The sequence below is a fragment of the Halomonas sp. A29 genome (assembly GCF_046723295.1).
Lineage (GTDB): Bacteria > Pseudomonadota > Gammaproteobacteria > Pseudomonadales > Halomonadaceae > Halomonas.
Window position 1 is genome coordinate 620016 of sequence record NZ_JAXQPR010000001.1, and the last position, 55820, is coordinate 675835.

57 protein-coding genes (2 of these 57 cut by a window edge) are annotated in these 55820 nt (G+C 64.9%); 18 read left to right on the forward strand and 39 right to left on the reverse strand.

The window, feature by feature from the left end:
• A protein-coding gene (gene tsf / locus SPH52_RS03005; RefSeq protein ID WP_411793511.1) for a translation elongation factor Ts crosses the window boundary here: on the reverse strand, positions 1-171 show its 5' portion. The gene continues 699 nt to the left of window position 1, outside the view; 171 of the gene's 870 nt are visible here — the first part of the coding sequence; it begins with the start codon at positions 169-171; its stop codon lies beyond the left edge, outside the window.
• Between the two features lie 168 nt (positions 172-339).
• On the reverse strand, positions 340-1086 hold the full coding sequence (rpsB, locus tag SPH52_RS03010; RefSeq protein ID WP_411793512.1) for a 30S ribosomal protein S2: 747 nt from the start codon (positions 1084-1086) through the stop codon (positions 340-342).
• Between the two features lie 315 nt (positions 1087-1401).
• Between rpsB and map the strand changes: the two genes are divergently transcribed.
• The 7 genes from map to SPH52_RS03045 all read left to right on the forward strand — a co-directional run bounded on the left by map (position 1402) and on the right by SPH52_RS03045 (position 9203).
• Positions 1402-2193, forward strand: a complete 792-nt coding sequence (gene map, locus SPH52_RS03015) for a type I methionyl aminopeptidase (RefSeq protein ID WP_411793513.1) — start codon at positions 1402-1404, stop codon at positions 2191-2193.
• Between the two features lie 11 nt (positions 2194-2204).
• Positions 2205-4886 (forward strand): [protein-PII] uridylyltransferase, encoded by a 2682-nt coding sequence (locus SPH52_RS03020; protein ID WP_411793514.1) that lies wholly within the window; start codon positions 2205-2207, stop codon positions 4884-4886.
• Positions 4887-4987: 101 nt separating this feature from the next.
• The gene (gene dapC, locus SPH52_RS03025) at positions 4988-6214 is read left to right on the forward strand and encodes a succinyldiaminopimelate transaminase (RefSeq protein ID WP_411793515.1); all 1227 of its coding nucleotides are present in this window, start codon (positions 4988-4990) and stop codon (positions 6212-6214) included.
• Positions 6214-6558: a Spx/MgsR family RNA polymerase-binding regulatory protein gene (locus tag SPH52_RS03030; protein WP_411793516.1), complete on the forward strand. Its 345-nt coding sequence runs from the start codon at positions 6214-6216 to the stop codon at positions 6556-6558. The genes dapC and SPH52_RS03030 overlap by 1 nt, the downstream gene beginning before the upstream one ends.
• Positions 6559-6588: 30 nt before the next feature.
• A complete protein-coding gene (dapD, locus tag SPH52_RS03035; protein WP_411793517.1) occupies positions 6589-7617 on the forward strand; it encodes a 2,3,4,5-tetrahydropyridine-2,6-dicarboxylate N-succinyltransferase in 1029 nt (342 codons plus the stop codon).
• Positions 7604-8776 carry a succinyl-diaminopimelate desuccinylase gene (dapE, locus tag SPH52_RS03040; protein ID WP_411793518.1) on the forward strand — a complete coding sequence of 391 codons (1173 nt, stop codon included), beginning with the start codon at positions 7604-7606 and terminating at the stop codon, positions 8774-8776. Before dapD ends, dapE begins: the two co-directional genes overlap by 14 nt.
• 19 nt (positions 8777-8795) lie before the next feature.
• Positions 8796-9203, forward strand: a complete 408-nt coding sequence (locus SPH52_RS03045; RefSeq protein ID WP_411793519.1) for a hypothetical protein — start codon at positions 8796-8798, stop codon at positions 9201-9203.
• Positions 9204-9394: 191 nt separating this feature from the next.
• On the opposite strand, the gene SPH52_RS03050 is transcribed toward SPH52_RS03045, so the two are convergent.
• Positions 9395-9859, reverse strand: a complete 465-nt coding sequence (locus SPH52_RS03050; protein WP_411793520.1) for a cold-shock protein — start codon at positions 9857-9859, stop codon at positions 9395-9397.
• A 94-nt stretch (positions 9860-9953) separates the two neighbouring features.
• Here SPH52_RS03050 and SPH52_RS03055 point away from each other — a divergent pair, with 94 nt between their 5' ends.
• Positions 9954-10223 (forward strand): SlyX family protein, encoded by a 270-nt coding sequence (locus SPH52_RS03055; protein ID WP_411793521.1) that lies wholly within the window; start codon positions 9954-9956, stop codon positions 10221-10223.
• A 109-nt stretch (positions 10224-10332) separates the two neighbouring features.
• On the opposite strand, the gene trxB is transcribed toward SPH52_RS03055, so the two are convergent.
• A complete protein-coding gene (gene trxB, locus SPH52_RS03060) occupies positions 10333-11286 on the reverse strand; it encodes a thioredoxin-disulfide reductase (RefSeq protein WP_411793522.1) in 954 nt (317 codons plus the stop codon).
• 112 nt (positions 11287-11398) lie between these two features.
• A complete protein-coding gene (locus tag SPH52_RS03065) occupies positions 11399-11608 on the reverse strand; it encodes a CPXCG motif-containing cysteine-rich protein (protein ID WP_411793523.1) in 210 nt (69 codons plus the stop codon).
• Positions 11609-11782: 174 nt separating this feature from the next.
• On the opposite strand from SPH52_RS03065, the gene acnA reads away from it, so the two are divergent.
• Positions 11783-14533 carry an aconitate hydratase AcnA gene (gene acnA, locus SPH52_RS03070; protein ID WP_411793524.1) on the forward strand — a complete coding sequence of 917 codons (2751 nt, stop codon included), beginning with the start codon at positions 11783-11785 and terminating at the stop codon, positions 14531-14533.
• Between the two features lie 86 nt (positions 14534-14619).
• Here the strand turns inward: acnA and SPH52_RS03075 are convergent, their stop codons facing one another.
• The 11 genes from SPH52_RS03075 to radC form a co-directional block, all read right to left on the reverse strand.
• The gene (locus tag SPH52_RS03075) at positions 14620-16296 is read right to left on the reverse strand and encodes an NAD-dependent malic enzyme (RefSeq protein ID WP_411793525.1); all 1677 of its coding nucleotides are present in this window, start codon (positions 16294-16296) and stop codon (positions 14620-14622) included.
• A 97-nt stretch (positions 16297-16393) separates the two neighbouring features.
• Positions 16394-17599, reverse strand: coding sequence for a YeeE/YedE family protein (locus tag SPH52_RS03080; RefSeq protein WP_411793526.1), 1206 nt, complete (start codon positions 17597-17599; stop codon positions 16394-16396).
• A 113-nt stretch (positions 17600-17712) separates the two neighbouring features.
• Positions 17713-18738, reverse strand: coding sequence for a tryptophan--tRNA ligase (locus SPH52_RS03085; protein ID WP_411793527.1), 1026 nt, complete (start codon positions 18736-18738; stop codon positions 17713-17715).
• A gap of 79 nt (positions 18739-18817) precedes the next feature.
• Complete coding sequence (ald, locus tag SPH52_RS03090; protein WP_411793528.1) at positions 18818-19933, reverse strand: alanine dehydrogenase; 1116 nt, start codon at positions 19931-19933, stop codon at positions 18818-18820.
• A 173-nt stretch (positions 19934-20106) separates the two neighbouring features.
• The gene (locus SPH52_RS03095) at positions 20107-20541 is read right to left on the reverse strand and encodes an acyl-CoA thioesterase (protein ID WP_411793602.1); all 435 of its coding nucleotides are present in this window, start codon (positions 20539-20541) and stop codon (positions 20107-20109) included.
• A gap of 39 nt (positions 20542-20580) precedes the next feature.
• Positions 20581-20895, reverse strand: coding sequence for a DUF2007 domain-containing protein (locus SPH52_RS03100; RefSeq protein WP_411793529.1), 315 nt, complete (start codon positions 20893-20895; stop codon positions 20581-20583).
• 1 nt (position 20896) lies between these two features.
• The gene (locus SPH52_RS03105; protein ID WP_411793530.1) at positions 20897-22087 is read right to left on the reverse strand and encodes a class I SAM-dependent rRNA methyltransferase; all 1191 of its coding nucleotides are present in this window, start codon (positions 22085-22087) and stop codon (positions 20897-20899) included.
• 22 nt (positions 22088-22109) lie between these two features.
• Positions 22110-22934, reverse strand: a complete 825-nt coding sequence (gene mutM / locus SPH52_RS03110) for a bifunctional DNA-formamidopyrimidine glycosylase/DNA-(apurinic or apyrimidinic site) lyase (RefSeq protein ID WP_411793531.1) — start codon at positions 22932-22934, stop codon at positions 22110-22112.
• A gap of 135 nt (positions 22935-23069) precedes the next feature.
• On the reverse strand, positions 23070-23225 hold the full coding sequence (rpmG, locus tag SPH52_RS03115; RefSeq protein ID WP_086509014.1) for a 50S ribosomal protein L33: 156 nt from the start codon (positions 23223-23225) through the stop codon (positions 23070-23072).
• Between the two features lie 26 nt (positions 23226-23251).
• Positions 23252-23488 carry a 50S ribosomal protein L28 gene (rpmB, locus tag SPH52_RS03120; protein WP_010630182.1) on the reverse strand — a complete coding sequence of 79 codons (237 nt, stop codon included), beginning with the start codon at positions 23486-23488 and terminating at the stop codon, positions 23252-23254.
• A 258-nt stretch (positions 23489-23746) separates the two neighbouring features.
• Positions 23747-24421: a RadC family protein gene (radC, locus tag SPH52_RS03125; RefSeq protein ID WP_411793532.1), complete on the reverse strand. Its 675-nt coding sequence runs from the start codon at positions 24419-24421 to the stop codon at positions 23747-23749.
• Between the two features lie 135 nt (positions 24422-24556).
• On the opposite strand from radC, the gene coaBC reads away from it, so the two are divergent.
• The 5 genes from coaBC to slmA all read left to right on the forward strand — a co-directional run bounded on the left by coaBC (position 24557) and on the right by slmA (position 29521).
• The gene (coaBC, locus tag SPH52_RS03130) at positions 24557-25825 is read left to right on the forward strand and encodes a bifunctional phosphopantothenoylcysteine decarboxylase/phosphopantothenate--cysteine ligase CoaBC (protein ID WP_411793533.1); all 1269 of its coding nucleotides are present in this window, start codon (positions 24557-24559) and stop codon (positions 25823-25825) included.
• A gap of 67 nt (positions 25826-25892) precedes the next feature.
• Positions 25893-26375 (forward strand): dUTP diphosphatase, encoded by a 483-nt coding sequence (gene dut / locus SPH52_RS03135; protein WP_411793534.1) that lies wholly within the window; start codon positions 25893-25895, stop codon positions 26373-26375.
• Between the two features lie 101 nt (positions 26376-26476).
• Positions 26477-27874: a phosphomannomutase/phosphoglucomutase gene (locus SPH52_RS03140; RefSeq protein WP_411793535.1), complete on the forward strand. Its 1398-nt coding sequence runs from the start codon at positions 26477-26479 to the stop codon at positions 27872-27874.
• A 38-nt stretch (positions 27875-27912) separates the two neighbouring features.
• Positions 27913-28833, forward strand: a complete 921-nt coding sequence (gene argB / locus SPH52_RS03145; protein ID WP_411793536.1) for an acetylglutamate kinase — start codon at positions 27913-27915, stop codon at positions 28831-28833.
• 73 nt (positions 28834-28906) lie between these two features.
• The gene (gene slmA, locus SPH52_RS03150; RefSeq protein WP_411793537.1) at positions 28907-29521 is read left to right on the forward strand and encodes a nucleoid occlusion factor SlmA; all 615 of its coding nucleotides are present in this window, start codon (positions 28907-28909) and stop codon (positions 29519-29521) included.
• Positions 29522-29591: 70 nt separating this feature from the next.
• Here the strand turns inward: slmA and rpoH are convergent, their stop codons facing one another.
• The 4 genes from rpoH to ftsY form a co-directional block, all read right to left on the reverse strand.
• On the reverse strand, positions 29592-30458 hold the full coding sequence (gene rpoH / locus SPH52_RS03155) for an RNA polymerase sigma factor RpoH (protein ID WP_411793538.1): 867 nt from the start codon (positions 30456-30458) through the stop codon (positions 29592-29594).
• A 209-nt stretch (positions 30459-30667) separates the two neighbouring features.
• Entirely contained in the window at positions 30668-31672 is a 1005-nt protein-coding gene (gene ftsX, locus SPH52_RS03160; protein ID WP_411793539.1) for a permease-like cell division protein FtsX, read from the reverse strand.
• Positions 31669-32337, reverse strand: a complete 669-nt coding sequence (gene ftsE, locus SPH52_RS03165) for a cell division ATP-binding protein FtsE (protein ID WP_411793540.1) — start codon at positions 32335-32337, stop codon at positions 31669-31671. Before ftsE ends, ftsX begins: the two co-directional genes overlap by 4 nt.
• The gene (ftsY, locus tag SPH52_RS03170) at positions 32334-33677 is read right to left on the reverse strand and encodes a signal recognition particle-docking protein FtsY (protein ID WP_411793603.1); all 1344 of its coding nucleotides are present in this window, start codon (positions 33675-33677) and stop codon (positions 32334-32336) included. The genes ftsE and ftsY overlap by 4 nt, the downstream gene beginning before the upstream one ends.
• A gap of 90 nt (positions 33678-33767) precedes the next feature.
• Between ftsY and rsmD the strand changes: the two genes are divergently transcribed.
• Both rsmD and SPH52_RS03180 read left to right on the forward strand, forming a co-directional pair.
• Positions 33768-34409, forward strand: a complete 642-nt coding sequence (rsmD, locus tag SPH52_RS03175; RefSeq protein WP_411793541.1) for a 16S rRNA (guanine(966)-N(2))-methyltransferase RsmD — start codon at positions 33768-33770, stop codon at positions 34407-34409.
• A 116-nt stretch (positions 34410-34525) separates the two neighbouring features.
• A complete protein-coding gene (locus tag SPH52_RS03180) occupies positions 34526-34717 on the forward strand; it encodes a cell division protein ZapB (protein WP_411793542.1) in 192 nt (63 codons plus the stop codon).
• Between the two features lie 16 nt (positions 34718-34733).
• Here the strand turns inward: SPH52_RS03180 and rimI are convergent, their stop codons facing one another.
• The 8 genes from rimI to SPH52_RS03220 all read right to left on the reverse strand — a co-directional run bounded on the left by rimI (position 34734) and on the right by SPH52_RS03220 (position 42821).
• Positions 34734-35195, reverse strand: coding sequence for a ribosomal protein S18-alanine N-acetyltransferase (gene rimI / locus SPH52_RS03185; protein ID WP_411793543.1), 462 nt, complete (start codon positions 35193-35195; stop codon positions 34734-34736).
• On the reverse strand, positions 35188-36006 hold the full coding sequence (locus tag SPH52_RS03190) for a hypothetical protein (RefSeq protein ID WP_411793544.1): 819 nt from the start codon (positions 36004-36006) through the stop codon (positions 35188-35190). Before SPH52_RS03190 ends, rimI begins: the two co-directional genes overlap by 8 nt.
• The gene (locus SPH52_RS03195) at positions 36003-36311 is read right to left on the reverse strand and encodes a BolA family protein (protein ID WP_411793545.1); all 309 of its coding nucleotides are present in this window, start codon (positions 36309-36311) and stop codon (positions 36003-36005) included. Before SPH52_RS03195 ends, SPH52_RS03190 begins: the two co-directional genes overlap by 4 nt.
• A gap of 27 nt (positions 36312-36338) precedes the next feature.
• Positions 36339-37769 (reverse strand): MFS transporter, encoded by a 1431-nt coding sequence (locus SPH52_RS03200; protein ID WP_411793546.1) that lies wholly within the window; start codon positions 37767-37769, stop codon positions 36339-36341.
• A gap of 77 nt (positions 37770-37846) precedes the next feature.
• Positions 37847-38233 (reverse strand): hypothetical protein, encoded by a 387-nt coding sequence (locus SPH52_RS03205; protein WP_263582323.1) that lies wholly within the window; start codon positions 38231-38233, stop codon positions 37847-37849.
• A gap of 248 nt (positions 38234-38481) precedes the next feature.
• Positions 38482-40032 (reverse strand): lysine--tRNA ligase, encoded by a 1551-nt coding sequence (lysS, locus tag SPH52_RS03210; RefSeq protein WP_411793547.1) that lies wholly within the window; start codon positions 40030-40032, stop codon positions 38482-38484.
• 94 nt (positions 40033-40126) lie between these two features.
• Positions 40127-41225 (reverse strand): peptide chain release factor 2 gene (gene prfB / locus SPH52_RS03215; protein ID WP_411793548.1). Its coding sequence is split into 2 segments (ribosomal slippage): positions 40127-41149 and positions 41151-41225, totalling 1098 coding nucleotides; the frame shifts between segments, so codons are not numbered across the junction.
• 258 nt (positions 41226-41483) lie between these two features.
• Positions 41484-42821 carry an OmpP1/FadL family transporter gene (locus SPH52_RS03220; protein ID WP_411793549.1) on the reverse strand — a complete coding sequence of 446 codons (1338 nt, stop codon included), beginning with the start codon at positions 42819-42821 and terminating at the stop codon, positions 41484-41486.
• Positions 42822-43121: 300 nt separating this feature from the next.
• On the opposite strand from SPH52_RS03220, the gene SPH52_RS03225 reads away from it, so the two are divergent.
• Positions 43122-43541 (forward strand): VOC family protein, encoded by a 420-nt coding sequence (locus tag SPH52_RS03225; RefSeq protein ID WP_411793550.1) that lies wholly within the window; start codon positions 43122-43124, stop codon positions 43539-43541.
• Here the strand turns inward: SPH52_RS03225 and SPH52_RS03230 are convergent.
• From SPH52_RS03230 to ffh, 11 genes are all read right to left on the reverse strand, one after another.
• Positions 43538-44155 (reverse strand): YitT family protein, encoded by a 618-nt coding sequence (locus SPH52_RS03230; RefSeq protein WP_411793551.1) that lies wholly within the window; start codon positions 44153-44155, stop codon positions 43538-43540. The genes SPH52_RS03225 and SPH52_RS03230 overlap by 4 nt on opposite strands.
• Positions 44156-44239: 84 nt before the next feature.
• Complete coding sequence (locus tag SPH52_RS03235; protein WP_411793604.1) at positions 44240-46051, reverse strand: single-stranded-DNA-specific exonuclease RecJ; 1812 nt, start codon at positions 46049-46051, stop codon at positions 44240-44242.
• A 273-nt stretch (positions 46052-46324) separates the two neighbouring features.
• Positions 46325-47713 carry a threonine synthase gene (thrC, locus tag SPH52_RS03240; protein ID WP_411793552.1) on the reverse strand — a complete coding sequence of 463 codons (1389 nt, stop codon included), beginning with the start codon at positions 47711-47713 and terminating at the stop codon, positions 46325-46327.
• Between the two features lie 4 nt (positions 47714-47717).
• Positions 47718-49034 carry a homoserine dehydrogenase gene (locus SPH52_RS03245; RefSeq protein ID WP_411793553.1) on the reverse strand — a complete coding sequence of 439 codons (1317 nt, stop codon included), beginning with the start codon at positions 49032-49034 and terminating at the stop codon, positions 47718-47720.
• Between the two features lie 64 nt (positions 49035-49098).
• Positions 49099-49854, reverse strand: coding sequence for a DsbC family protein (locus SPH52_RS03250; RefSeq protein ID WP_411793554.1), 756 nt, complete (start codon positions 49852-49854; stop codon positions 49099-49101).
• Positions 49855-49857: 3 nt separating this feature from the next.
• Positions 49858-50760 carry a site-specific tyrosine recombinase XerD gene (xerD, locus tag SPH52_RS03255; RefSeq protein ID WP_411793555.1) on the reverse strand — a complete coding sequence of 301 codons (903 nt, stop codon included), beginning with the start codon at positions 50758-50760 and terminating at the stop codon, positions 49858-49860.
• Between the two features lie 160 nt (positions 50761-50920).
• Entirely contained in the window at positions 50921-51277 is a 357-nt protein-coding gene (rplS, locus tag SPH52_RS03260) for a 50S ribosomal protein L19 (protein WP_411793556.1), read from the reverse strand.
• A gap of 168 nt (positions 51278-51445) precedes the next feature.
• A complete protein-coding gene (trmD, locus tag SPH52_RS03265; protein WP_411793605.1) occupies positions 51446-52207 on the reverse strand; it encodes a tRNA (guanosine(37)-N1)-methyltransferase TrmD in 762 nt (253 codons plus the stop codon).
• 38 nt (positions 52208-52245) lie between these two features.
• Entirely contained in the window at positions 52246-52815 is a 570-nt protein-coding gene (rimM, locus tag SPH52_RS03270; protein ID WP_411793557.1) for a ribosome maturation factor RimM, read from the reverse strand.
• A 23-nt stretch (positions 52816-52838) separates the two neighbouring features.
• On the reverse strand, positions 52839-53087 hold the full coding sequence (gene rpsP, locus SPH52_RS03275) for a 30S ribosomal protein S16 (protein WP_411793558.1): 249 nt from the start codon (positions 53085-53087) through the stop codon (positions 52839-52841).
• A gap of 244 nt (positions 53088-53331) precedes the next feature.
• Positions 53332-54741, reverse strand: a complete 1410-nt coding sequence (ffh, locus tag SPH52_RS03280) for a signal recognition particle protein (RefSeq protein WP_411793559.1) — start codon at positions 54739-54741, stop codon at positions 53332-53334.
• Between the two features lie 297 nt (positions 54742-55038).
• On the opposite strand from ffh, the gene SPH52_RS03285 reads away from it, so the two are divergent.
• Positions 55039-55820, forward strand: the 5' portion of a protein-coding gene (locus SPH52_RS03285; RefSeq protein WP_411793560.1) for an inner membrane protein YpjD. Its footprint extends 19 nt past the window's final position; 782 of the gene's 801 nt are visible here — the first part of the coding sequence; the start codon lies at positions 55039-55041; its stop codon lies beyond the right edge, outside the window.

Genomic DNA, 55820 nt, shown 5'->3' on the forward strand with positions numbered 1-55820 from the left:
GGCGGTACGGCCGGCCTTCTTGGCGGCCTTGAGGCCCGAGTTCTTGCGCAGGTTCTCGATGGCGACTTCGATGTCACCATCGGCTTCGGTGAGCGCCTTCTTGCACTCCATCATGCCGAGCCCGGTACGCTCGCGCAGTTCCTTGACCTGGGAAGCGCTGATCGCTGCCATGGTATTCACCTCTTGATAAGTGGAACCCGGGTAGGTTCGACCTGGTAATAAGGGCGCCGGACCCTTGGGCCCGGTGCAATCCCGCCCCGCCGCAGCGGAACGGTCGCGGGCAGCCGCCTTGGTTGGCCGCCCACCCGGGCCGGCAGTGCCGACCCGGGCGACTCGCCGTTACTCGGCAGCGGCAGCCGCGTCGCCGCCTTCACCTTCGGTGACCTCGACGAACTCGTCGGGACGGCCTTCTTTCGCACGCGCGCAGGCGTCGGCGATCGCCTTGACGTAGATTTGGATGGCGCGAATGGAGTCATCGTTGCCGGGAATCACATAGTCGACGCCGTCCGGATCGGAGTTGGTATCCACCACGCCGATGACCGGGATGCCGAGCTTGTTCGCCTCGTTGATGGCGATGCGCTCGTGATCCACGTCGATGACGAACAGGGCATCGGGCAGGCCGCCCATGTCCTTGATGCCGCCAATGGAACGCTCGAGCTTGTCCTGCTCGCGGGTCGCCATCAGGACTTCTTTCTTGGTCAGCTTGTCGAAGGTGCCGTCCTCGCGCATGGTCTCGAGGTCGCGCAGGCGCTTGATCGACTGACGAATGGTCTTGTAGTTGGTCAGCATGCCGCCGAGCCAGCGGTGGTTGACGAACGGCTGACCGACCCGGTTGGCCTCTTCCTTGATGATCTTGCTCGCGCTGCGCTTGGTGCCGACGAACAGGATCTTGTTGTTGGAAGCGGCCATCTTCTCGACCACGTCGATCACCTCATTGAGGGCCGGCAGGGTGTGCTCGAGGTTGATGATGTGGATCTTGTTACGAGCGCCGAAGATGAACTTGCCCATCTTCGGGTTCCAGTAACGGGTCTGGTGACCGAAATGTGCGCCCGCCTTGAGCAGGTCGCGCATATTGACGTGTGCCATGGGTGACTCCTGAAAAATCGGGTTAGGCCTCCACGTACCCCATGGATCCGACCGCCGGGATTTACCGCGGCAGCACCCGGGACCATGTGCCGGTACGTGTGTGTTTTCAAGGCTGTTGAGTTAACGGCTCGAGCCGCGATGTGCCGCTGCTCGCCGCCGACGCTTCGCCACCTCGCCGGCCGACCAGGCCAAGGCCGTGGCGGCGACGATTGCAGGAAAGCGCGCGGCTTTATACCATAGTTCGCCAACGAGATGAAGTCGCCCGCCGTCCTTGGCTACGCTGTCGGCGCTGCAACCCCTCTGAACCGAGATTCCATGAACATACCCATCAAGACGCCCGACGAAATCGAGAAGATGCGTGAGGCCGGCCGCCAGGCCGCCAGCGTGCTGGAAATGATAGCACCGCATGTCACGGTCGGCGCGAACACTGGCGAACTGGACCGGCTTTGCCACGACTACATCGTGAGCGAGCTGGGCTCCACTCCCGCACCGCTCAATTACCACGGCTTCCCGAAGTCGATCTGCACCTCGATCAACCATGTGGTATGCCACGGGATCCCCGACCCCGAGAAGAAGCTGAAGAAAGGCGACATCATGAACATCGATGTCACCGTGAAGACAGCCGACGGCTACCATGGCGACTCCAGCGTCATGTTCATCGTCGGCGAGAGCATCCAGGGCGAGCGGCTGTGCCGGGTGACACAGGAGTGTCTGTACAAGAGCATTGCCCTGGTGCGTCCGGGCGTGCGCCTGTCGCAACTGGCCCGGGCGATACAGCAGCACGCCGAGGCCAACGGCTACTCGGTGGTGCGTGACTTTTGCGGTCACGGCATCGGCGCCACCTTCCACGAGGACCCGCAGGTGCTTCATTATGACGGCTACGCTCCCGAGGCCGATGCCACCCTGGCCGCCGGCATGTGCTTCACCATCGAGCCGATGATCAACGTCGGCGGGCACCAGACCAAGGTGCTGCGTGACGGCTGGACCGCCGTGACTCGGGACAAGAGCCTTTCCGCGCAGTGGGAGCACACGCTGCTGGTTACCGAGACCGGTGTCGAAGTACTCACGGCACGCCACGAGGAAGACTTCTCCTTCCTCGACCACTGAGTCGAGCCATCATGCTCCTGCATCACTATCGCTTCGTGCCCGACGAGTCGCTGTTCGACGCCGAGACCTTCCGGCGTGAGCTTGCCGGCACCCGCTCGCCCATCGCCCCCTTCAAGGCGGCGCTGCGCGACATCCAGAGTCGGCTCGATGAGCGCTTTCATGCCGGCGCCGACATTCGCGCCCTCGTGCACGGCCGCGCCTGGAGCCTCGACCAGCTACTGGGCGTGGCCTGGTCACTGCACGACTGGCCCGACGACGGCGTGGCACTGCTCGCGGTGGGCGGCTACGGCCGCGGCGAGCTGCACCCGCACTCCGACGTCGACCTGATGCTGCTGCTTGAGCATGACGATGACACGCCCTACCGTGAGCCGTTGACCGCTTTCATTACTCTGCTGTGGGACATTGGCCTGGAGATCGGTCATAGCGTGCGTTCGCTCTCCGACTGCGAGCGCGAGGCCGAAGGCGACATCACCATCATCACCAACCTGATGGAGTCGCGGACCCTGGCCGGTCCCGAAGCCCTGCGCGAGGCGATGAAGGCGCGCATCGCCCCCGAGCGCCTGTGGCCTTCCGACCGCTTCTTCGAAGCCAAGTGGCAGGAACAGATCACCCGTCACCACCGCTTCAACAACTCCGAGTACCACCTCGAGCCCAACATCAAGAGCTCACCGGGTGGGCTGCGCGACATCCAGATGATCGGTTGGGTGGCCAAGCGCCACTTCGGCAGCCAGCGCTACGAGGACCTGGTGGCCAACGGATTCATGAACGACGCCGAGCTGCGCATCCTGAGCCAGGGCCAGGCCTTCCTGTGGCAGGTGCGCTATGCGCTACACATTCTCACCGACCGCGCCGAGGATCGCCTGCTTTTCGATCACCAGCGCACCATCGCCGAGCTGTTCGGCTTCCGCGATACTCCCGAGCGCCTGGCCGTCGAGCAGTTCATGAAGCGCTACTACCGGCATGTCACGGCGCTGGCCGGGCTCAACGACATGCTGCTGCAGCACTTCGACGAGGCGATTCTGCGTGACGGTGAACGCCTGGAAACAGTCGACCTCAACGAGCGCTTCGTGATCGAGGGCGGCTACATCAAGGCGCGCACCCGCTCGGTATTCCGCGAATACCCCTCGGCGCTGCTCGAGCTGTTTCTGCTGATGGCGGAGCATCCCGAAATCGAGGGTGTGCGGGCCGACACCATCCGCTTGATACGCGACCATCGCCACCTGATCGACGACCTCTACCGCGACGATGCCCAGCACCAGCACCTGTTCATGTCGCTGCTGTGCTCCAGTGGCAACGTGGCGCGCCAGCTCAGGCGCATGAACCGCTACGGCGTGCTCGGCAAGTACCTGCCGGAGTTCGGCCAGGCGGTGGGCCTGATGCAGCACGACCTGTTTCACATCTACACCGTGGACGCCCACACCCTGCGTTTGCTCAAGTTCATCCACCAGTTCCGCAAGCCCGAGGCACGGGAAGAATTTCCGGTAGCCGCAGCGCTGGTGCACCAGTTACCCAAGCTGGAGCTGCTGTGGATCGCCGGGCTCTATCACGATATCGGCAAGGGTCGCGGCGGCGACCACTCGATCCTCGGCGCCCGCGACGTGGAACGCTTCGCCGAACGCCACGGCCTGTCGAGCCGCGACACCCGATTGGTCAGCTGGCTGGTGGAGAACCACCTGGTGATGTCGATGGTGGCTCAGAAACGCGACATCACCGACCCCGACGTGATCCGCGAATTCGCTGTTCAGGTCGGTGACGAAACCCGTCTGGACTACCTCTACGTGCTGACCGTGGCCGACATCAATGCCACCAACCCAACGCTGTGGAACGGCTGGCGCGCCTCGCTGCTGCGTCAGTTGCACGCCGAGGCCAAGCGCGCCCTGCGCCGCGGCCTGGACAACCCGCTGGACCGCGATGAGTGGGTGCGCGAAACGCGCAGCGAGGCGCGCTCGCTGCTGATCGCGGTAGGCGCCGACCTGGAGCGGGTCGAACGCCTGTGGGAACGTCTCGGCGAAGAGTATTTCCTGCAGTACGCTCCCAGCGAGATCGTCTGGCAGACCATGGGCATCCTGGCCCATCGCGAGTCGGCACTGCCGCTGATCCTGATCAGCGCCCCCACCGACGACATGTCCGACGGCGGCACCAAGGTGTTCATCCATACCCGCTCGGTGGACGACCTGTTCGCCGCCACTGCTGCCGCCATGGAGCAGTTGGGCCTGTCGATCCACGACGCCCGCATCGCCACCTCGAGCAACGACTGGACGCTCAACACCTTCATCGTCCTCGACGACCAGGGCCGTGCGATCCGCGATCCCGTGCGCATCGAAGAGATCCGTGCCCACCTGGTGGAGGAGCTCGACGACCCCGACGACTACCCACAGATCGTCACTCGCCACACTCCGCGCCAGTTGCGCCACTTCAAGGTCCCGACCGAGGTGCTCATCGAACAGGACCCGGCCAACGAGCGCACCCTGCTGGAGCTGACCGCTCCCGACCGTCCAGGCCTCCTGGCCCGGGTCGGCCGCATCTTCATGGAACAGGACATCTCGCTCTCGGCGGCCAAGATCGCCACCCTGGGCGAGCGCGTCGAAGACGTCTTCTTCATTACCGACAAGGCCGGCGCACCGCTGACCGATCCCGAGCGCCAGCAGCGCCTGCGCGAGCGACTGATCGAAGTGCTCGACGTGGCAGGCTGAGGCCTGCCACGTCCGGGTTTGAGACGAGCCGGGGGCTTCCCTATAATCGTCGGTCTGCCTGCAGCCATGACAACGACGCCGCTCCACGGCGCTGGACACCGATGAACCCCGATCTCGACGCCTTGAAGCCCTACCCCTTCGAGAAACTCGCCGCGCTGAAAGCCGGCGTGACGCCTCCCGAAGGGCTCGCGCACATCCCGCTGACCATTGGCGAGCCACAGCACGCCCCCTTCGCCGCGGCCCTGGAAACGCTGCAGGCCCATCAGCTCGACTTCGCCCGCTACCCGGCCACGGCCGGCATCCCCGAGCTGCGCCGTGCCATTGCCGACTGGTCCACCCGCCGCTTCGGGCTGGCAGGGCTCGACCCCGAGCGTCAGGTACTGCCGGTCAACGGCACCCGCGAGGCGATCTTCGCTTTCGTCCAGGCCGCGCTGGACCGCAGCCGCCCGGCGAGGGTTGCGGTGCCCAATCCCTTCTACCAGATCTACGAGGGCGCCACCCTGCTCGCCGGGGGACAACCGCACTACCTGGACTGCAGGGCCGAGAACGGCTTTCGCCCCGACTTCGACGCAGTGCCGTCCGAGGTATGGCGCGAAGTGCAGATCCTCTTCCTCTGCTCGCCGGGCAACCCCACCGGCGCGGTGACGCCGCGCGCCGAGTTCGAAAAGCTCATCGCGCTCGCCGACGAGCACGATTTCATCATCGCTTCCGACGAGTGCTACTCCGAGCTCTACCTCGATGAGAACGCGCCGCCACCAGGGCTGCTCGAGGCCTGCGCCGCCCTGGGCCGCCACGACTACCGGCGCTGCCTGGTGTTCCATTCGCTCTCCAAGCGCTCCAACCTGCCCGGGTTACGCTCGGGGTTCGTCGCCGGCGACGCCGGGCTGATCGCGCCGTTCAAGCGCTATCGCACCTACCACGGCTGCGCCATGTCGCTGCCGCTGCAGTACGCCTCGATCACCGCCTGGAATGACGAAGCCCATGTGCATGCCAACCGCGACGCCTATCGCGAAAAATTTGCCGCAGTGGCCGAAATTCTCGCCCCGGTGCTTGAATTTCCCGCGCCCGAGGCCAGTTTCTACTTATGGCCAGCGGTGCCGGGAGGCGACGACGAGGCGTTTACCCGGGCACTGTTCGCCGCCGAGCACGTCAGCGTACTGCCCGGCTCCTATATGGGTCGCCCCGCCGCCGATAGCGGAATGAACCGCGCGGACGGGCGGGGAGTAAACCCCGGCACGGGCCGCATTCGCCTGGCACTGGTGGCCGAACTCGAACCCACTGTCGAAGCCGCCCATCGAATTCGCCGTTTCATCGAAAGGAGGGCATGATGGCGACCCTGTTCGTGATCAAGAGCTGCGATACCTGCCGCAAGGCACGCAAGGCCCTGGATGAAAGGGGCCTGCCCTATCAGGTTCACGATCTGCGCGAGGATGGCCTCTCGGCGGCGCTGCTCGAGCATATTCTCGAGCGGGTGCCGATGGTGGAAGTACTCAACCGGCGCAGCACCACCTGGCGCAACCTTCCCGAAGAAGACAAGCAGGACGTCGATGCCAACAAGGCTCGGACGCTGATCATGGCCAACCCCACCCTGCTCAAGCGACCGCTGCTCGATACCGGTGACGAAATTCGTGTCGGCTATCGCGGCGGCGACTACGACGACCTCAAAGGCTGACCCCATTCCAACTAGATACGAGGACACCCCATGTTGAGCTTTGCCTTCGGAATCGGCACCCAGAACACCCAGGGCGATTGGCTGGAGATCTATTACCCGGCGCCACTCTTCAAGCCGGATGCCAGCCTGGTGGAAGCCGTCGGCAAGGTGATTGACGTCCCTGCCGATAGCAACAGCGCCATCAGCTTCCTGCCGGAGCACTGCGCCCAGCTCGCCGAATCCCTCAAGGCGGCCGGGCATGTCGCTCAGGCGGAGCTGGTCGAGGCACTGGCCGTCAGTCAGCGCCCGCTGGTGGCGACTTTCCTGGAAAGCGACCTGCCGCCACAGAGCGCGCCTGAGGTCTACCTCAAGCTGCACCTGCTGTCGCATCGCCTGGTCAAGCCGCATGGCGTCGACCTGACCGGCATGTTCGGCCTGCTGCGCAACGTGGCCTGGACCAGCGAGGGCCCGATCGACATCGAGGAACTGCCGGCCCGTCGTCTCAAGGCGCGCCTGGAGGGCCGCGCCCTATCAGTGGACTGCGTCGACAAGTTCCCCAAGATGACCGACTACGTGGTGCCCAGCGGCGTGCGCATCGCCGACACCGCCCGGGTGCGCCTGGGCGCCTACCTGGGCGAAGGCACTACCGTGATGCACGAGGGCTTCGTCAACTTCAATGCCGGCACCGAGGGCCCGGGCATGGTCGAGGGGCGCATCTCCGCCGGGGTGCTGGTGGGCAAGGGCTCCGACCTGGGTGGCGGTTGCTCCACCATGGGCACGCTCTCCGGCGGTGGCAACATGGTCATCAAGGTGGGCGAAGGCTGCCTGATCGGGGCCAATGCCGGCATCGGCATCCCCTTGGGCGATCGCTGCACCGTGGAAGCCGGCCTCTACATCACCGCCGGGGCCAAGGTCACCCTGCTCGACGACCAGGGCCAGGAGGTCAAGACCGTGGCTGCACGCGAGCTGGCCGGCCAGAGCGACCTGCTGCTGCGCCGCAACTCGCAGAATGGCCGCATCGAGTGCCTGACCAACAAGAGCGCCATCGCGCTCAACGAGGCCCTGCATGCCCACAACTGAGCCACAGGGGCTCTCCCCGACCCTGCAGCTCGCCATGGAACTGATCCGTCGCCCTTCGGTCACTCCCGATGACCTGGGCTGCCAGGCGCTGATGATCGAGCGCCTGGAAAGGCTCGGCTTTCATGTCGAGCGCCTGCCCTTCGGCGACGTCGAAAACTTCTGGGCGACGCACGGGCACCATGGCCCGGTGCTGGCCTTCGCCGGCCATACCGACGTGGTACCGAGCGGCCCCCACCTGCATTGGGATACGCCGCCCTTCGAGCCCTGCATCGACGAGGACGGCATGCTGCGCGGCCGCGGCGCGGCCGACATGAAGGGCAGCCTGGCGGCGATGATCACCGCCGTGGAGCGTTTCGTCACTGCCCACCCCGACCATCACGGCCGCATCGCCTTTTTGATAACCTCCGACGAGGAAGGTCCTGCGGTGGACGGCACCCGGGCCGTGGTCGAGCACCTGCGCGAGCGCAACGAGCGGCTCGACTACTGCATCGTCGGCGAACCCTCCTCCACCAACGTGCTCGGCGACATGATCAAGAATGGCCGGCGCGGCTCGCTGGGCGGCGTCATGCATATCAAGGGCATCCAGGGCCACGTGGCCTACCCGCACCTGGCGCGCAATCCCATCCACCAGGCGCTGCCGGCGCTCGATGCACTGGTGCGCGAACACTGGGACGGCGGCAACGACTTCTTCCCGGCCACCAGCTTCCAGATCTCCAACATCCGCGCCGGCACCGGCGCGACCAACGTGATCCCCGGCGACGTCGAAGTGGTGTTCAACTTCCGCTTCTCCACCGAAGTGACCCATGAGAAGCTGCGTGAGCGCACCCAGGCGATACTCGACGCCCATGGGCTCGAGTACCAGCTCGACTGGACGCTCAACGGCGAACCATTTCTCACCGCCGAGGGCGAGCTGGTGGATGCCGCCCTGCACGGCGTCGAAACCGTTCTCGGCCACCGCCCGAAGCTCTCCACCAGCGGCGGCACTTCCGATGGGCGCTTCATCGCCACGTTGGGCAGCCAGGTCGTGGAGCTGGGGCCACGCAATGCCACCATCCACCAGACCAACGAACACGTTCGCGCTGCCGACCTGGACGACCTGAGCCTGATCTATGAAGCGATTCTGGCCAGGCTTTTCATCAACGGCACCGCCCAGCCCTGACCGCGCCGAGAGAGTACCCATGCCCCACCAGCTCGACAGCAGCATGCGCTATCCGGACATCGAGATCTACCTGCGCCAGGCCCCGCTGGAGGCCATCAACGCCTGGCTCGGCGAGGCGCTGGATGCGGCCCCGCTGCGCGGTGCCGGGCGCAACAAGTGGCAGACGCGCGGTCATCATCAAGGCCATGAAGTCCCGGTGCTGCTAGTGGAAAAAGCCGCAGACGGCTTTGCCAGCCTGTGGTTCGACAGCCAGCACACCCCGTGGTTGAGAGACTGCGACTGCGCCCGCGACGCCGCCACCCGGCTTGGCTGCGAGGTGCGCTGCTCACTTGGCGGCTGGCAGCCTGGCGACGAGCCGGACCGTTTCTGGCAGGTGCTACCCAACGGCAGCGAAAGCGCCATCGACTGGCCAGACTCGGGCCAGTGACCCCAAACGACATCGCCCCGCATGTTCTGACACATGCGGGGCGATGATAACCAGGCGGAATCCTCGAAAGAGAAGCTGCCGAGCGATGGCCAGGCTAGACGGAAGTGCAGCAAGAGAGCGGAGTTTACTTTAGTAGATGGGCATCTCGCGCTGCACTGCCAACAACGCCTGGTCGAGCGCAGGCGCTTCGTTCAAGTGATGACCGTGACGTCGTCGGCCTGTAGCCCTCTATCGTTCTCGATCACGTGATAGCGCACCTTCTGCCCCTCGGCGAGGGTGCGATGACCACGCCCGCGAATGGCACGAAAATGGACGAACACGTCCTCGCCGCTCTCGCGCTTGATGAAGCCATAGCCCTTGTTGACGTTGAACCACTTGACCTCACCGATCTCACGGTCATCGTTCTCGACGTCGGCCAGCACCGCCAGCCTGGGGCTGAAGGAGTGCAGCAATAGAGTAGCAACCAGCAGCAGCACGAAGACTGCAGCCACCACGGCGGGGTAGATGGAAGTTACGCCGCCAGCCTCTATCATGACGAACAGCTGGCGTGCCAGATCGTCTTCGATCAGCGTAACGAACAGGGCGATCAGCAGCGGGGACGGTAGCGCCAACAAGAGACTGATCAACGTGCAGCGAATGATAACCTTGCGATTCATGGATCCGTATTGCTCACTTGTTATGTGGAATTGATGAAACAGGAAGTCCAATGACGACACGGCCAGAGCCCCATCGCCTGATGAAGGTGTCACGATGAACAGCGACACGCAGCGCGACGATTCTAGCATGAGCCCCGAGCATGCGCTCGCCACCCGACTTGAAGCGCTGGAGAGCCGAATTGCCTACCAGGAGCACTGGTTGGACACGTTGGACGAGGCCGTAGCCAGCCAGGAACGACGGCTGGCCCAGCTCGAGCGGATCAATGCCTTGATGCAGGAGAAGCTGCGCGACCAGCAGCGAACGCTGCAGGATTCGGAGATGACGGCACCGTCACCACAGGATGAGGTGCCGCCGCACTATTGAGGGGTATCGATAGTGACAGGCCGCGCCGTGCCGCTCCCGAGGCTAGCTCGCGCCTTAACCGGCGCTCGACTCCCGCCAAGCGCCACAGACCCCCGGAACGAGGAAATAATTAGACGAGATCATCAAGGTAGCGCTCCGCATCCAATGCCGCCATGCAGCCGGTGCCGGCGGAGGTCACGGCCTGGCGGTAGACGTGATCCATTACGTCGCCGGCGGCGAACACGCCCGGAACGCTGGTGGCGGTGGCATTGCCCTCGAGGCCGGACTTCACCTTGATGTAGCCGTCGTGCATTTCCAGTTGGCCCTCGAAGATGGCGGTGTTGGGGCTATGCCCGATGGCGATGAACACGCCGGGCACCTCGAGTTCCTTCACGCTGTCGTCGGTGGTGGAACGGATACGCACCCCGGTCACACCGCTGGCATCGCCCAGCACCTCGTCGAGCACATGGTTCCATTCGAGCACCACGTTGCCGCTCTCGGCCTTCTCCCGCAGCTTGTCCTGCAGGATCTTCTCGGCGCGCAGGGTGTCGCGACGGTGCACCAGGGTCACCTTGGAGGCGATGTTGGAGAGATAGAGCGCTTCTTCCACGGCGGTATTGCCGCCGCCCACCACCACCACTTCCTTGTTGCGGTAGAAGAAACCATCGCAGGTGGCGCAGGCCGATACCCCCTGGCCCATGAACTGCTGTTCGGAAGGCAGGCCCAGGTAGCGCGCACTGGCGCCGGTGGCGATGATCAGCGCATCACAGGTGTAGCTGCCGCTGTCGCCCTTGAGGGTGAAGGGACGATTGCGCAGGTCCACCTCGTGGATATGGTCGAACAGGACTTCGGTGTCGAAGCGCTCGGCATGGCGCTTCATGCGCTCCATGAGCTCCGGCCCCTGCACGCCGGCATCGTCGCCGGGCCAGTTGTCCACGTCGGTAGTGGTGGTCAGCTGGCCACCGGCCTGGATGCCGGTGATCAGCACCGGCTTGAGGTTGGCCCGCGCCGCATAGACGGCGGCGGTGTAGCCGGCCGGGCCTGAGCCCAGGATGATCAGGCGTTCGTGACGCGCTTCGCTCATGAAGGGGTCCTCGCAACTCGAAACGGGATGAGGCTTGTCATGTCTCGCCCCGGTTCTTGCCATCGGCCGGGGCACTGTATGCCGCTATTGTACCAGCCTCGAACGCCATTCTTCACAGCACTTCATCGTCGCGCCCCAGCACCAGACTCGAAAGCTCGCCAGTGAACGGCGACACCTCGACCCTTAGCTGGATCGGCGCACAGCAGTACGGGCAGTCCTCCCAAGTTTCATGGCTGCCCTGGGAAACATCCACCAGCAGGTCGAAGGGCATGCTGCAGTACGGACAATGGACAGGGTGGTTGTCGAGTTGCTCTTCGTGCATGACGGTAACTCCCTGGCGCGCGCCTCTCCGTTCCACGACAGGGCAGCGCCACGCAACAAGCTTTCGTTCAGCATAGAAACCTTGGGCAGCGCTTGAAAGGGAGACCTATCATGACCATGTGCTAAGTATGAGACTGAAGAAAAGGACCGTTCACCACCGTGACAGGAGGCCTTCATGAGCCGTGACGAGATGCCCGATACCCTGCAGACACTGGCCGCCGATGATATCACTTACCACTACTACAGCCTGCCGCGGGCAGCCGATGCTCTGGGCAACATCGACCGGCTGCCGAAGACGCTGAAGATCCTGCTGGAGAATCAGCTGCGCTTCGCCAACGATCCCAGCGTGGCGCTCGAGGACATGCAGGCGCTGGTCGACTGGCAGCAGGGCGGGCGCTCCAGCCGTGAGATCGGTTATCGCCCGGCTCGGGTACTGATGCAGGACTTCACCGGCGTTCCCGGCGTGGTGGATCTGGCCTCGATGCGTGCCGCGGTGGAAAAGCTCGGCGAGGATCCGTCGCGTATCAATCCCCTCTCGCCGGTGGATCTCGTCATCGACCACTCGGTGATGGTCGACAAGTTCGGCAATCCCACCGCCTTCAAGGACAACGTCGCCATCGAGATGCAGCGCAACCGCGAGCGCTATGAATTCCTGCGCTGGGGCCAGGACGCCTTCGACAACTTCCGCGTTGTTCCACCAGGCACAGGCATCTGTCACCAGGTCAACCTCGAGTATCTGGGCAAGACGGTGTGGACCAAGGAGCAAGATGGCAAGACCTTCGCCTATCCCGACACCCTGGTGGGCACCGACTCCCACACCACCATGATCAACGGTCTCGGTGTACTCGGCTGGGGCGTGGGCGGCATCGAGGCCGAAGCCGCCATGCTCGGCCAGCCGGTGTCGATGCTGATTCCCGAGGTCGTGGGCTTCAAGCTCACCGGCAAGCTCAGGGAAGGCATCACCGCCACCGACCTGGTACTGACGGTGACCCAGATGCTGCGTAGCCGCGGTGTGGTGGGCAAGTTCGTCGAGTTCTACGGCGACGGCCTGGCCGACCTGCCGCTGGCCGACCGTGCCACCATCGCCAACATGGCACCGGAGTACGGCGCCACCTGCGGCTTCTTCCCGGTCGACGACGAGACCCTCGCCTACCTGCGCCTAACCGGCCGAGAGGACGCTCAGATCGCCTTGGTGGAGGCGTACAGCAAGGCCCAGGGACTATGGCGGGAGCCGGGCGACGAGCCGATCTTCAGCGACACCCTGCATCTCGACCTCGGCAACGTCGAAGCCAGCCTGGCCGGCCCCAAGCGGCCCCAGGACCGTGTCGCCCTCAAGGACATGAAGGCCACCTTCGAGAAGCTGATGGAGGGCGAGAAGAACGGCAAGACCGCGCCCAGCGAGGAGCGTGGCCGACTGAACTCCGAGGGCGGCCAGACCGCCGTCGGCGTACACGAGAGCTATGAACACCATGACAGCCAGAACGTGGAGTTGGAGGGTGAGCAGTTCATGCTCAACCCCGGCGCCGTAGTGATCGCCGCCATCACCTCGTGTACCAACACCTCCAATCCCAGCGTGATGATGGCCGCGGGACTTCTGGCACGCAACGCCCTAGCCCGGGGCCTCAAGACCAAGCCCTGGGTCAAGACCTCGCTGGCGCCGGGCTCCAAGGTCGTGACCGAGTATCTCGACGCTGGCGGCGTCAGCGACGACCTCAACGCCTTGGGCTTCAACCTGGTGGGCTACGGCTGCACTACCTGTATCGGCAACTCCGGCCCGTTGCCGACGCCAATCGAGAAGGCGATCGAGGACAGCGATCTCACCGTGGCCTCGGTACTTTCGGGCAACCGCAATTTCGAGGGCCGCATCCACCCATTGGTGAAGACCAACTGGCTGGCCTCGCCGCCGTTGGTGGTGGCCTACGCCCTGGCCGGCAACGTGCGCCTGGATCTCACCAGCGAACCGCTGGGCAAGGACAAGGACAGCAACCCGGTCTACCTGAAGGACATCTGGCCCTCTCAGGCAGATATCGCCAACGCCGTCGAGAAGGTCAAGACCTCGATGTTTCGCAGCGAGTACGCCGAGGTGTTCGAAGGTGACGAAACCTGGAAGGCGCTGCAGGTGCCCCAGAGCCAGGTCTACGAATGGTCGCCCTCATCGACCTATATCCAGCACCCGCCCTTCTTCGAGGGCATGGGCCGCGCCCCAGAGCCGATCGAGGACGTCGAGGATGCCCATATCCTCGCCCTGCTTGGCGACTCGGTGACCACCGACCACATCTCGCCGGCCGGTTCGATCAAGCCCGATAGCCCCGCCGGACGCTATCTGCAGGAGCGCGGCATCAAGCCGGTGGATTTCAACTCCTACGGCTCGCGCCGCGGCAACCACGAGGTGATGATGCGCGGCACCTTCGCCAACGTGCGCATCAGAAACGAGATGCTCGACGGCGTGGTCGGCGGCGAGACCCGTCATGTGCCCTCGGGCGAGCAGATGGCGATCTACGATGCGGCGATGAAGTATCAGGAGAAAGGCACGCCACTGGTGGTGGTGGCCGGCAAGGAGTATGGCACCGGCTCTTCGCGGGACTGGGCGGCCAAGGGCACGCGGCTGCTCGGCGTGCGCGCGGTGCTGGCCGAGTCCTACGAACGGATCCACCGTTCCAACCTCATCGGCATGGGCGTGGTGCCCCTGCAGTTCCCCGAGGGCGAGGATCGCAAGAGCCTGGGGCTGACCGGCGACGAGACCATCTCCATCAAGGGCCTGGCCGACCTCTCCCCGGGGGGCAAGGTCACGGTCACGGTAAAGAGCGACAAAGGCGAAAAGCGGATCGAGGCCCTGTGCCGTATCGACACCGCCAACGAGCTGGAGTACTACCGCCACGGCGGTATCCTCCACTACGTGCTGCGGCGGATGATCGGCGCGGCCTAGGCCCGCCCAGCATCCTGCGCTCACGCGAAAGGCCCTGCCGGATATCCGGCAGGGCCTTTGTCATTGCCTGACCTAAAGTTTCTGCTTCAGAACGAGCGCCGGCGATAGCTGCGATACTCCGGCGTCCAGCTGCTACGCTCGATGGCCTGACGCAGCTTGATGCCGTCGGTGCGCAGCGCCATCCCCTCCTGCTGGGCCTGAGCAGCGACTTCGAAGGCGATGGCCTTGGACAGCTCACGGATCTGCGACAGCGGCGGCAGCAATGCCCCCTTGCCTGCCTTCACCAGCGGCGCCTCGCGGGCCAGCGCCCGGGACGCGGTCATCAGCATGGTATCGGTGATGCGCTTGGCACCGCTGGCCACCACGCCGAGGCCGATGCCGGGGAAGATGTAGGCGTTGTTGCACTGGGCAATGGGATAGATCTTGCCCTCGTACTCCACCGGCGGGAAGGGACTGCCGGTGGCCACCAGGGCCTGGCCGTTGGTCCATTCGATCACGTCTGCCGGCACGGCCTCGACGCGGGAGGTGGGGTTGGAGAGCGGCATGATCACCGGGCGCTCGCAGCCGGCATGCATGGCGCGAATCACCTCCTCGGAAAACAGCCCCGGCTGGCCCGAGACACCGATCAGCACGGTGGGCTTGATATGGCGCGCCACCTCGAGCAGCGACTGGTCCTGCCACGCCTCGACCAGCGCCGGGTCGTGGGCTAGGCGGCGCTGGAAGTCACGCAGCCACTCCTGATCGCTGGTGACGAGCCCCTCACGGTCGACCATGAACACCCGCCGCCGTGCCTCCTTCTCGCTGAGCCCTTCGGCCTGCATGGCGATGACGACCTGCTCGGCGATGCCGCAGCCGGCGGAGCCGGCGCCGACGAATATCACGCGCTGGTCGGCAATGGTCTCGTCGCGGGCCTGGCAGGCCGCCATCAGGGTGCCCACGGCGACCGCCGCGGTGCCCTGCACGTCGTCGTTGAAGCAACACAGCTGGTCGCGGTAGCGCTCGAGCAGGGGTACGGCGTTGGCCTGGGCGAAATCCTCGAACTGCAGCAGCACGTTCGGCCAGCGACGCTTCACCGCGGAGATGAAGTCTTCGAGGAAGGCGTCGTACTCCTCCTGGGAGATGCGTGGGTGCCGCCAGCCCATGTACATGGGGTTATCGAGCAGGGTCTGATTGTTGGTGCCCACGTCCAGGGTGATCGGTAGCGTGTAGGCGGGGCTGATGCCGCCACAGGCGGTGTAGAGCGCCAGCTTGCCGATGGGAATGCCCATGCCGCCGATGCCCTGGTCGCCGAGGCCGAGGATACGCTCGCCGTCGGTCACTACGATCACCTTGACCCTATCCTTGGTGGCGCTGCGCAAAATGTCGTCGATGCGCTCACGGTCCGGATAGCTGATGAACAGGCCGCGGTGGCTACGGTAGATGTTGGAGAACTCCTCGCAGGCCTGGCCTACCGTGGGGGTGTAGATGATCGGCAGCATCTCCTCGAGATGCTCCATTACCATGTGGTAGTAGAGCGTCTCGTTGTCGTCCTGGATAGCCCGCAGGTGGATATGTCGCTCCAGGTCGCTGTGGCACTGCTGATACTGGCGGTAGGCGCGCTCGGCCTGCTCCTCGATGGATTCGACGTTCTGCGGCAGCAGGCCAATCAGATTGAACTCGAGACGCTCCTCACGGGAAAACGCACTGCCCTTGTTGAGCAGCGGCATCTCGAGCAGCGAAGGACCAGCGTAGGGGATATAGAGTGGACGTTTGCTTTCGGGCATCTCTGTTCTCGATACGATGACTGGAATCCGGGCCGTAGGCACTCTGACGGTGCCTTGGCGCTAACTGTAACACGTCGGTGCAGCCCGGCGCCCCGGCTCAGCGGGTCTTGTCCCGAGCTCTGTCACTGGGCGGGCGGTCGAAGAACAGCGGGCGCAGCCACACGCCGAGCATATTGCCGGCGAACCCTGCCACCAACCACACCCAACCGTGCAGGCTGCCCGAGGCAATGCCGCTGAAGTAGGCGCCAATGTTGCAACCGAACGCCAGGCGCGCCCCGTAGCCCAGCATCAGGCCTCCGATTATCGCCGCCATCACCGAGCCCAGTGGAATGCGCAGGGTCGGGGCGAAGCGTCCGGCCAGGGTTGCAGCCACCATGGCGCCAAGAATGATGCCTACGTTCATCACCGTGGTGATGTCGCTCCACAGGCTGGCGCGCAGCGCTGCGGCATTGTCCGGATTCTGCCAATAACCCCACTGGCTCACGTCGCCGCCGACGAGCTCATAGACCTTGGCTCCCCACAGGGCGAAGGCGGAGGTGATACCCCAGGGGCGCCCGGCCAGCGCCAGGGTAGCGAAATTGAGCAGCGCCAGCGCTACGGCACCGAGCAGCAGCGGCCATGGGCCGGTAAGCCAGCGCAGCTCGCTCAGGTTGGCGCGTGGGGCTTCCTCCAGCCGGCCGTGACGGCGTCTCTCCAGCAACACCGTCAGTGCCGCGATGCCACCGAACAGGGCCAGGCTCACGGCAATACCACCACCGGCACCGAAGGTCTGCACCAGGGATACCGGCTGGAAGGCCGGCAGCCCCATCCACCATGAAAAATGAGCACTACCTATCACCGAACCGACGATGAAGAAGATCAAGGTGATCACCATGCGCGCGTTGCCGCCGCCGGCGGTGAACAGGGTGCCCGAAGCGCAGCCACCGCCGAGCTGCATGCCGATGCCGAACAGGAAGGCGCCGAACACCACCGAGACGCCGATGGGCGAGACGAAGCCGGTCACCTCCCGTCCCCACAGGGTGCCCGCTCCAAGGGCCGGGAAGAACAGCAGTACGGCAATGGCCAGCATGACCATCTGGGCGCGCAGCCCACGCCCACGACGCTCGCTGATGAACACACGCCAGGCGGCGGTGAAGCCGAAGGCAGCATGATAGAGCGACACGCCCAGCAGCGCACCGACGACCATCAGCAGCCCCAATCGCGACCCGTAGGTCAGGCCGACCAGCATGGCGCCTGCCAGCAGCAGCGCCCCCAGCGCCAGGGATATCTGCCGGGGCCGTTTCGCTTCCAGTGCAGTGGCCATGTCTTTCCTCCTTGTGATTCGCTCATGAAGCTTGGCAAGTTCGACAGCAGACTGCCAGGTGGGTCATAACGCGACAGGGCGCCCGAAGGCGCCCTGCAGGGTCACGTCTGGTGTCAGACGAAACGGCCCAGCCCCACGGCATGGCGCAGCTTGTCCATGAATGGCGCCGCCTCGCTGCGCGCTCGCTCGGCGCCCTTGAGCAGTACGCTCTCGATATGGCCCGGGTCCTCCATCAGCGCCATATAGCGCTCGCGGGGTTCACGCAGCTGCGCGTCGAGATGCTCGAACAGGCGGTTCTTGACCTCGCCCCAGCCGATGCCGTTGGCGTATTCGCCGCGCATCGCCTCGCGCTCCTCACGGCTGGCGAAGGCGGAGTAGATCTGGAACAGGGTGCAGCCCTCGGGATCCTTGGGCTCGCCGGGCTCCAGCGAATTGGTCTTGATCTTGCGCACCAGCTTGAGCAGCTTCTTCTCGGAGACGAACAGCGGAATGGTGTTGTTGTAGCTCTTGGACATCTTGCGACCATCAAGGCCACCCAGCACCGCCACCTCGTCGTCCACTACAGCCTCGGGCAGGGTGAAGAACTCGCCCTTGTAGAGATGGTTGAAGCGTCCGCCCATGTCGCGGGCCATCTCGATATGCTGGATCTGGTCGCGGCCGACCGGCACCTTGTTGGCATTGAACATCAGGATGTCGGCAGCCATCAGCACCGGGTAGCCGAACAGGCCCATGGTGATGCCCTTGTCCGGGTCCTGATTGCCAGCGGCCTCGTTCTCGGCCACTGACGCCTTGTAGGCGTGGGCACGATTCATCAGACCCTTGGCACAGACGCAGGAGAGCAGCCAGGTCAGTTCGGGAATCTCGGGGATGTCAGACTGGCGGTAGAAGATGGCGTTGTCGGTATCGAGCCCCAGCGCCAGCCAGGTGGCGGCGATTTCCAAGCGCGACTCCTGTACCCGCTGGGGGTCCTGGCACTTGATCAACGCATGGAGGTCGGCAAGGAAATAATAGGACTGCACACTCGGGTCCTGGCTCGCGGCGATGGCGGGCTTGATGGCGCCGACGTAGTTGCCGAGGTGCGGGGTACCGGTAGTGGTGATGCCGGTGAGAACGCGTGTCTTCTGGGAAGCTGCACTCATGGAAGGCGGACTCTGCTGATCGGAAATGCCCGCTATGGTAACGCGAGGGGGCGGTCAAGGCGACCGCCCCCGGCGCCGCTCACCGTATCAAGCTGGCGGGATCGACGCTATCGAGACCAAAGGCTTCGCCCACGGCACGGTAGGTGACCTGGCCGTCGTGGACGTTGAGCCCGGGCAGGAAGTGCGCGTCGTCGGCCAGCGCCTGTTTCCACCCTTTGTCGGCCAGGGCCAGCACGAATGGCAGAGTAGCGTTGGTCAGGGCCTGGGTGGAGGTACGCGCTACCGCGCCCGGCATGTTGGCCACGCAGTAATGCACGATGCCGTCGACGATATAGGTCGGCTCGGCATGGGTGGTGGGCTTGCTGGTCTCGAAGCAGCCGCCCTGGTCGATGGCCACGTCGACCAGCACGCTGCCGGGCTTCATGTCAGCCAGCATCGCGCGAGTGATCAACTTGGGCGCAGCGGCCCCGGGGATCAGCACGGCGCCGACGATCAGGTCACTCTCGCGCACCGCCTCGTCGATGGCATCGGCGGTGGAGAAAACCGTCTTCATGCAGCCCTGGTAGCGGTCGTCGAGCACTTCCAGGCGCGGAATCGACTTGTCGAGCACGGTCACTTCGGCACCCAGACCCAGCGCCATGCGCGCGGCGTTCTCGCCCACCACGCCGCCGCCGATCACGGCGACCTTGCCCGGCGCCACCCCGGGAACGCCGGGCAGCAGAACGCCGGAGCCTCCCTGGGCCTTCTCCAGGCTATGGGCGCCGGCCTGGATCGCCATGCGGCCGGCAACGGTACTCATGGGAGCCAGCAGCGGCAGTCCGCCCAGGCGGTCGGTGACGGTCTCGTAGGCGATGCAGGTAGCACCGCTCTCCATCAGGCCACGAGTCAGCGTCTCTTCGGCGGCAAGGTGCAGGTAGGTGAACAGAGTCTGGCCACGGGAGAGACGAGCCACTTCCGCCGACTGCGGCTCCTTGACCTTGAGGATCAGCTCGGCATCGGCCCAGAGGGCATCCACGTTCGCTTCGAGCCGGGCACCCGCTGCCTCGTAGTCGGCATCGGAGAAGCCCGCACCTTCGCCGGCGCCCATCTGAACGGTCACCGAATGGCCTCGCGTCGCCAACTCCCGAGCCCCTGTGGGAGTCAGGGCGACGCGATACTCATGGTTCTTGATTTCCTTCGGCACGGCGATCTTCATGGGGCACCTCCTGAGCGTTTATTACGCGTTGTTCGATATACATCAAACGCATTACAGCACAGGAAGTCGAAACATGAAGCTCAGGAAAACAAGAACGGCAAAAACCCACAAAAAGTGGATTTCCGTCAGAAAATCATATCTTTCAGAAAGAGGTTGGCAAAAAAATCCCACCGTCACCTTTGACTGAGCGCACCACCATATACCTGTACGTATTCATCAGGTAGACGCCGCGGCCGACCCGAAGAGAGTTCGATGCAGGCGAAGCGGGTGCGTGCTCGCAGCAGAGTACGGCCGTCGGCGGGCCGTATCAGCTGGAAGCGCCGGGTCAGGGTGAGACGGCCGTCGCAGCCGACGATCCAGGTGGCAAGGGCAAGCCGCTCTCCCTGGAAGGCCGGCGCCAGGTAATCGAGTTCATGCCGATGCACGGCCATGGCCCGATCCAGCTCACGATAGCGGGCCAGATCCAGGCCCAGATGCTCCGAGTGTGCCCAGCTCACCTGCTCGACCCAGCGCAGGTACTCGGTGTTGTTGGCGTGGCCGTACTCGTCGATGGCCGAGGCGCCTACTTCCAGTTCGATGACGAACGGGTCGGGCAGATCCCACTCCAGTGACATGGTGCTCTCCGTGCGGGTTCATTCAGGACGGATTCAAGCTTTCGGCGTGCCGCAACGCCAGCAGGTATCGAAGACACCCTCCAGTGTTTCGCCACAGTTCGGACAGTGCCAGCCCGGCATTTCGCCAGGACCAGCCATGGCTGCATGAATCAGCGCCTCGGCTCGCTCGCGGTTGTGCGGTGCTACCCATACCTCGGGCTCGCACTCACCCAACGGCAGCTCACCCGCGCCTCCGCCCAACACCATGTTGCGTAGTTCCACAGGAATGTCCGCTGCGGCCAGCACGTTACGCACGTGACTGACCAGCAGCGCATTGGAGTGGGCGAAGACGCGCACGTAGCCGCTCATTTCAATCCCGGAAGACGCGGACGCCCAAGGCTTTCAGATAGGACGTCTCCGGGATCGCCGGGTGTACCGGGTGGTCAGCCGCCTGATGGCCCTGATAGACGATCTGGCCGTGGCGGTCCTGATGACGCACCGCACCTCGCACCACCTCCACCAGGCGCTCGGGGGCCAGGTGCATGGAACAGGAGGCCGAGAGCAACAGGCCGTCGCGGCCCAACAAGCGCATGGCCTCGCGATTGAGCCTGGCGTAGGCGCGCTCGCCGTTGGGGATGTCCTTGCGCTTCTTGATGAAGGCCGGCGGGTCGAGGATCACCACGTCGAACTGCTCACCGTCGGCCTTGAGTGCGGCAAGCGCCTCGAAGGCGTCGGCCTCGCCTACCGCGACCTGCTCGTGAAGGCCGTTCAGGGCCGCGTTCTCGGCTACCCGCTCCAGGGCCTGGGCACTCGAGTCAATGCACAATACCTCACTGGCACCGTGAGCCGCCGCTTGTACGCCCCAGCCGCCGACGTAGCTGAACACGTCCAGTACCCGCTTGCCGGCCACCAAGCCGTTGAGCCAGGCGCGATTGGCGCGGTGATCGAAGAACCAGCCGGTCTTCTGGCCGTCGAGTACCGGCACGTGGAAGCGTACGCCGTTCTCTTCCAACAGCACCGGTCCGTCGAGCTCACCTTTGGCCACGGTGACCTGTCGTTCGAGCTGCTCCTGGCGACGCCCGGAGGAGTCGTTCTTGAACACGATGACCCGCGGCGAGATCACCTTGTCCAGCGCCGCAACGACCTCCTCGGCCAGACGCTCCATGCCAAGGGTGTTGAGCTGGACCACCAGCACGTCGTCGAAGCGGTCCACCACCAGCCCCGGCAGCAGGTCGCCCTCGCCGTGCACCAGGCGGTAGAACGGCTTGGCGTAGAGGCGCTGACGCAGCGAAAGGGCCTGATTGAAGCGGTGCACCAGCAGCGAACGATCGAGGCGCATCTCAGGGTCGCGCGACACCACCCGGGCACAGATCAACGAGTTGGGATTGACGTAGGCCACGCCCATCGGCTTGCCGTTGGCGGCCTCGACCACCACTTGGGCACCCGGCTCGAGGCCCTTGAGCGGCGTGGCCTCGATGTCGACCTCGTTGGAGTAGAGCCACAGGTGACCGGCCTTGAGGCGGCGGTCGGCATTCTTCTTGAGGCGCAGGGTCTGGGTCATGGTTAGTCTCGTGGAATGGAAATCATCTTTGGCAAGAAGGACAGAACACACTGGCCCGCTGGCCCAGCGTCACCAGCCGCAGCTCGCCGTTGCAGCGCCGACAGCCCTGGCCGTGACGGCCATAGACATTGAGGCGCTGCTTGAAATAGCCCGGCTCGCCGGTACCACTGACGAAGTCGCGCAGGGTGGTGCCGCCTTGGGTGATGGCCGCGGCCAGCACCTCGCGAATGGCCGCGGCCAGGCGCTGATAGCGCTCGAGCGAAATCCGCCCCGCCGCCCGGCGCGGGTCGATGCCGGCCAGGAACAGCGCCTCGCTGGCGTAGATGTTGCCGACGCCCACTACCACGGCATTGTCCATCAGGAACGGCTTCACGGCCATGCGACGGCCGCGCGAGAGCCGGAAGAGGCGCTCTCCATCGAAGGCATCGGACAGCGGCTCGGGGCCCAGGTGCGCCAGTCGCGGGTCGCGCTCGACGCTACCCACCAGCCAGTCGACGAAGCCGAAGCGGCGAGGATCGTGGTAGCGAAGGATGGCGCCGTCGTCGAACACCAGGTCGATATGGTCATGCTTCTTGGGCAGATCGCCCAGCCGGGCGATGCGCAGGCTGCCCGACATGCCCAGGTGCCAGATCAGGCTACCATCAGACCCGCCTTCGACCGGCAGCAGCAGGTACTTGGCGCGCCGCGACAGGGTACCGATGCGCGACCCTACCAGGCGCTCGATGAGGTCATCGGGCACCGGTACGCGCAGGCGCGACTGGCGCACGATCGCCTCGACGATCTCGCGCCCTTCCACGTGGGGAGCGATGCCGCGCCGGGTAGTCTCGACTTCGGGAAGCTCAGGCATGGGACGATATCCGGGAAATAGATACGCCTGAACCCGACCGCAGGGCCGGGTTCAGGAGGACAGGTCTTGCTACCTGCGGCTGGAAGCCGTCAAGTCGCCATGGGCGTCCGCCGCCAGGACGGACGACCGATCGGCTTACTTGATCTTGGCTTCCTTGTACATCACGTGCTTGCGGACGACCGGATCGAATTTCTTGAATTCGAGCTTGTCGGGGGTGTTCCGCTTGTTCTTGTCGGTGGTGTAGAAGTGGCCGGTACCGGCACTGGACACCAGCTTGATCTTGTCACGCATGGCTGCTTACTCCCTGATCTGGTCGCTTAGACGGCTTCGCCGCGCTTGCGAATGTCGCTGAGCACCGCGTCGATGCCCTTCTTGTCGATGATGCGCATACCCTTGGAGGAGACCCGCAGCTTGACGAAGCGGTTCTCGGACTCCACCCAGAAACGATGGGTGTGCAGGTTCGGCAAGAAACGACGACGGGTCTTGCGCTGGGAGTGTGAAACGTTGTTACCAGTTACCGGACGCTTGCCGGTAACCTGACATACTTTGGACATGGGAGCCTCCAACCGCTTGGCCAGGTGGTCAAACCTGAGTGTTCAAAACCTGTCGGGCAAACCGGGAACGACCCCGTTGTCATTTGACCCAAGGGAATTCAAAGGCTGCACTTTATAGCAGAGTGCACCCCTACAGGCAACAAGTAGCCGCGTATTCTACACTCTTTGCCCCCTATCACCGCAAGCTTTCCTCGCTTACGGGCTTTGCCGGCGGCAAAGGCTCAACGCCGCATGGTCGGGCGCGGCCGGTTCCCTCACCTAGAGCCAGCCTCTCTCGGCGAAGGAAACGACCTCCCCGTCGCCGACGACGAAGTGATCCAGCACGCGGATCTCGAACAACCCCAGCGCCTCGCGCAGGCGATCGGTGATGCGCCGGTCGGCATCGGAGGGCTCGGCCACGCCCGAGGGATGGTTGTGAGCGAAGATGATCGCCCCGGCCCCCAGCTCCAGCGCACGGCGCGCCACCTCACGGGGGTAGACCGAGGCGCTGTCCAGGGTGCCGCGAAACAGCGACTCGAAGCGAATCACACGGTGCTGGGTATCGAGAAACAGCGCGGCGAACTCCTCGTGGCCCAGGTGGCGCAGCTGGGTGGCCAGGTAGGCGCGTACCAGGGTCGGCGAGGTCAGTGCGTTACCGCGGGCGAGCTGAGCGGCGAGGTGACGCTTGGAGAGCTCGAGGGTGGCCTGGAGCTGCACGAACTTGGCCGTGCCCAGGCCGCGCTCGGCGCAAAAGCGTGCCTGGTCGGCCTCCAGCAGCTGGCGCAGGCCACCGAAGGCACTCAGCAGGTCGCGGGCGAGATCAACCGCCGAGCGCCCGGCCACCCCCACGCGCAGGAAGATCGCCAGCAGCTCGGCGTCGGACAGTGCCTCGGCGCCCAGCGCCAGCAGTTTCTCCCGCGGGCGCTCGCCCTCGGGCCAGTCGCGAATCGACATCCCCTGTCTCCTTGCTACGCTTTCCATGGTGGGTAGAAGTCATGGATTGTAACCGACGCGCACGGAAGCCTGCGGCTGCGCAACTTCAACGGCAGTGGTAAGGTAAGAGGTCGGTTTTCAGTTCAGGAAACTCTCATGACAACGCAGTCCGCCAATCGGCTCTTCGGCCGACGCATTCTGCTCGGCATCAGCGCCGGTATCGCCGCCTACAAGAGCGCCCAGCTCGCCCGGCTGCTCAAGCAGGCGGGCTGCGAGGTGCGCGTCGTCATGACCGAGGGGGCCCAAGCCTTCATCACGCCACTGACGCTGCAGGCGCTCACCGGCGAGGCGGTGCGCACCTCGCTGCTGGACCCGGAAGCCGAAGCCGGCATGGGGCATATCGAGCTGGCCCGCTGGGCGGACATCATCCTGATCGCCCCGGCTACCGCCGACCTCATGGCACGCCTGGCTCAGGGCATGGCCGACGACCTGCTCACCACTCTGTGCCTGGCCAGCGAGGCCGAGAAGATCATGGCCCCGGCCATGAACCAAGCCATGTGGCGCCACGTCGCCACCCAGCGCAATGCCGCCCGCCTGGCGCAGGACGGCTGGCGGCTGCTCGGCCCGGCCAGCGGCGACCAGGCCTGCGGTGACGTGGGGCCGGGCCGAATGCTCGAACCCGAGGCGATCGTGGCCGAGCTCATCCAGCCGATCAGCGAAGCACCGCACGAGAACGCCCCGGCCCAGGGTCTGCATGTGGTGATCACCGCCGGCCCCACCCGCGAGCCCCTCGATCCGGTGCGCTACCTTTCCAATCACAGTTCGGGAAAGATGGGCTTCGCCCTAGCCACCGCCGCCGCCGAGCTTGGCGCTCGGGTCACCCTGATCAGCGGCCCCGTGAGCCTGTCGACGCCCGCGGGCGTCGAGCGCATCGATGTGGAGACCGCACTGCAGATGCATGAAGCGAGCCGCCGCCTGGCCGCCAGCTGCGATATCTTCATTGGCTGCGCGGCGGTGGCCGACTACCGCGCCGAGGCGGCGGCGGAGCACAAGATCAAGAAGCGCGAAGGCGAGGATGGTCTGACCCTGAGCCTGGTCAAGAACCCGGATATCATTGCCGATGTCGCCAAGCAGCGCGACGCGGCAGGCGGGCGCCCCTTCGTGGTGGGCTTCGCCGCGGAAACCCGCGACCTGGAGGCCTATGCCCGCGACAAACTCGTGCGCAAGCGGCTGGACATGATCGTCGCCAATGACGTTTCGGCCGCCGGCCTCGGCTTCGGCGCCGATGACAATGCCGCCTTGTTGCTGTGGCGCAACGGTGAGGGTGAAAGTGGCGCGAGCCTGCCCCCACAGCCCAAGACCCAGCTTGCCAGAGCGGTGATCGAGCGAGCACTGGGCTGCCTGACGCCGCGCCCCGTGCACTGAGCCCTGAATCAGAACCTGAAGCCCGAACTGCGTGAACCCAGACATCAGCAAACCTGACGGAACGATCATGCCCGAGTCCCTACCATCCAACCCCGCTACCAAACCGCGCCTGCAGGTCAAGCTGCTCGATGAGCGGCTTCACGACTACATGCCCCGCTACGCCACCCAGGGCTCCGCTGGCATGGACCTGCGCGCACTGCTCGACGAATCGTTGACCCTCGAGCCCGGTCAGTGCGAGCTGGTCCGCACTGGGCTTGCCATCCACATCGGCGACCCTGGCTTTGCCGGCCTGATCCTGCCGCGTTCGGGCCTCGGCCATAAGCACGGCATCGTACTCGGCAACCTGGTCGGGTTGATCGACTCCGACTACCAGGGAGAGCTGATGATCTCGACCTGGAACCGCGGCACCACCCCCTTCGTGCTGGAGCCGTTCGAGCGCCTGGCCCAGTATGTGCTGGTACCGGTGGTACAGGCCGAACTCGACATCGTCGACGGCTTCGAGACCAGCCTTCGCGGCGAAGGCGGCTTCGGCAGTTCGGGGCGCCACTGACGCGCGACACGGCGCTGCCGAAGATTCCAGGGAGCGGGATCGTCCGGCAGCGTTTTCGCAACCTGGCACATGAATTCACACCTGTCTGACAAGGAACCGCTATGAGCCAAGTCAAGCACAGTAGCGTACCGGCCTCCATCTTCCGCGCCTACGATATTCGCGGCATCGTCGACGACACCCTGACCGAGTCGACCGTGGAGAAGATCGGCCGGGCCATCGGTTCGGAAGCCGCCGCCCGCAACGAGTCCACCGTGGTGGTGGCCCGCGACGGTCGCCTCTCCGGTCCTCGGCTCAGCGAGGCGCTGATTCGTGGCCTCACCGCTGCCGGCCGCGACGTGGTCGACATCGGCATGGTGCCCACCCCGGTGCTCTACTTCGCCACCCACGTGCTCGAAGGCACCGCCTCGGGCGTGATGGTGACCGGCAGCCACAATCCGCCGGATTACAACGGCTTCAAGATCGTGCTGGGTGGAGAGACGCTCTCCGGCGAGGCGATCACGGCACTCTACCGGCGCATCGAGTCCGGCGACCTCCATGAGGGCCAGGGCAGTGTGCGCCAGGAGGACGTGCGTGACGCCTACCTCGAGCGCATCGTCGGCGACATCAAGCTCGAGCGCCCGCTCAAGGCAGTGGTCGACTGCGGCAATGGCGTGGCCGGTGAGCTGGGACCGAGGCTGATCGAGATGCTCGGCGTCGAGACCGTGCCGCTGTTCGCCGAGATAGACGGCAACTTCCCCAACCACCATCCCGACCCGGGCAAGCTCGAGAACCTGCAGGACGTGATCCGGGTGGTGAAGGAGACCGGTGCCGACATCGGCCTGGCCTTCGACGGCGACGGCGACCGCCTCGGCGTGGTCACGCCGAGCGGCCAGTTGATCTACCCCGACCACCTGATGATGGCCTTTGCCGAGGACATGCTGTCGCGCAACCCGGGGGCCCGGGTGATCTTCGACGTCAAGTGCACCGGCAATCTGGCAGGCGTCGTCGAGCGAGCAGGCGGCACGCCGGAGATGTGGCGCACCGGGCATTCGCTGATCAAGGCACGCATGAAGGAGACCGGCGCTCAGCTTGCCGGCGAGATGAGCGGACACATCTTCTTCCAGGAGCGCTGGTACGGCTTCGACGACGGCATCTACGGCGCCGCCCGGCTGCTCGAGATTCTGTCCAAGCAGGATGAGGACGCCGACGCCTTCTTCGCCCGCTATCCGCAGGATATCGGCACGCCGGAGATCAACATCCAGGTAACCGACGAGACCAAGTTCGATCTGGTGGCCAGGCTGGCCCGCGAGGGGGATTTCGGTGACGATGGCATCAAGACCACCCTCGACGGCATTCGCGTCGATTACCCGGACGGCTGGGGCCTGTGTCGCGCCTCCAACACCACACCGGTGCTGGTGCTGCGCTTCGAAGGCAAGAACGATGCGGCGCTCGAACGCATTCGCCAGCAGTTCGCCGTCGCCCTGAAACAGGTCGACCCAGCGTTGACGCTGCCGAGCTGACGGCAGCGTCCACTCGTTTTGTTCCTTAAGGAAGGACCATGACCGAAACGACTCGTGACCCGCGCCTGGTAGTGGAAGTGCTTTCCGAGGCACTTCCCTACATACAGCGCTTTTCCGGCAAGACCGTCGTCGTCAAGTACGGCGGTAACGCCATGACCGAGGACACCCTGATCGACTCCTTCGCCCGCAACATGGTGTTGATGAAGGAGGTGGGCATCAATCCGGTAGTGGTACACGGCGGCGGGCCGCAGATCGGTGACTTGCTGGCCAAGCTGAAGATCGAGTCGCGCTTCGTCAACGGCATGCGGGTCACCGATTCGCAGACCATGGACGTGGTGGAGATGGTGCTCGGCGGGCTGGTCAACAAGGGCATCGTCAGCCTGATCAACCAGTGTGGCGGCAAGGCCATCGGCCTCACCGGCAAGGACGGCGCCCAGATCCGCGCGCGTCAGCTCAAGGTGGAGCACAAGACGCCGGAGATGACCGCCCCCGAGATCATCGACATCGGCCATGTGGGCGAGGTCGAGCATATCTCCACCGAGCTGATCGAGATGCTCGCCGAACGTGATTTCATTCCGGTGATCGCGCCCATCGGCGTCGATGCCAAGGGCAACAGCTACAACATCAACGCCGATCTGGTGGCGGGCAAGGTGGCCGAGGCGCTGGGGGCGGAGAAGCTGATGCTGCTGACCAACGTGGCCGGCCTGATGAATGCCCAGGGCGAGGTGCTCACCGGCCTGACCACCGCCCAGGTGGACGCTCTTATCGCCGACGGCACCATTCATGGTGGTATGCTGCCGAAGATTCGCTGTGCCCTCGAGGCCGTCAAGGGCGGCGTGCGTAGCGCCCATATCATCGACGGCCGCGTGCCTCATGCTACGCTGCTGGAAATATTCACCAACGCCGGGGTCGGCACCCTGATCACCGATGCCGACCAGCAAGGGAACGACAGCGCCTGAAGGAACCTTCGCCCGGGGCTCGTCACCGGGCGGACACCCTCGGCCATCCAATAACCAGAAGACAAACTCCGACATGACGCAGGCAACACAGATATCCAGCCGGCGCGAGCAGATCCTGCAGGCGCTCGCCCTGATGCTGGAAGAAGACAGCGGCAAGCGCATCACCATCGCGGCGCTGGCACGTCAGGTAGGCGTTTCCGAAGCCGCGCTCTACCGCCACTTTCCGAGCAAGGCGCGCATGTTCGAGGGACTGATCTCGTTCATCGAGGAGACCCTGTTCGAGCGTATCACCCGGATTCTCGACGAAGTACACGAGGCCGTGCCACGCTGCGGGCAGGTCCTCACCCTGCTACTGGCCTTCGCCGAGAAGAACCCGGGGCTCTCGCGCCTGCTCGAAGGCGACGTGCTGACCGGCGAAACCGCCCGATTGCGACTGCGCATCCATCAGCTCTTCGAACGCCTCGAGACCCAGCTCAAGCAGGTGCTGCGCGAAGCCGAACTGCGCGAGCGGCGCCGCACCGTGCTGCCCGTATCGGCCACTGCCAACCTGCTCATCGCCGTGGCCGAGGGACGTATCTCGCAGTACGTACGCAGCGATTTCCAGCGCCGCCCCACCGAGCACTGGGACGAGCAATGGATGCTGCTGTCGTCACAGCTGATGCGCGAGCCGATCACACAGAGCGCGTAGACAGCCGCTCCGATACGCAAAAGCCCCAGTTCATTCGAACCGGGGCTTCGTCGTCAGGCTTGGCCGATGCTCAAGCTGCCAGGGTGTCGCCCAACTGCTGGCGAATCTTCTTCATGGCGTTCTTCTCGAGCTGACGGATGCGCTCGGCGGAGACGCCGTAGACATCGGCCAACTCGTGCAGCGTGGACTTGTCATCGGCCAGCCAGCGCTGCTGGAGAATGTCGCGAGAGCGCTCATCCAGCGCCTCCAGGGCCACTTTCAAACGACGGTTGGCGTCGTCCTCCCAGTCGCTGTCCTCGAGCTGCACGGCGGGATCGGAGCCGTCATCGTCGAGGTAGTGCACTGGCGCCTGATAGGCGGAGTCCTCGTCGTCACTCGGAGAAACGTCGAAGCCGGCATCATGGGCCGCCAGGCGGCCTTCCATCTCGCGCACCACTTCGGGCTTGACGTCGAGGTCGCGGGCGATGGCATCGACTTCGTCATTGTTGAGCCAGGCCAGGCGCTTCTTGGCGCTGCGCAGGTTGAAGAACAGCTTGCGCTGAGCCTTGGTGGTGGCGATCTTGACGATGCGCCAGTTGCGCAGCACGAACTCGTGGATCTCGGCCTTGATCCAGTGCACGGCAAAGGAGACAAGGCGCACACCCTGATTCGGGTCGAAGCGCTTGACGGCCTTCATCAGCCCCACATTGCCTTCCTGAATCAGGTCGGCCTGGGGCAGGCCGTAGCCGGAATAGCTGCGCGCGATATGAACGACGAAGCGAAGATGCGACAGCACCAAGCGGCGCGCCGCCTCCAGATCGCCTTCATCGTGAAGACGGAAGGCGAGTTCGCGCTCTTCCTCGGCGGTAAGCATGGGAATGCCATTGACCGCCTGGATGTACCCGTTGAGGTCATGCCCCGGCGAGAGCTGGCCCACCGGCAGAAGACTGGTGCTCATTGCAGGTTGTCTCCTTGAAAACCCAATGTCCTTTTTACGTTCAACCACTCGACCTATACTTTCAACCGCCTGATTAGACGGGTGATAACCGATAACGTTCACTGTCTGCTGCCGACAGCGTGGCAGAAGTCGACCGAGGCTGCCAGCGTAACGACCTAGTCGCGACTCGGTGTCGCAGCCACGCCGCCTGCGCATTCCTGCGGCCACGTCTACCGCGGCCGAACCTCCGCGAGATGGCGGCTCACGGCGATCCAGGCGCCCAACAAGCCCAATAGTGTACTGCACAACAGCAGCGTTGCCGAGCCCTCCGGCCCCAGGCGGGGCAGCGTGAAGCTGGCGCCATAGCTTGCCGCCAGTGCGCTGACCGGCAACGCCAGCCATTGGTTGCCGAGCCCCAGCAGCCCCCAGGCAAGCAGCCCCCCGCCGAAGCCATACCAGGCGCCACTATAGAGAAAGGGGCGGCGTACGAAGGCGTGGGTCGCGCCGATCAGCATCACCACCTCAATCTCCTGGCGACGGCTCTCCACTGCCAGGCGAATGGTGTTGCCCACCACCAATAGCACGCCCAATCCAAACAGCACCGCCAGCGCCAGCGCTACCCGGCTGCCGAGCTCGGCCAGATGGCGCAGCCGCTCGAGCCAGGCCAGATCGAGGCGCACCTCGTCGACGCCGCTCAAGGCCTCGAGCTCCCCGGCAAGCCGGCGCACGGCCTCGGGGGCCGGGTCGACGGGCACCACCACGATGCTGGCCGGCAGCGGGTTGTCCTCGAGCCGACCCAGGGCATCGGCCAGCCCCAGCGCCTGCTGGAACTCGGCCATGCCCTCGGCGGCAGTGACCAGCCGGGTACGCGTCACTCCCTCATGGGCCGCCACCGCCTCGTCGATGCGTCCGGCCTGAGCCTCGTCGACCTCGTGAGCCAGGTAGATGGTGAGCGTAGCGCTCTCTTCGAGCTCGGCATCGAGCAGGCGCGCGCTGTCCAGCGCCAGCCACAGCGCCGCCGGCAGCACCAGGGCAATGGCAATGGCAAGCATGGTGAGCAGGCTGCCGATGGGGGCGCGCAGCAACCGCCGGGCACTGTCGAGACACATGGCGCGATGATGGCGCAGCCAGCCGCGCAAACGGCTCGAGGAGCGGGTGCGCTGAGTGCGTGCGCCGCGGGGCGGTGCGGGCGGCTGGCGACGGCTTGTGCCGCCTGTACGGGGCTGACGGCTCATGCCGCCTCCTCGTCGGCTACCAGGCGTCCATCGCGCAGGCGCAATACGCGGTGGCGCAGGCGGGCGATCAGCGCCAAGTCGTGGCTGGCGATCATCACCGTGGTGCCGATGCGGTTGAAGTCCTCGAACAGTGCCATGATGTCGGCCGAGAGCTGCGGGTCGAGATTGCCGGTGGGCTCGTCGGCCAACAATAGCGAGGGCTTGTTGACCACTGCCCGAGCGATCCCCACGCGCTGCTGCTCACCGCCGGAAAGCTCGATGGGCAGCGCCTTCTCGCGATGCAACAGGCCAACCTTGTCCAGCGCCGCGCGCACCCGGCGGGCGGCCTCGCGGGGCTCGAAGCCACGGATCTCCAGCGGCAACGCCACGTTATGAAAGATGGAACGGTCGAGCAGCAACTGGTGATCCTGAAATACCACGCCGATCTGGCGGCGGTAGAACGGCACTTGACTGGGATGCAGGCGACCAATGTCGTGGCCGGCGACCAGCACCCTCCCGCGGGACGGCCGTTCGAGGAGCATGATCAAGCGCAGCAGCGAACTCTTGCCGGCGCCGGAGTGGCCTGTCAGAAAGACCATCTCACCGCGCTGAACACGAAAATCGATGTTGGCCAGCGCATCGAAGCGCCCACCGTAGCGTTTCCCCACATGCTCGAAGAGGATCATGGCGAGGCGGCGGCTCCTTCATCGCCCTGGTCGAATAGCGCGTCGACGAAGTCACGAGCCTCGAAGGGTCGTAGGTCGTCCAATCCCTCGCCCACCCCGATGAAGCGGATCGGGGTGCCGAGCTGCTTGGCCAGGGCAAAGATGATGCCACCCTTGGCGGTGCCGTCGAGCTTGGTCAGGGTGATACCGGTGACCGGCACCGCCTCGTTGAAGGTGCTGGCCTGGGACAGCGCGTTCTGACCGGTGCCGGCGTCGAGTACCAACATCACCTCGTGGGGGGCAGTGGCGTCTAGCTTGCCCATCACCCGGTGCACCTTCTTGAGCTCTTCCATCAGGTGGCTCTTGTTGTGCAAGCGCCCGGCGGTATCGGCGATCAGCACGTCGATCTTGCGTGCCTTCGCTGCGGCCACCGCGTCGTAGATCACCGAAGCGCTGTCGGCGCCGGTATGCTGGGCGATCACCGGCACCTTGTTGCGCGCGCCCCACACCTTGAGCTGCTCCACCGCGGCGGCGCGGAAGGTGTCACCGGCGGCCAGCATCACGCTGCGCCCTTCACGCTGGAAGCGCTGTGTCAGCTTGCCGATGGTGGTGGTCTTGCCCACCCCGTTGACCCCGACCACCAGGATAACGAAGGGCCCCTCGCCCTTGGCCGGCAGCACCAGCGGCTTGGCCACGACGTCGAGCATTACGGCAAGCTCGTCCTGCAGTGCGCGATAGAGTGCCTGGGGATCCTTGAGCTCCTTGCGCGAGACGCGTTCAGTCAGGCGGTCGATGATCTCGGTGGTGGCTTCGATGCCCACGTCGGCCATCAGCAATTGGGTTTCGAGATCCTCGATCAGCTCGTCGTCGATCTGCTTCTTGCCGAGGAACAGCCCGGCAACACCTTCGGTGAGGTTGGCGCGGGTCTTGCCCAGGCCCGAACGTATACGCGCGAACCAGCCCTGCTTCTCGGCGACCGGCTTCTCCTGCAGTGGCGTGCGGGCCGGCTCGGGTGCCGACAGCTCGGCTTCTGGCACAGGCTCGGATGCGGTTGCAGTGGCCTCGAGGTCGGGCGCCAACGCCTCCTCGCGCAGCACCGCGTTCTCCTCCTCCTGACCCACGGCATCGGTCGCCGCGGCCCGCTCAAGCGCTTCGTCCGCCGCGGGGCCGGCCATGGCACGCTCCTCGGGACGCGGGGCGTCGACTACACCCGACTCGGCAGTTGCCGCCTCGCCTGACGCACCCTCTCCGGTGCGCTCCTCCTCGCCACGTGTCGCTTCCTCGTGCTCCGCCTCCGGTTGCGTCGACTGTTGCTCTCTCTGCTCTTCCTGCTCTTTCTTGCGCTTGAAAAAACCGAACATGGGGGAATTCAGCCTCACGGGTGAATGATCGCTACATCCTAACACCGCGCATCATGACTGTGGACAAGGCGACGGGTACAATTCGACCGCATGACACGTCGCCACTCCTCACCCCGCCAGCGCCCCGGCGCCAGCCCACCCAAGGGCAACGGCCGCCTGCGCATCATCGGCGGCGAATATCGCCGCCGGCTGCTGCCGGTACTCGACCGCCCCGGCCTGCGCCCCACGCCCGACCGGGTGCGCGAAACGCTGTTCAACTGGCTGGCCACCATCACGCCCGGCGCGCGAGTGCTGGACCTGTTCGCCGGTACCGGCGCCCTGGGCCTGGAAGCGCTCTCCCGCGGCGCGGCCGAAGCGCTGTTCGTCGAACGCGACGGCCTGGTCGCCCGGGCACTGACGGACAACCTCGATACCCTCGGCGCCATGGACCGGGGGCGTGTGCATACCGGCGACGCCCTCGCCCTCCTGGCCGCCGGCCCTGCAGCGGATCCCCCCTTTTCATTGGTCTTCCTCGACCCGCCTTTTCGCCAAGGCCTGGCCGGGCCCTGCTGCGAACGGCTGGAGCAAGGCTGGCTCTCTGCGGACGCCTGGATCTACCTCGAGACCGAGACGGCGCTGGAGGTCAGCGTTCCCGTCAACTGGTCGCCCTACCGCGAAGTGCGCGCTGGCGACAGCACCGGCCGGCTCTACTGCCGTCGTCCACCGCCACCCGCTACGCCGCTCGCCGAATAAGCGGGCGTCGCCGTTCTGCTACGCTTGCCCACCCGCGGCCCTCGGCGTTACGCTGCGCAACGGATTCAGCGCGGGCAGGGGCCCGCCCCGGCAGGACGTCATTTCAGGAGAACACGATGAGCACCGAACTCTTCAATCGGCTCGAACAGAAAGTGGCCAGTGCCGTCGAGGCTCTGGAACTGCTTAAGATGGAAGCTGAAGAGCTGCGCGAGGAAAATGGTCGACTGAAGCAGGAGCGCGAGGAGTGGGAGCGTCGCCTGACCGCCCTGCTGGGCAAGTTCGACGAGTTGGAAACCGAGAGAAGCTGAACCCTTTCGCCCTGCCTCACGGCAGGCGCGACATGAGAATGGCATCCTCCCTGTTCGAGTCGGCTGCCTCATCCAGCGGCGGGTAATAGCCGCGCCGCCGTCCGTCTTCGCTGAAGCCTGCGCGGCGGTAGAGTTGGATGGCGGCCTCATTGCTCGCCCTGACCTCGAGTAGCAGCCGCTCACTTCCCCAGTCGCGGCTCTGTTCGGCCACTGCTTCGAGCAGTGCTGCGGCCAGGCCGCGCCGCCGCATGTCGGGTGCAACCAGCATGGCCTGGAGCTCGGCCTCGAAGGGTAGCCTGACCACCACCGCATGGCCGACGAACCGGTCTCCAGCCTCGGCGCCCAGCACGCAGCAATCGGGGTCCTGCAGAAGCGTCTCGAGCTGGCTGCGCGACCAATGCCGCGGCTGGCAGCGCTCCAACTCCAGCAGTGGCTCCAGGTCGGCACGCGACAGCTGTCGCAGCCTGGCTTCAATCATCGTTGTCGGCGCTCTCCTCCGACCAGGCTTGCCGCCAGCCCAGCAGGGTGGGCCACAGCTCGCGCTTGGCTGCGGCATTCTGCGCCAACTCGCTCAGTGCGGGCCCCTGCCAGCCGGGTAGGCCCAGCAACTCGAAAGTGCCTTGTTCAGTGCACAGAAGCCTGGCAAGTGTGTCGTCCTGGCCAAACACCAGAATCCTTTCGAGCGCCCAGCCGCGCCGCTGCGTTCCTTCGACAAAAGCCTGCAGACCTTCACGCGCCTCATCCAGCGGCGCCTCGACCGGCAGATTCTCCATCGGCGGCCAGCGAAACGTCTCGAAGGCCAAGGGTAGCTCGAGCCCTGCCGCCTGGAAAAGATTGCTCAACAGCTGCCCTTGGGTGGCATCCGGCGTTGCCTGCCCCGGCACGATCACCAGCCAACGCCCGGCCAGACAGGTGACTTGCAGGGTAAAGCGCAACGGCTGCTGAGCCGGCTTGGTCTCGGGCGGCACCGCCTGTTCGCGCTCGAGATTGGGTTTGTTGAGGGAGGCCTCTTCGTCCGGCGCTGCGATACCCAGCAGATGTCGCGCCCGCTTGACTGTCCGCGCGCGAGGCGGCTCCACGGCCGGAGGCGGCGTGGGCTGACGAGCGGCGGCCTCGGCCTCGTCGAGCAGCGCATGCAGGCGCTCGGCAGGCGGCGAAGCGACAGGCCGCTCGGGCAGCTCCCATTCGCAGGCCTCGGTCGGCCGCGCATGGGGCAGCTGGTAGCGAGCGACCCAGGCGGTCAAACCCATCGCCTCCAGGTACTGCAGGCGCTGTGGTTCGGTGGTCACGCGCCGGCGCCGCGACAGTTGGGGGAGTCGGGGCGGGCTTCGCCGCGGGCGGCCCACTCCTCGGGCGTGTAGAGGTGCAGCGCCAGGGCATGCACCGGTCCCGACAGCTCATCGGCGAGCAGCGCATAGAGACGCTGGTGGCGCTTCACCGGCATCAGTCCCTGGAAGTGTTTGGATACCACCGTGACCTTGAAGTGGGTTTCGGAATTGGCCGGCACGGCGTGCCGATGGCTCTCGTTCTCCACCGTCACATGGGTGGGCTCGAGGGCCTTCAGCTTCTCCTCGATAGCGGCCTGAATGCTCATGCTGGCTCCTCGATCATGGATGTCTGGTCATTGTACTCGCTTGCTCGACGACTGCACCTGCGAGTCCTCATCGCAGTTGTCCGCCTGGGCGGCACCAGCCAGCGTCACCCGTGCCAGGCTGGCCACCAGCGCCAGCAGACAGGCCAGGCAGCCGATCCACAGGGTGGCCTGCACCGGCGCACTGGCCGCCATGAAAGCGCCCACCAGCGCCACACCAAGGGACTGACCCACGGTACGTGTGGTGCTGAGCACACCCGAGGCGCTGGTGCTCAGTTCGCGCGGAGCACTGGTCATCAGCTCGCGATTGTTGGGCGGCTGGAACAGTCCGAAGCCGATACCGCACAGCGCCGTGCGCCACAGGCTATCAACGATGCTGGCGTCCTGCGGCAACAGGGCCAGCGAGGCGAGCCCCAGCATCAACAACACCAACCCCACGCTGGCCATGAGGCTGGGATTGACACGATCGGCCAGACGGCCGGCAATGGGGCCGACCAGCATGATGGCCAGCGGCCAGGGCGTGAACAGCCAGGCAGTGTGCAACGGCGAGAAGCCCATCTCCTGCTGGTAGAGGAACGACAGCGCAACGAAAGCGAGACCCTGACCGACGAAGGCAAGCCCCGAGGCGGAAACCGCCAGGCGGAAGCGCGCCACCCGAAACAGCAGCGGGGGCAGCAGCGGATGGCTGGCTCGACGCTGGCGACGCAGAAAGAGATAGCCCGTCACCACGCTCAGAGCCAGCCAGGCCAGTGCCTGCCACAGCGGTGCAGCATGAGCCAAGGTATCCATGGCCAGGAAGAAACTGCCCAGCATGACCACCGAGCCCAGCGCCCCGCGGCCATCGAAGCCGCCGCGGCGCCCCTTCTCCCGCGGCAGCGCGCGCCACGCCAGCCACAGCGAGATGATGCCCAGGGGCAGGTGCAGGGCGAACAGCCAGGGCCAGCTCACCACCGACAGCACCAAGCCCCCCAGTGCCGGGCCGGCAGCATAGCCACCCGCCACCACCAGGGCGGAAAGCCCCAGGGCGCTACCCAGCAGGCGAGTCGGGAAGATCGAGCGATACAGCGAAGGGCCGATGGAGAGGGTAGCCGCCGCACCCAGGCCCTGCAGCGCGCGAAACACCAGCAGCCATTCAAGGCTGCGCGACAACGCCGCGCCCAGCGAGGCCAGCACGAACAGTGCCAGCCCGGCCACGTAGAGCCTGCGGCGGCTGACCATCTCGCTGAACGAGGCGCACACCAGTAGAAAGGCAGCGCAGACGATCTGGTAGAGGTTGGTGACCCATACCGCACGGGCGTCCGACACCTGCAGATCGCGCGCGATGGAAGGCAGCGCGATGTTGACCATGGTGACGTCGACCACGGCCATCAGGGTGCCGAGGATCAGTGCCAGTACTGCCAGGCGTCGTTCGGGGCCCGGCAGCCCGTCGTCGCCGGGCCGGGTGGTGAAGAGTCGGCTCATCCTGTTTCCATCACTACGAGGGTCATAACGAGAAAACCGGCCGCAGCCGGTTCTCGAAGATCAACGAGGGAAGCGGATCAGTCTTGATCGGTTTCCAATAGCAGCGAATCGTCGACTTCAGAGATTTCCAGCGCCGTCTCGTCGTCCAGGTCGATGGCGAGATAGCTGTGCTCGACCTGCAGGAAACGCTGAAACAGCGCCCAGTCCACGGCCTCGGGCCACTGGCGCTCGTCCTCTTCCCAGGCGCGCAGCTCGGTCTCGAGGATCTCGAGATAGCGCTCGCGCACGAAGGCTTCCAGTGCCTCCGGGGTGTCCATTTCTGGGATCAGGTAGACGGTGCTTTCGCGTTCGACGTCGGCCAGGGTGAGGTCGTCCTCCCCCATGGTGGGTTCCAGGGCGTTGATCCAATCCACGAAGTGCCGGGTCGGCCTGACGCTCAGGGCGGAGCGGTTGAGCAGTTTCATCGCGGTCTCCTCGACGTCGAAACGGTGATCATTATGGGCGCTAGCGCCGCCGCTTACCAATACTTCCGCCGGTTGGCAGAGAAGCCCGGGCTTGATCTGTCAGAAGAGGTAACGCGGCGGGGGAATGCCGGAGAGGAGGTCCGGCGCCATGGATGGCGCCGGTAGCTCCCAGGGATGGGCTCGGTGCGCCTCCTCGAAGGCATGTCCCCCGTCGCTTCAGCGGCTTGCCTGGCCGAAGCGCAGCCCCTTTATTCCACCTCGGGACGCATGGCCGGGAACAACAATACATCCCGGATCGAGGCGCTGTCGGTGAACAGCATCACCAGCCGGTCGATGCCGATGCCCTCGCCAGCGGTGGGCGGCAGGCCGTACTCCAGCGCGCGCACGTAGTCGGCATCGTAGTACATCGCCTCCAGATCGCCGGCCTCCTTCTCCGCCGCCTGGGCGCGGAAGCGCTCGGCCTGGTCTTCGGCATCGTTGAGCTCCGAGAAGCCGTTGGCGATCTCGCGCCCGCCGACGAAGAACTCGAAGCGCTCGGTGACGAACGGATCGCGGTCGTTGCGCCGCGCCAGCGGGCTCACCTCGGTGGGATAGTCGGTAATGAAGGTCGGATTCTTCAGGCGATGCTCGACGGTCTTCTCGAAGATCTCAATCTGAACCTTGCCCAGGCCCCAGCCATCCTTGACGTCTATGTCCAGGCGTTCGGCGATCTGCCGCGCGGCGGCCTCGTCGGCCAGCGCCTCGGCGTGGATGTCCGGGTTGTACTCAAGGATCGAGTCGAACACGCTGATGCGCTTCAGCGGCTTGCCGAAATCGTACTCGAAGCTCTCGAGAATCTCGCCGTCGGCGTTGCGCACGGTATTGACCACGGTAGTGGTGCCCAGCACCTTGAGCGCGATGGTGCGCAGCATCTCCTCGGTGAGGTCCATCAGGTCATGATGGTTGGCATGGGCCTGGTAGAACTCGACCATGGTGAACTCGGGATTGTGCCGCGTCGAGAGACCTTCGTTACGGAAGTTGCGGTTGATCTCGAAGACCCTCTCGAAGCCACCCACCACCAGGCGCTTGAGGTAGAGTTCCGGCGCGATGCGCAGGTACATGTCGATGTCGAGCGCGTTGTGATGGGTGATGAAGGGCCGCGCGGTGGCGCCGCCAGGAATCGGCTGCAGCATGGGGGTTTCGACCTCCATGAAGCCGCGCTCCTCGAAGAAGCGGCGCATGGCGCTGATCACCCCGGCGCGAGTCTCGAACACCTTGCGCGAGTCGGGGTTCATGATCAGATCGACGTAGCGCTGGCGGTAGCGCGCCTCCATGTCGGTCAGGCCATGGAACTTGTCGGGCAACGGACGCAGGCTCTTGGTCAGCAGCTTGGCCTCCTCCATCATCACGTAGAGGTCGCCCTTGCCCGACTTGTGCACCGGGCCGCGTGCGGCCACGATATCGCCGATGTCCCAGCCCTTGATGTCCTCGAGCACCTCTTCCGGGAGCCCCTTCTTGTCGACATAGAGCTGTATCGTGCCACTGGGATCCTGGATCACCAGGAACGGTCCACGCTTGCGCATGATGCGCCCGGCCACCGCCGCAGGGCGGCTGAGCGACTCCAGCTCGGCCTTGTCCTTCTCGCCCAGCTCGTCGATCAGATCGGCCGCCAGGCTGTCGCGGCGAAAGTCGTTGGGGAAGGCGCTGCCGCCGGTGGCAGCGGCGCGCTCCCGCCGTGCCGCCAGCTTGGCCCGACGCTCGGCGATCAGGCGGTTCTCGTCGATCTGGGGGCTATCCGTGGAAGAGCTCTGGTTGGCCATGTCGTTACCTGTTAAGAATTCGCTACGGCGAGCCCCGAGCCACGGGCGCAAGCGGACTGGCTACCGCTCGTGACCCGCGGCTCGAAACCCGGGGCTACAAGCCCTGTTTCAAGCTGGCTTCGATGAAGGCATCCAGGTCGCCGTCCAGCACTCGGTCGCAGTTGCTGGTCTGCACGCCGGTCCGCAGATCCTTGATGCGCTGATCGTCGAGCACGTAGGAGCGGATCTGACTGCCCCAGCCGATGTCGGACTTGGCATCCTCCGCTTCCTGCTTGGCGGCATTGCGCTTCTGCATCTCGTGCTCCCACAGCTTCGCCTTGAGCTGCTTCATGGCGAAGTCGCGGTTGGCGTGCTGGCTGCGCTGGCTCTGGCAGGCCACCACGATACCGGTGGGCTCGTGGGTGATACGTACTGCCGAATCGGTGGTGTTGACGTGCTGGCCGCCCGCGCCGCTGGAGCGGTAGGTGTCGGTGCGCAGGTCCGCGGGGTTGATCTCGACCTCGAAGTTGTCATCAACCTCCGGCGACAGGAACACCGAGGCGAAGGAGGTATGGCGCCGGCCGCCTGAGTCGAACGGACTCTTGCGTACCAGGCGATGCACGCCGGTCTCCGTGCGCAGCCAGCCGAAGGCGTGGTCGCCCTGGACGTGAATGGTCGCCGACTTGATACCCGCCACCTCACCGGCAGAAACCTCGACGATCTCGGTCTTGAAGCCGTGGTGCTCGCACCAGCGCAGATACATGCGCAGCAGCATGTTGGCCCAGTCCTGGGCCTCGGTGCCGCCGGAGCCGGCCTGGATGTCGAGATAGGCGTTGTTGGCGTCCATCTCGCCGGAGAACATGCGCCGGAATTCGAGCTTGGCCAGGCTTTCCTGAAGCCCGTCGAGCTCCTTCTGCACCTCGGCGACGGTATCCTCATCCTCCTCCATCTCGGCCAGCTCGAGCAGGTCGCGGCTGTCCGCCAGGCCCTGGTCGAGCTCGTCGATGGTCTCGACGATGACCTCCAGCGAGGCACGCTCCTTACCCAGCTTCTGGGCATATTCGGGGTCGTTCCAGACGTTCGGGTCTTCCAGCTCGCGGGAGACTTCCTCTAGCCGATCCTTGCGTTCGGCATAGTCAAAGATACCCCCTCAGGACGTCTGTCCGCTCGGCCAGGTCCTTGATGAGGTTGTGAATGGGGTTGGTTTCCAGCATGGGCTCGCTCGCCTGATTCGCTAGGGAAAAATCGGCCGCAGCCTGACGGATCGAGCCTGTAGGCGGACGGCGCGGAAAAGGCGCTTATTGTAGCGAATTCGGCGCTATGGCGCACCCTCACCAGCCGGTGCCGTCGGCAAACTCCGACACGTGGGCCGTCTTTCTCGATCAGGCGGCTTAGCGCTGCCAAAAAGCACAAGGCCCGGCTATGGCCGGGCCTTGTTCTCAGGCTCGTTTCAGTTCAAGCGCTCGACTGGCTCAGAAGCGATAGGTCAGCTGAGCGCCGAAGCCGTGGGCTTCGTTCTTGTAGTCGGCGGAGTAGGCCAGCTCAGTTTCCGCTATTGTCCCGGCATGATCCGTGCGCGTTTGATCCACTTGCGTACCACGCTCGGTCAGGTAGGAGTAGGCGAAGTCCAGCGTCAGGTTATCCATGGGCGTCCAGCCGGCGCCAATGGAGAAGATACGGCGATCGTCCGAGGGAATCCGCGCGCTGCGGTACTGGTCGCTGGTGGGCGTGAAGTCGAGAGTGACACCGGCACGCAGGGCAAGCTGCGGATTGAGCTGGTACTCGCCGCCGACACCGTAAGCCCAGGCATTCGAATAATCCTGCCTTTCACGGGTAATCGTATCGCCCGCATCGTTGGTTACATGGATTTCATTGAAGCGGCTCCAGCGAACCCATGAAGCACCCGCCATCAGCTTCAAGCGGTCGCTCATCTGCTGAGTCACGGAGAAGTTGACGGTTTCCGGCGTCACCAGATTCAAGCGTGCATTGTCCTCCAACGCTGCGCCTGTCAGAGGATTGGTAGCGACAGTGCCATCCGGGTTGGTTGCCCTGTAGTGTCCCGTAAGGGTGTAATCGACCTTCGAACGGTAAGTCAGGCCCAGCGTGGTTTCAGGAACCGGCTGGAACATGATGCCCAGATTATACCCCCATGCATCGTCGTCACCTTCCACCCGAGAGTCCAGGTCCTGGTCTGGATCCGCCATGCCAAAACCGGGCTGCGGAACCTGGCGCCGGAGCTCCCCGTCCACGCGGTTATAGGTGACACCGGCACCCACCGACCATTGGTCGTTGAAGCGGTAGGAGACGGTGGGCTGGGCACTGATGACACGCAGTTCGGTGTAGTTGCCCAGATTACGACCGACGAAGCCGTCCTCATAATCGGTCTTGGAGCCGAACGGCGCATAGACGCCGAAGCCGAAGGCGAGTTGCTCATTCACCGGATGCGCATAGAAGGCAAAGGGAATCAGGGTGCCCGGCACCATGTCGCCTTCAGAGGACCCGTCCACCGGCTGAGCGAACCCACCAGTGAGGAGGTTGGAGCGAGTCGCTTCGGCATTGCGAATCCGGCTATTGACGTTCAGATAGGTGCCGCCCGCGGTCAGTTGGGCGCGATCGAGGAAGGACATGCCCGCCGGGTTGCCGAAGACGATGGTGGCATCGTTGACGTTGGAGCTCCGTCCGGAGTGGCCATAACCCTGGCCGCTGACGCTCTGCTCGTTGATCTGGTAGCCACCGGCGTTGGCCTGGCTGGCGAAGGCGGCAGCGGCAATGGCTACGGCCCAAGTAATCCTGTTGAACTTGTTCTGCATGATTCGACGTCCTCTTCCAGATGCGAGCTGGAGCTGGTTGTTTGTTCCGCCCTCCCCGGAGCGGTGCCCTACTCAGCCAGTTTTCGCCAAACATCCGTCCGGATCAAGGCCAAACGTTCGTTTTAATGCTAGAAATACTAATACTTTAGTCCAATTTAAGCCTAGGCCGCTGAACTTTTCCTCTTTCGCGGACAGCATTCCCCATCCTCGGATGCCGCAACAGACGTCTGGCCGACCAGCTCCCAGGCAAACGGGAAGCACCTGCTAAGCTGAAAGCATATGGCAGAAGGAGAGAAAGCCATGCCCAAGCTCAACGGCGTTCTTGAAACCGCGCTCTACGTTGACGACATGGATCGGGCGCGGGTCTTCTTCGAAGGCGTGATGGGACTCGAGCCCTTCAATGCCGACCACCGCTTTACCGCCTACGATGCCGGCGCCGGTTCAGTGCTGCTGTTGTTCCTACAAGGCGAGACCCTGGAAACCGTAGTGCTGCCCAACGACATGGGCACCATCCCGCCACACGACGGCAAGGGGCGAGTCCACCTCGCCTTTGCCATTACAGCCCAGTCATTGTCAGCCTGGGAACGTCAGTTAGACGACCACGGCGTAATCATCGAGGGACGCACCCACTGGCCCCGCGGCGGTGAAAGCCTCTACTTCCGTGATCCGGACGGGCACCTGATCGAGCTGGCTACACCAGGCGTCTGGCCTAATTATTAGGAAACACCCATGTAGCGGCCGGGCTTGTGGTTAAGGGCAATGATCAAATTGAGCGCCACGGCGCCCAGCACCGAGAGCCCTACCCGATCAGCCGGCAGCACCAGTAATGCGACGAGCATGATCAGCCCGTCGATACCGAGCTGCACGTAGCCGGCACGTAGCCCGTAACGGCCCTGCAAATAGAGCGCGAGGATATTGATGCCGCCAAGGCTGGTGCGGTGGCGAAACAGCACCAGCATGCCGATGCCGATCAGGCTTCCGCCCATCAGCGAGGCATAGAGCGGATTCAGGGTCTCGAAGGAGATCCACTTGCCGGTCAGCTCGGAAAACAGCGATACCAAGGCGATGGCGACGAAGGTACGCAGGGTGAACGACCAGCCCATGCGCTTCACCGCCAGGTAGTAGAACGGCAAGTTGATCAGGAAGAACCACACCCCGAAGCGCCAGCCGGTGGCGTACTGCAGCAGGAACGCCATGCCGGCGGTACTGCCGGTGAGCAGCAGTGCCTGGGTATAGAAACTGACGCCGAGGGCCACGAACAGCGTGCCCACCAACATGGCCATCACGTCCTCGTAGAGGCGATGGGGGTCGATGGGCAGATCTTGCGAATCCATTCACTTTTCCTAGGGAGTGGGAGCGACTGTGACGGAACGAAGTCGGATTCTAGCGAGAAAGACCTGTCGCATCCTTGATCTCGCTCACCGGCTTGACCCGCTGTTCAACGGCTCGGCGTACTCCACCATCAGTTGCAGCGACTCTTGGCCTCGCCAGCGGTTGCGATTGAGTCGATAGGCGCAGCGCAGCCTGTCACCCATGTTGAAGGGTGGCAGTTCCCCCGGCGTGAGCGCGCGAAACCAGATCGCCTTGAGGCTCGTGGCGCCCGTGGACAGATGCATCGAGAGATGGGTGCCGTCGGCACCCACGGAGCGCATCGACTCGACCAGAAACTCCCCATCGAACAGCGGCGCATCGAACTCTCTGCCGTAGGGCCCCAACGCTTCCAGCTCAAGCAGCGTGGCCAGTTGGAACTGCTCGGGGGTAAGTGCGCCATCGGTCAGTACATGGGGGTAGAGTTCGGTACCTCCCAGCTGTTCGCCCACCGCCTGCAGGAAAGCCGCCTGGAATGTCTCCAACTGCTCGACCGGCACGCCGACCCCGGCCGCACCCCGGTGACCGCCGAAGCGCGGCAGCGCCTCGGGGGCGAGCTCGAAGGTGCGTTGCAGTGCGTCACGCAGGTGCAACGCCTCGATGGAACGCCCCGAGCCGGTGAGCATGCCGGGAGCCGCAGCGGGAGTCAGCACCAGCGCGGGGCGTCCATAAGACTGCACCAGACGTGAGGCAACGATGCCCTGCACGCCGGGATGGCCGCTATCGAGAAAGATCACCAGCGCCGGCTGGTCGGTTTCCAACTGTGATAGAGCCAGGGCGCGGGCTTCCTCGACCATCTCCGCCTCGATCGCCTTGCGTGACTGGTTGTCGTCGTCCAGCGTCTGCAGATGGCGTATCGCGGTGGTGTCGTCGGCCGCAAGCATGAAGTGCAACGCGGCATAGGGGTCGTCGAGGCGCGAGCGAGCGTTGATGCGCGGCCCCATCTGGAACGCCAGCGTCTCGGCCGAGAAAGGCACGCTGTCTTCGCCCAGGCGCGCTGCCATGGCACGCCAGCAGGCGGCTTCCATGCGATTGATCAGCGTCAGGCCATGGCTGACCACGGCGCGGTTGGTCGGACTCGCCCCCAGCGACACGCAGTCGGCCACGGTACCCAGCGCCACGTAGGCGAGCCAGGCAGAGAGCTTGGGCGTGGCCTCGGGAATGGCTCCCCACTCGATCAGCACGCTGCGGGTGAGCGACATGACCAGCCAGGCCACCATGCAGCCGGCAATGGTGCGATCCGGGTACTGGCAGTCGTTGCGCGTGGGATTTACCACCGCATGAGCCGAGGCCGGCGGTCCTTCCACCGGCAGGGCGTGGTGATCGCTCACCACCACATCGATGCCCGCCGCCTTGAGCCGGGCAATGCGCGGCTCGTCGGAGCTGCCGCAGTCGGCAGTGATCACCAGGCTCGGCCGCGGCTTGAGCCTCAATGTCCGCTCCACCAGCGGCAGGCTGATACCGTAGCCGTCGTGGATGCGATGGCCGATCAGGCTGTGCAGCCGCGACTCCGGCACGCCAAAAAGCTCCACCAGAGTGCGCCGGATCACTACGTGGGAGGTGATGCCATCGACATCGTAGTCGGTAAGGATGCCGATATGCTCGCCATCCACCACGGCCTGGGCGATACGCTCTGCGGCGCGACGGCCGTCGGCCAGGCGCTCCGGGTGTTCGAGATAGCGCAGGCTGGGCTGGGTGAGCGGTGCAAGCTCTCCGTCGTAGTCGGCCAGGCGGCCGGCGAGCACACGGGCCTGCAGCTCGGTCAGCCCTTCTGCGAGCGCGCGGGCGTAGAGAGCCTCGTTGCGTGGGCGCAGCAGCAGACGCGGCTTGAGGCGGGCGTGAAGATCGATGGGGTCGGTCACGGCGTCCAAGCCTGACTCCTCTGGTTCGCATCTGATGGTACACGGCGATGGAAACGGCGATGGAAACGGCGTGCCGAGCGAAGGGCGCCGGGGACAGGCCAAAGAGGGGGTCTTTTGCCATGGATGGCAAAAGTAGCGCCCAGGGAAGGGTTTACAGCGCCCCCTCGTAGGCCTGTCGCCGGATCAGCCCTGAGCAGGCATCTGGCGCCAGCGGCATCGAGCCTCCCCGAGGCCTTTCCCCGGCACCCTCGCTACAGGCTCCGGCCTTCAGCTTTAGCGACGATTTTCCGCCACGAACGCCTGCACCTTTGTCAGCTCCGCCGGCAGCACGGTGTAGCGCTCCTCACGCTCCAGCAGGCCGTCCATGTGCGGCGGCAGCGGCACGCCGGGGAAGCCCGCCTTGACCACCGCCTCGGCGAACTTGGCCGGGTGGGCCGTGGCCAGGGTGATCATCGGCGTCTCGGCGTCGGCCCGCGCCCGCTCGGCGGCGCGGTAGCCGGTGGCGGTGTGCGGGTCGAGCACTTCCTTGGTGCGGTGGTGCGCCTCGCGGATCACCTCGAGGATGGTGGCATCGTCGACGCTGTAGCTGGCGAACAACGCTCGCAGCCGCTCCAGTGGCGCCTCGGCCAGCGCCGCGGGCTCATTCTGGAAGCGTTCGAGCAACGCCGCCACGGCATGGCCGTCGCGCTCGTAGGCCTCGAACAGCAGGCGCTCGAAATTGGACGACACCACGATATCCATGGATGGCGCCAGAGTCGCCTTGAGTTCCTGCTTGGAGAAATCGTTGGCGGCAATCGTACGGTGCAGAATGTCGTTGGCGTTGGTGGCGATGATGAACTGCTTGACCGGCAGGCCCATGCGGTAGGCCATGTAGCCGGCGAAGACATTGCCGAAGTTGGCCGAAGGCACGCAGAAGCTAACCTGACGATGCGGCGCGCCCAGTGCCACGCCGGCTGCCACGTAGTAGACGATCTGGGCCATGATGCGCGCCCAGTTGATCGAGTTCACCGCCACCAGGCGCGTGCCGTTGAGGAAGCCCTGATCGGCGAAGCTCGCCTTGACCATGGCCTGGGCGTCGTCGAAGTTGCCTTCGATGGCAATGTTGAAGACATTGTCGGCCAGCACCGAGGTCATCTGGCGACGCTGTACTTCGGAGACGCGGTTGTACGGGTGCAGGATGAAGATATCGAGGTTGTCGCAGTGGCGACAGCCCTCGATGGCCGCCGAACCGGTGTCGCCGGAAGTGGCACCCATGATCACGGCGCGCTCGCCACGCTTGGCCAGGAAGTGGTCGAGGATGCGGCCGAGCAGTTGCAGGGCGACGTCCTTGAACGCCAGCGTCGGGCCGTGGAACAGCTCGAGCAGGAAGTGGTTGGCGTCGAGCTGGTTGAGCGGCACCACGGCGTCGTGGCTGAAGGTGGCGTAGGCATCGCGCACGATGCCGCGGAACGTATCGTCGTCGATCTCGCCGTTGACGAACGGCTGCATCACGCGGAAGGCGATCTCGGCGTAGGAGAGCCCGGCCATCGCAGCGAGACTCTCGCGCGAGAGTTGGGGAATCTCTTCCGGGACGTAGAGCCCACCGTCACTGGCCATGCCGGTCAGCACGACCTCTTCGAAGGAGAGCGCAGGCGCCTGCCCGCGGGTACTGATGTAGCGCATGCCCTTACTCCTGCTCATCCAGAGACTCGACGCGAATCCGCGTGACCGGCCCGGCGATGTCGGCCATCGCCTCGATCTGCCGAATCGCCTCGTTCATGTGCTTTTCGCGGCAGCTGTGGGTCAGCAGGATGATCGGCACCAGCTCGCCCTCGGTGGCTTCCTTCTGTACCAGCGCCTCGATGGAGATGCCCTGCTCGGAGAGAATGGTCGCCACGCGTGCCAGCACCCCGGGGCGGTCCACCGCCAGCAGCCTCAGGTAGTAGGCGGTGACGATGTCCTCCATGGGCAGGATCGGCATGCCGCCGTCGCCTTCGCCGATACCGCTGAAGGCCAGATAGGGTACACGGTAGTGATGATCGGTGGTGATATCGCGGGCCACGTCGAGCAGGTCGGCGACTACCGCCGAGGCAGTTGGCTCGGAGCCGGCACCGGCGCCGTAGTAAAGGGTCGGCCCCACGGCATCGCCCATGATGGCAATGGCGTTCTTGACCCCATGCACATTGGCCAGCAGGCGCTCCTTGGGGATCAGGGTCGGATGCACGCGCAGCTCCAACCCATGCTCGGTTCGCTTGGAAATGCCCAGGTGCTTGATGGTGTAACCCAGGTTGTCGGCCTGCTCGACGTCCTCGGCCGTCACCCGGGAGATACCTTCGGTGTAAGCCTTCTCGAACTGTAGCGGCACGCCATAGGCAATCGAGGCCAGGATGGTGAGCTTGTGAGCGGCATCGATGCCCTCGACATCGAAGGTGGGATCGGCCTCGGCGTAGCCCAGCGCCTGGGCCTCGGCAAGCACGTCCTCGAAGGCACGACCTTCGCTGCGCATATGGGTAAGGATGTAGTTACCCGTGCCGTTGATGATGCCCGCCACCCACTCGATGCGGTTGGCGCCAAGGCCCTCGCGCAGCGACTTGATCACCGGAATGCCGCCGGCCACCGCCGCCTCGAAGGCGACGATGACGCCCTGTTCGTGGGCCGCCCGGAAGATCTCGTTGCCGTGCACGGCGATCAGCGCCTTGTTGGCGGTAACCACGTGCTTGCCGTTGGCAATGGCAGTGAGTACCAGCTCGCGGGCCAGGTCATAGCCACCAACCAGTTCGACCAGCACGTCGACATCAGGGTTGCGGGCCACCTCGAACACGTCGTTGGTGGTCTTGATTCCGGTGAGGTCGCACTCCGCGTTGGTGCTACGCAGCGCTACCTGTTCGATGATGATCGGCCGGCCCGCCCGCCGCGCGATCTCGTCGGCGTTGCGCGTCAGCACGTTGAAGGTACCGCCGCCGACGGTCCCCAGACCACAGATTCCCACTCTCACCGGTTTCAATGTCCTGCTCCCATGATGGTGTCAATGTCCAGCGTTCATGCATTCGGCAGCTCTTGGTCTGCCATCATTTTGCCAGGCCGAGCATGTCGGCAAGGCGCTCTGCGGGCACGTAGCCCGGTACCAGCCGGCCATCGGGCAGTACGATGGCCGGTGTGCCCTGTACGCCCACGGCCATGCCCAGATGATACTGGTCCTCGACCGGATTGTCGCAGTCGGTACTACCTGAAATCGCTTCCTGGCGCTTGCCCGCGTTCATCGCTTCGCTGCGGTTGTCGGCACACCAGATCTGCTCGAGTATCCTGGCCCCCTGGGAATTCATGCCGGCACGCGGAAACGCCAGGTAGTGTACTTCAATGCCCATCTCGTTGAGCGTCGACACCTCCTCGTGGAACTGGCGGCAGTATGGGCAGGTGGTATCGGTAAAGACGACCAGTTCGGCGCGGCTGTCGCCGGTGCCGCGAAAAACGACCCGCTCGCTCTCGGGCACCTTGGCGAGTTGCTCGGCGCGCTCCACGTTGCGTGCTTGCTCGGTCAGGTTGGTCAGCCCACCCTCACCGTTTTCGTAGAGGTCGCCGACCAGGAAGAACTTTCCTTCGGCGTCGCTGTAGAAAGCCTCGCCGGTTTCCAGACGCACCTGGTAGAAGCCCGCCAGTGGTGTCTCGTGCACGCTGGCAACAGGCATTGGCTGGCCGCTGACCTGCAGGCGCTCGGCCAGGCGCTCGGCACCATCGGCCAGGGTGGCGGCAGGCAGCAGGAGCACCGCGAGGGGAACGGCCAAGGCGAACAGGGAGCCGGCAAGACGATGGAATAACACGATCATGATTCAGCCTCGAGGATGATGGTCGGCGTGCAGGGCTTCGAGTCGCGCCTGCGCAACGTGGGTATAGATCTGCGTGGTCGACAGGTCGCTGTGACCGAGCAGCAGCTGTACGACACGCAAGTTGGCCCCATGATTCAATAGATGCGTGGCGAATGCATGCCGCAGCGTATGCGGCGACAGCGGTCGCGTGATACCGGCCGTGCGCGCGTGCGTCTTGATCCGGTGCCAGAAGGTCTGCCGCGTCATGCAGTTGTCGCCACGCCCGGGAAACAGCGCCGGCCGTGTCACATCGCTCATCAGCGCACCACGCGCGCTGCGCAAGTAGCGTGTCAGCCAGTGTACGGCTTCTTCCCCCAGCGGGACCAGTCGATCCTTGTCGCCCTTGCCGCGAACCCGCACCACGCCCTGGCGTAGATTGACGGCATCCACGCTGAGCCCCACCAGCTCCGAGACGCGCAGGCCACAACCGTAGAGCACTTCGAGCATGGCTCGGTCACGAAGCCCCAGGTCGGTGGCAAGGTCAGGAGCGGCCAGCAGGCGCTCCACTTCGTCCTCTTCGAGGGTGTCTGGCAGGTTGGGCCGCACCCGCGGCAGGCGAACCTCGGCCAACGGGTCGTGCGCTATGCACCCCTCGGCCAGCGCCCAACGATAGAAGCCGCGCAAGCTGGAGAGCAGCCGGGCATTGCTGCGCAGCTGATAGCCGGCGGCACGACGCTCATCGAGCCAGCCTGGCAACAGGCCTTCAACCGGCGCGAGCAGTTCGCCACCCGCCTCCGACAGGTGGCTGGACCAGGCCTCCAGGTCGCGACGGTAGGCTGCCAGGGTATGTTCGCTTGCCCCACGCTCTAGCCACAGGGCATCGAGGAACGCCTCGATGAGGGCAAGGGATGGGTTATCTTGGGTCATGCCCCTCTCTCCAAGCACTCACTCCAGGTACTCATTCCAGGCACTCAAGACCAAGACAAGGCCCCAGTGACGACAAAGCCCCGCCCCGCGTGAGCGGTGGCGGGGCTTCCAGCCTGCGCAATGAATCGGGCAACACAGCGACTCGCCCGCGCAGAGTGTCTTACGACAGCTTTTCCTTGATACGGGCAGACTTGCCGCTGCGCTCACGCAGGTAGTACAGCTTGGCCTGGCGCACGTCACCGCGACGCTTGACTTCGATGGAGTCGACCAGCGGGCTGTAGGTCTGGAAAGTACGCTCGACGCCGACACCGTGGGAGATCTTGCGCACGGTGAAGGCGGAGTTCAGGCCGCGGTTGCGCTTGCCGATCACCACGCCTTCGAAGGCCTGCAGACGCTCGCGGTTACCTTCCTTGACCTTGACCTGAACGATGACGGTGTCGCCCGGGGCGAAATCCGGCACCTGCTTGCTCATCTGCTCGGCTTCGAGCGCCTGGATCACCTTGTTCTTGCTGCTCATGACAAAACTCCTCGATATTCGGCATCGCCACTCTTTACGAGTAAGGGCAATGCGTGATCCCGGCGCCCGAGTCTGGCTCGAGAGCGCGGGAGATGATGGGTGACGCAGGTCCACGCTCCCCAGGGAGCCGCTGTCCTGCACCGCCGCCCTGCCAGCCGGATAGACAGCCTATCGGGTAGACAGCGCGTATTCCTCGATGAACTCCTCGAGCAGCTTCTGCTGCTCGGCATTCAACGTCCTGCCTTCCAGCAGGTCGGGGCGCCTCAGCCAGGTCCGCCCCAGCGACTGCTTGAGCCGCCAGCGCCGGATCTCGCCATGATGGCCGCTGAGCAGCACATCCGGCACCCGCCGCCCGTCGATCTCCTCGGGGCGCGTATAGTGCGGGCAATCCAGCAACCCTTCGTTGAAGGAGTCCTCGATCGCGGAATCCTGATGCCCCAGCACGCCGGGAACCAGTCTTGCCGCGGCGTCGATCAGTACCATGGCCGGCAGCTCGCCGCCGCTGAGCACATAGTCGCCGATCGACCACTCTTCATCGATGTCGCTCTCGACGATACGCTCATCGATGCCTTCGTAGCGCCCGGCCACCACCACAAATGGGGGGCCGGAAGCCAGCTCGCGCACACCCTGCTGGTCGAGTCTGCGCCCCTGGGGCGACAGATAGATGACCTTGGGCCGCTGCCCCGTGACCTCACTTGCCCGCACGCGGGCATCGTGAATGGCCGCGCGCAGGGTGTCGACCTTCATCAGCATTCCGGGGCCACCGCCGTAGGGTCGGTCGTCCACGGTGCGATGCTTGTCGCTGGCGTAGTCGCGCGGATTCCAGAACTCCAGCGCCACCCGCCCCTGACTGACTGCCCGTCCCGTGACGCCGTGCCGGGTAATGGCCTCGAACATCTCGGGAAACAGTGTCACGACACCGATCCACATGCCCTGCGACCCGCTCGGATGGCTGTCCGACTCGGTGCTCAAAACTCCGGATCCCAGTCGACGGTCATGCTGCCGCCCGTCAGGTCCACCTCGACGATGACCTCGCCGGGAAGAAAGGGCAGCAGACGCTCACGATCATCGATGGCCGGCGGCGTCCCTTCCGGGTCGCCCCTGACCACCAGCACGTCGTTGGCACCGGTCTCGAACAGGTAGGCGACGCGGCCCAGCACCATGCCTTCACGGGTCGCGACCGTGAGCCCTTCCAACTGGTGCCAGTAATACTCGCTGCCGCCAAGCTCGGGCAGGTCGGTCTTGGGCAGCAGGATCTCGACCCCTGCCATCCGCTCGGCCGCCTCCCGCGAGTCGACACCCTCGAGCTGGACCACCAGACCCTTGCCTTGCCGCCGCCCCTGCAGCAGCCGATGACGCGTCAGGGCACCGCCCTGCCTCAGCACCCACTGCGGGTACTCGAGGATGCCGTCCATCGGGCTGGTATGGGAGTAGACCTTGAGCCATCCCTTGACGCCGTAGGGGCTGGTCAGCTTGCCCAGCACCACATGATCTTCGCGATGGTCGTCGCGCTCGCTGCGTTCGGCCTGCTCGCTCATGATGTCACCGGGGCATCACAGGCTCAGGCCTGCTTGCGGGCTTCCTTGACCAGCTCGGCCACGCGGTCGGACATCTGCGCACCCTGCTCCTGCCAGTGAGCGATGCGGTCCAGATCGACGCGCAGACGCTCTTCCTGACCGCGAGCGATCGGGTTGAAGAAGCCCAGACGCTCGATGAAACGGCCGTCGCGGGAGTTGCGTGAATCGGTCACGGTCAGGTGGTAGAAGGGACGCTTCTTGGCGCCACCACGTGCCAGACGAATGGTAACCATGGCGTTGACTATCCTTCGGTTGAGGTTACGTTTAATACCGATGCGCCGGACCCGGCTAACGGCCGGGGTTCTCGGCAACTGCCAGGAAAGCGGGTCCGTGGACCCGCTTTCGCGTCATTCGGTCACTTTCTTAACAGCGCTTCTTTACAAGCGTGCAGCCGGGCAGAGCCACGGTCCTGCCATGAAGACGCAGCATTCTACGGAAATCAGCCCCGCTTTGAAACCCTTTTATCGAGTTCTGCCATCAGCGCCACGGGAAGCCACCGGGACCGCCCATGCCACCCATACCGCCAGGGCCTCCGGGACCGCCGCCGCCCATCATGCCGGACATACCGCGCATCATCTTCTGCATGCCACCCTTCTTGCCGGCCTTCTTCATCATCTTCTGCATCTGCTTGTGCTGCTTGAGCAGGCGATTGAGGTCGGGCACCTGCAGGCCGGCCCCGGCGGCGATGCGGCGCTTACGCGAGCCGTTGATGATCTCGGGCTTGCGCCGCTCCTGGGGCGTCATCGAGTTGATCAGCGCCTCGAGCTTGCCCAATTCCTTCTCGGGGCCTGGCCCCTGAGCCATCTCGGCCATCTGGCCCATTCCCGGCAGCTTGCCGAGCAGACCACTCATGCCGCCCATCTTCTTGAGTTGCTGGAGCTGGTCGCGGAAGTCCTCGAGATCGAAGCCCTCGCCCTTCTTGACCTTCTTGGCCAGCTGCTCGGCCTTCTTCTTGTCGACGGTGCGCTCGGCCTCCTCGATCAGCGACAGCATGTCGCCCATGCCGAGGATGCGTGAGGCCACCCGATCCGGGTGGAAGGGCTCGAGGGCATCGACCTTCTCACCCACGCCCATGAACTTGATCGGCTTGCCGGTGATGTGGCGCACAGAAAGTGCCGCACCGCCGCGGGCGTCGCCGTCGGCCTTGGTCAAGATCACGCCGGTCAGCGGCAGCGCCTCGTGGAACGCCTTGGCCGTGTTGGCGGCGTCCTGGCCGGTCATGGCGTCGACCACGAACAGGGTTTCCTGCGGCTGGCAGGCGCGGTGCAGCTCGGCGATCTCGGCCATCATGGCCTCGTCGATGGCCAGGCGGCCGGCGGTATCGACGATCAGCACGTCGTGGAACTGGATTTTGGCGTGCCTGATCGCCGCCTCGGCAATCGCCACCGGCTTCTGGTCGGACTGCGAAGGGAAGAAGTCGACGCCCACTTCGCCCGCCAGGGTTTCGAGCTGGTCGATGGCCGCCGGACGGTAGACGTCGGCGGAGACCACCAGGACCTTCTTCTTCTCGCGTTCACGCAGGTAGCGCGCCAGTTTGGCCACCGAGGTGGTCTTGCCCGCACCCTGCAGCCCGGCCATCAGCACCACCGCGGGCGAACCCTTGAGCGAGAGCCCCTCGTTGGCCTCGCCCATGATCGCCTCGAGTTCCTGCTGGACGATCTTGACGAACTGCTGCCCGGGCGAGAGGCTCTTCGACACCTCCTGGCCCACCGCACGCTCGCGCACCCGCTCGATGAAGGCCTTGACCACCGGCAGGGCGACATCGGCCTCGAGCAGCGCGCGACGCACCTCGCGCAGGGTGTCCTTGATGTTGTCCTCGGTCAGGCGCGCCTGACCCTTGATGGACTTGAGCGTCTGGGAAAGTCGCTCGCTGAGATTCTGGAACATAAGCCACTCCGGCTGTCGGGCTGTCGGATCAGCGCAATGTCTCGCCGCCTGGCAAGAGGCACCTGCGGCGAAGCGTCACGCTCAGCGCGAGATGACGGTCCACCCAGCGACGGAACAGCCCTGGTAAAGCGGTTGATGAATCTGGGCAGTATTATACGCCCTGCAGCGGCCAGTCTCCATGCATGAGGCCATGCGCCACGGCTGTGCGCCGCAGCGAGGATTGGGTATAGTGACCTCGGCAGACTCCATTCACCACGAGATGCACAGACGCCGGCAACGGCGCACGGGCGACAATCGATGCAGGCGCTTCCTCTGGCCATCATGGCCTTCATCCTTTACCTGGGTGCAGCTTCCTGGCAGGGGCTCACGCTGCTTCGGCGCGTGCCGCAGCGTCCCGCCCTGGTTCGCGTCCTGGGCCTGCTGGGCCTGTTGTTCCATCTTCCCGTGGCCTTCAAGCTGATCGACCAGAGCCCAGGCCTGATGCCCGGCCTTTCGACCAGCGCAGTCATGCTGACCGCAATCATGGTGATTCTGCTGCTCAGCGTGAGCCTGGCCAAGCCGGTATTGAGCGTGGCCGTGGCCCTGTTCCCGGTATCGGGCCTGGCGCTGCTGTTGGCGGTGGGCCTGCCGAGCCCGGAGCGCACCGGCGGCATGACCCCGGGCATCGCCCTGCATGCCATGAGCTCGGCACTGGCCTTCGGCATACTCTTCATCGCCGCCTGTCAGGCGGTGCTGCTGGGGCTGCAGAATCAGGCCCTGCGCCACCATCACACCCGCGGTGTGGTCCAGGTGCTGCCGCCGTTGACCACCATGGAAAGGGTACTGTTCGAGCTGATCTGGGCCGGCATGGTGCTGCTCACCTTGTCGATCGTCAGCGGCTTCATGTTCGTCGAGAGCATGTTCGCCCAGCATCTGGCGCACAAGACGATTCTGTCCTTGGCCGCCTGGGTAATCTTCGCCATTCTGCTGATCAGCCATCATGTGCTTGGCTGGCGTGGCATGCGCGCCGTGCGCTGGACGCTGGGTGGCTGTGCCGTGCTGCTGCTGGCCTACTTCGGCAGCAAGTTCGTGCTCGAGGT

Bases quoted from the DNA above. Each gene is read 5' to 3' on its own strand.
- rpsB (WP_411793512.1), bottom strand. From the start codon at position 1,086: ATGGCACACGTCAATATGCGCGACCTGCTCAAGGCGGGCGCACATTTC.
- map (WP_411793513.1), top strand. From the start codon at position 1,402: ATGAACATACCCATCAAGACGCCCGACGAAATCGAGAAGATGCGTGAG.
- SPH52_RS03020 (WP_411793514.1), top strand. From the start codon at position 2,205: ATGCTCCTGCATCACTATCGCTTCGTGCCCGACGAGTCGCTGTTCGAC.
- dapC (WP_411793515.1), top strand. From the start codon at position 4,988: ATGAACCCCGATCTCGACGCCTTGAAGCCCTACCCCTTCGAGAAACTC.
- SPH52_RS03030 (WP_411793516.1), top strand. From the start codon at position 6,214: ATGGCGACCCTGTTCGTGATCAAGAGCTGCGATACCTGCCGCAAGGCA.
- dapD (WP_411793517.1), top strand. From the start codon at position 6,589: ATGTTGAGCTTTGCCTTCGGAATCGGCACCCAGAACACCCAGGGCGAT.
- dapE (WP_411793518.1), top strand. From the start codon at position 7,604: ATGCCCACAACTGAGCCACAGGGGCTCTCCCCGACCCTGCAGCTCGCC.
- SPH52_RS03045 (WP_411793519.1), top strand. From the start codon at position 8,796: ATGCCCCACCAGCTCGACAGCAGCATGCGCTATCCGGACATCGAGATC.
- SPH52_RS03050 (WP_411793520.1), bottom strand. From the start codon at position 9,859: ATGAATCGCAAGGTTATCATTCGCTGCACGTTGATCAGTCTCTTGTTG.
- SPH52_RS03055 (WP_411793521.1), top strand. From the start codon at position 9,954: ATGAACAGCGACACGCAGCGCGACGATTCTAGCATGAGCCCCGAGCAT.
- trxB (WP_411793522.1), bottom strand. From the start codon at position 11,286: ATGAGCGAAGCGCGTCACGAACGCCTGATCATCCTGGGCTCAGGCCCG.
- SPH52_RS03065 (WP_411793523.1), bottom strand. From the start codon at position 11,608: ATGCACGAAGAGCAACTCGACAACCACCCTGTCCATTGTCCGTACTGC.
- acnA (WP_411793524.1), top strand. From the start codon at position 11,783: ATGAGCCGTGACGAGATGCCCGATACCCTGCAGACACTGGCCGCCGAT.
- SPH52_RS03075 (WP_411793525.1), bottom strand. From the start codon at position 16,296: ATGCCCGAAAGCAAACGTCCACTCTATATCCCCTACGCTGGTCCTTCG.
- SPH52_RS03080 (WP_411793526.1), bottom strand. From the start codon at position 17,599: ATGGCCACTGCACTGGAAGCGAAACGGCCCCGGCAGATATCCCTGGCG.
- SPH52_RS03085 (WP_411793527.1), bottom strand. From the start codon at position 18,738: ATGAGTGCAGCTTCCCAGAAGACACGCGTTCTCACCGGCATCACCACT.
- ald (WP_411793528.1), bottom strand. From the start codon at position 19,933: ATGAAGATCGCCGTGCCGAAGGAAATCAAGAACCATGAGTATCGCGTC.
- SPH52_RS03100 (WP_411793529.1), bottom strand. From the start codon at position 20,895: ATGAGCGGCTACGTGCGCGTCTTCGCCCACTCCAATGCGCTGCTGGTC.
- SPH52_RS03105 (WP_411793530.1), bottom strand. From the start codon at position 22,087: ATGACCCAGACCCTGCGCCTCAAGAAGAATGCCGACCGCCGCCTCAAG.
- mutM (WP_411793531.1), bottom strand. From the start codon at position 22,934: ATGCCTGAGCTTCCCGAAGTCGAGACTACCCGGCGCGGCATCGCTCCC.
- rpmG (WP_086509014.1), bottom strand. From the start codon at position 23,225: ATGCGTGACAAGATCAAGCTGGTGTCCAGTGCCGGTACCGGCCACTTC.
- rpmB (WP_010630182.1), bottom strand. From the start codon at position 23,488: ATGTCCAAAGTATGTCAGGTTACCGGCAAGCGTCCGGTAACTGGTAAC.
- radC (WP_411793532.1), bottom strand. From the start codon at position 24,421: ATGTCGATTCGCGACTGGCCCGAGGGCGAGCGCCCGCGGGAGAAACTG.
- coaBC (WP_411793533.1), top strand. From the start codon at position 24,557: ATGACAACGCAGTCCGCCAATCGGCTCTTCGGCCGACGCATTCTGCTC.
- dut (WP_411793534.1), top strand. From the start codon at position 25,893: ATGCCCGAGTCCCTACCATCCAACCCCGCTACCAAACCGCGCCTGCAG.
- SPH52_RS03140 (WP_411793535.1), top strand. From the start codon at position 26,477: ATGAGCCAAGTCAAGCACAGTAGCGTACCGGCCTCCATCTTCCGCGCC.
- argB (WP_411793536.1), top strand. From the start codon at position 27,913: ATGACCGAAACGACTCGTGACCCGCGCCTGGTAGTGGAAGTGCTTTCC.
- slmA (WP_411793537.1), top strand. From the start codon at position 28,907: ATGACGCAGGCAACACAGATATCCAGCCGGCGCGAGCAGATCCTGCAG.
- rpoH (WP_411793538.1), bottom strand. From the start codon at position 30,458: ATGAGCACCAGTCTTCTGCCGGTGGGCCAGCTCTCGCCGGGGCATGAC.
- ftsX (WP_411793539.1), bottom strand. From the start codon at position 31,672: ATGAGCCGTCAGCCCCGTACAGGCGGCACAAGCCGTCGCCAGCCGCCC.
- ftsE (WP_411793540.1), bottom strand. From the start codon at position 32,337: ATGATCCTCTTCGAGCATGTGGGGAAACGCTACGGTGGGCGCTTCGAT.
- ftsY (WP_411793603.1), bottom strand. From the start codon at position 33,677: ATGTTCGGTTTTTTCAAGCGCAAGAAAGAGCAGGAAGAGCAGAGAGAG.
- rsmD (WP_411793541.1), top strand. From the start codon at position 33,768: ATGACACGTCGCCACTCCTCACCCCGCCAGCGCCCCGGCGCCAGCCCA.
- SPH52_RS03180 (WP_411793542.1), top strand. From the start codon at position 34,526: ATGAGCACCGAACTCTTCAATCGGCTCGAACAGAAAGTGGCCAGTGCC.
- rimI (WP_411793543.1), bottom strand. From the start codon at position 35,195: ATGATTGAAGCCAGGCTGCGACAGCTGTCGCGTGCCGACCTGGAGCCA.
- SPH52_RS03195 (WP_411793545.1), bottom strand. From the start codon at position 36,311: ATGAGCATTCAGGCCGCTATCGAGGAGAAGCTGAAGGCCCTCGAGCCC.
- SPH52_RS03200 (WP_411793546.1), bottom strand. From the start codon at position 37,769: ATGAGCCGACTCTTCACCACCCGGCCCGGCGACGACGGGCTGCCGGGC.
- SPH52_RS03205 (WP_263582323.1), bottom strand. From the start codon at position 38,233: ATGAAACTGCTCAACCGCTCCGCCCTGAGCGTCAGGCCGACCCGGCAC.
- lysS (WP_411793547.1), bottom strand. From the start codon at position 40,032: ATGGCCAACCAGAGCTCTTCCACGGATAGCCCCCAGATCGACGAGAAC.
- SPH52_RS03220 (WP_411793549.1), bottom strand. From the start codon at position 42,821: ATGCAGAACAAGTTCAACAGGATTACTTGGGCCGTAGCCATTGCCGCT.
- SPH52_RS03225 (WP_411793550.1), top strand. From the start codon at position 43,122: ATGCCCAAGCTCAACGGCGTTCTTGAAACCGCGCTCTACGTTGACGAC.
- SPH52_RS03230 (WP_411793551.1), bottom strand. From the start codon at position 44,155: ATGGATTCGCAAGATCTGCCCATCGACCCCCATCGCCTCTACGAGGAC.
- thrC (WP_411793552.1), bottom strand. From the start codon at position 47,713: ATGCGCTACATCAGTACCCGCGGGCAGGCGCCTGCGCTCTCCTTCGAA.
- SPH52_RS03250 (WP_411793554.1), bottom strand. From the start codon at position 49,854: ATGATCGTGTTATTCCATCGTCTTGCCGGCTCCCTGTTCGCCTTGGCC.
- xerD (WP_411793555.1), bottom strand. From the start codon at position 50,760: ATGACCCAAGATAACCCATCCCTTGCCCTCATCGAGGCGTTCCTCGAT.
- rplS (WP_411793556.1), bottom strand. From the start codon at position 51,277: ATGAGCAGCAAGAACAAGGTGATCCAGGCGCTCGAAGCCGAGCAGATG.
- trmD (WP_411793605.1), bottom strand. From the start codon at position 52,207: ATGTGGATCGGTGTCGTGACACTGTTTCCCGAGATGTTCGAGGCCATT.
- rimM (WP_411793557.1), bottom strand. From the start codon at position 52,815: ATGAGCGAGCAGGCCGAACGCAGCGAGCGCGACGACCATCGCGAAGAT.
- rpsP (WP_411793558.1), bottom strand. From the start codon at position 53,087: ATGGTTACCATTCGTCTGGCACGTGGTGGCGCCAAGAAGCGTCCCTTC.
- ffh (WP_411793559.1), bottom strand. From the start codon at position 54,741: ATGTTCCAGAATCTCAGCGAGCGACTTTCCCAGACGCTCAAGTCCATC.